The sequence below is a fragment of the Saccharopolyspora antiqui genome (assembly GCF_052246905.1).
Lineage (GTDB): Bacteria > Actinomycetota > Actinomycetes > Mycobacteriales > Pseudonocardiaceae > Saccharopolyspora.
In genome coordinates, this window is record NZ_JBQQBO010000031.1 from 1 (window position 1) to 56,452 (window position 56,452).

51 protein-coding genes (1 of these 51 cut by a window edge) are annotated in these 56,452 nt (G+C 69.5%); 26 read left to right on the plus strand and 25 right to left on the minus strand.

Annotation, left to right across the window (positions count from 1 at the left end; all coding sequences use genetic code 11):
- Positions 1 to 172: 172 nt before the first annotated feature.
- From ACTWQN_RS33165 to ACTWQN_RS33175, 3 genes are read right to left on the minus strand one after another with little or no spacing between them, the layout of a single operon-like run.
- On the minus strand, positions 173 to 1,234 hold the full coding sequence (locus tag ACTWQN_RS33165) for a glycoside hydrolase family protein (protein WP_443207591.1): 1,062 nt from the start codon (positions 1,232 to 1,234) through the stop codon (positions 173 to 175).
- Positions 1,221 to 1,943 carry a class I SAM-dependent methyltransferase gene (locus ACTWQN_RS33170; RefSeq protein ID WP_443207663.1) on the minus strand — a complete coding sequence of 241 codons (723 nt, stop codon included), beginning with the start codon at positions 1,941 to 1,943 and terminating at the stop codon, positions 1,221 to 1,223. The genes ACTWQN_RS33165 and ACTWQN_RS33170 overlap by 14 nt, the downstream gene beginning before the upstream one ends.
- A gap of 2 nt (positions 1,944 to 1,945) precedes the next feature.
- Positions 1,946 to 3,196, minus strand: a complete 1,251-nt coding sequence (locus ACTWQN_RS33175; protein ID WP_443207592.1) for a glycosyltransferase family 4 protein — start codon at positions 3,194 to 3,196, stop codon at positions 1,946 to 1,948.
- Positions 3,197 to 3,359: 163 nt separating this feature from the next.
- Here ACTWQN_RS33175 and kstR point away from each other — a divergent pair, with 163 nt between their 5' ends.
- Positions 3,360 to 3,968, plus strand: coding sequence for a cholesterol catabolism transcriptional regulator KstR (kstR, locus tag ACTWQN_RS33180; protein ID WP_443207593.1), 609 nt, complete (start codon positions 3,360 to 3,362; stop codon positions 3,966 to 3,968).
- Positions 3,969 to 4,041: 73 nt separating this feature from the next.
- On the opposite strand, the gene ACTWQN_RS33185 is transcribed toward kstR, so the two are convergent.
- The 3 genes from ACTWQN_RS33185 to ACTWQN_RS33195 form a co-directional block, all read right to left on the minus strand.
- Entirely contained in the window at positions 4,042 to 5,079 is a 1,038-nt protein-coding gene (locus ACTWQN_RS33185; protein WP_443207594.1) for an MBL fold metallo-hydrolase, read from the minus strand.
- A 254-nt stretch (positions 5,080 to 5,333) separates the two neighbouring features.
- A complete protein-coding gene (locus tag ACTWQN_RS33190) occupies positions 5,334 to 6,230 on the minus strand; it encodes an SDR family oxidoreductase (protein ID WP_443207664.1) in 897 nt (298 codons plus the stop codon).
- The gene (locus ACTWQN_RS33195; protein WP_443207595.1) at positions 6,230 to 7,000 is read right to left on the minus strand and encodes an SDR family oxidoreductase; all 771 of its coding nucleotides are present in this window, start codon (positions 6,998 to 7,000) and stop codon (positions 6,230 to 6,232) included. The genes ACTWQN_RS33190 and ACTWQN_RS33195 overlap by 1 nt, the downstream gene beginning before the upstream one ends.
- Before the next feature lie 88 nt (positions 7,001 to 7,088).
- On the opposite strand from ACTWQN_RS33195, the gene ACTWQN_RS33200 reads away from it, so the two are divergent.
- The 4 genes from ACTWQN_RS33200 (at position 7,089) to ACTWQN_RS33215 (ending at position 10,669) form a co-directional block, all read left to right on the plus strand.
- Positions 7,089 to 7,847, plus strand: a complete 759-nt coding sequence (locus ACTWQN_RS33200) for an enoyl-CoA hydratase family protein (protein ID WP_443207596.1) — start codon at positions 7,089 to 7,091, stop codon at positions 7,845 to 7,847.
- Entirely contained in the window at positions 7,847 to 8,725 is an 879-nt protein-coding gene (locus ACTWQN_RS33205; protein WP_443207597.1) for a CoA transferase subunit A, read from the plus strand. The genes ACTWQN_RS33200 and ACTWQN_RS33205 overlap by 1 nt, the downstream gene beginning before the upstream one ends.
- A gap of 112 nt (positions 8,726 to 8,837) precedes the next feature.
- The gene (locus tag ACTWQN_RS33210; protein ID WP_443207598.1) at positions 8,838 to 9,581 is read left to right on the plus strand and encodes a CoA-transferase subunit beta; all 744 of its coding nucleotides are present in this window, start codon (positions 8,838 to 8,840) and stop codon (positions 9,579 to 9,581) included.
- 11 nt (positions 9,582 to 9,592) lie between these two features.
- Positions 9,593 to 10,669 carry an NAD(P)H-dependent flavin oxidoreductase gene (locus ACTWQN_RS33215; protein WP_443207665.1) on the plus strand — a complete coding sequence of 359 codons (1,077 nt, stop codon included), beginning with the start codon at positions 9,593 to 9,595 and terminating at the stop codon, positions 10,667 to 10,669.
- On the opposite strand, the gene ACTWQN_RS33220 is transcribed toward ACTWQN_RS33215, so the two are convergent.
- From ACTWQN_RS33220 to ACTWQN_RS33230, 3 genes are all read right to left on the minus strand, one after another.
- Entirely contained in the window at positions 10,626 to 11,261 is a 636-nt protein-coding gene (locus ACTWQN_RS33220) for a TetR/AcrR family transcriptional regulator (protein WP_443207599.1), read from the minus strand. The two genes, ACTWQN_RS33215 and ACTWQN_RS33220, sit on opposite strands and share 44 nt — an antisense overlap.
- A gap of 152 nt (positions 11,262 to 11,413) precedes the next feature.
- Positions 11,414 to 12,187, minus strand: coding sequence for an SDR family oxidoreductase (locus ACTWQN_RS33225; RefSeq protein ID WP_443207600.1), 774 nt, complete (start codon positions 12,185 to 12,187; stop codon positions 11,414 to 11,416).
- Positions 12,184 to 13,359: an acyl-CoA dehydrogenase family protein gene (locus ACTWQN_RS33230; protein ID WP_443207601.1), complete on the minus strand. Its 1,176-nt coding sequence runs from the start codon at positions 13,357 to 13,359 to the stop codon at positions 12,184 to 12,186. Before ACTWQN_RS33230 ends, ACTWQN_RS33225 begins: the two co-directional genes overlap by 4 nt.
- A 103-nt stretch (positions 13,360 to 13,462) precedes the next feature.
- On the opposite strand from ACTWQN_RS33230, the gene ACTWQN_RS33235 reads away from it, so the two are divergent.
- The 4 genes from ACTWQN_RS33235 to ACTWQN_RS33250 all read left to right on the plus strand — a co-directional run bounded on the left by ACTWQN_RS33235 (position 13,463) and on the right by ACTWQN_RS33250 (position 17,643).
- The gene (locus ACTWQN_RS33235) at positions 13,463 to 14,317 is read left to right on the plus strand and encodes an enoyl-CoA hydratase (RefSeq protein ID WP_443207602.1); all 855 of its coding nucleotides are present in this window, start codon (positions 13,463 to 13,465) and stop codon (positions 14,315 to 14,317) included.
- 5 nt (positions 14,318 to 14,322) lie between these two features.
- Positions 14,323 to 15,438: an acyl-CoA dehydrogenase family protein gene (locus ACTWQN_RS33240; RefSeq protein WP_443207603.1), complete on the plus strand. Its 1,116-nt coding sequence runs from the start codon at positions 14,323 to 14,325 to the stop codon at positions 15,436 to 15,438.
- Entirely contained in the window at positions 15,435 to 16,451 is a 1,017-nt protein-coding gene (locus ACTWQN_RS33245) for an acyl-CoA dehydrogenase family protein (protein WP_443207604.1), read from the plus strand. The genes ACTWQN_RS33240 and ACTWQN_RS33245 overlap by 4 nt, the downstream gene beginning before the upstream one ends.
- A 73-nt stretch (positions 16,452 to 16,524) precedes the next feature.
- Positions 16,525 to 17,643, plus strand: coding sequence for an acyl-CoA dehydrogenase family protein (locus tag ACTWQN_RS33250; RefSeq protein WP_443207605.1), 1,119 nt, complete (start codon positions 16,525 to 16,527; stop codon positions 17,641 to 17,643).
- A gap of 67 nt (positions 17,644 to 17,710) precedes the next feature.
- Here ACTWQN_RS33250 and ACTWQN_RS33255 read toward each other — a convergent pair whose 3' ends face one another.
- From ACTWQN_RS33255 to ACTWQN_RS33270, 4 genes are all read right to left on the minus strand, one after another.
- The gene (locus ACTWQN_RS33255) at positions 17,711 to 18,472 is read right to left on the minus strand and encodes an SDR family oxidoreductase (protein ID WP_443207606.1); all 762 of its coding nucleotides are present in this window, start codon (positions 18,470 to 18,472) and stop codon (positions 17,711 to 17,713) included.
- A 391-nt stretch (positions 18,473 to 18,863) separates the two neighbouring features.
- Positions 18,864 to 19,292, minus strand: a complete 429-nt coding sequence (locus tag ACTWQN_RS33260; RefSeq protein WP_443207607.1) for a MaoC family dehydratase — start codon at positions 19,290 to 19,292, stop codon at positions 18,864 to 18,866.
- 3 nt (positions 19,293 to 19,295) lie between these two features.
- The gene (locus ACTWQN_RS33265) at positions 19,296 to 19,763 is read right to left on the minus strand and encodes a MaoC family dehydratase N-terminal domain-containing protein (protein ID WP_443207608.1); all 468 of its coding nucleotides are present in this window, start codon (positions 19,761 to 19,763) and stop codon (positions 19,296 to 19,298) included.
- A 44-nt stretch (positions 19,764 to 19,807) separates the two neighbouring features.
- Complete coding sequence (locus ACTWQN_RS33270) at positions 19,808 to 20,971, minus strand: acetyl-CoA C-acetyltransferase (RefSeq protein WP_443207609.1); 1,164 nt, start codon at positions 20,969 to 20,971, stop codon at positions 19,808 to 19,810.
- A gap of 492 nt (positions 20,972 to 21,463) precedes the next feature.
- Between ACTWQN_RS33270 and ACTWQN_RS33275 the strand changes: the two genes are divergently transcribed.
- Positions 21,464 to 21,697 (plus strand): DUF397 domain-containing protein, encoded by a 234-nt coding sequence (locus ACTWQN_RS33275; RefSeq protein ID WP_443207610.1) that lies wholly within the window; start codon positions 21,464 to 21,466, stop codon positions 21,695 to 21,697.
- Positions 21,681 to 21,998 carry a hypothetical protein gene (locus ACTWQN_RS33280; protein ID WP_443207611.1) on the plus strand — a complete coding sequence of 106 codons (318 nt, stop codon included), beginning with the start codon at positions 21,681 to 21,683 and terminating at the stop codon, positions 21,996 to 21,998. Before ACTWQN_RS33275 ends, ACTWQN_RS33280 begins: the two co-directional genes overlap by 17 nt.
- A 40-nt stretch (positions 21,999 to 22,038) precedes the next feature.
- Here the strand turns inward: ACTWQN_RS33280 and ACTWQN_RS33285 are convergent, their stop codons facing one another.
- A complete protein-coding gene (locus ACTWQN_RS33285) occupies positions 22,039 to 27,090 on the minus strand; it encodes a tetratricopeptide repeat protein (RefSeq protein ID WP_443207612.1) in 5,052 nt (1,683 codons plus the stop codon).
- Between the two features lie 243 nt (positions 27,091 to 27,333).
- Positions 27,334 to 28,560: a lysozyme gene (locus tag ACTWQN_RS33290; RefSeq protein ID WP_443207613.1), complete on the minus strand. Its 1,227-nt coding sequence runs from the start codon at positions 28,558 to 28,560 to the stop codon at positions 27,334 to 27,336.
- 361 nt (positions 28,561 to 28,921) lie between these two features.
- Between ACTWQN_RS33290 and ACTWQN_RS33295 the strand changes: the two genes are divergently transcribed.
- Genes ACTWQN_RS33295 through ACTWQN_RS33305 form a run of 3 tightly spaced genes read left to right on the plus strand, consistent with a single transcriptional unit; the run spans position 28,922 to position 33,074 of the window.
- Positions 28,922 to 29,824 carry a hypothetical protein gene (locus ACTWQN_RS33295; protein WP_443207614.1) on the plus strand — a complete coding sequence of 301 codons (903 nt, stop codon included), beginning with the start codon at positions 28,922 to 28,924 and terminating at the stop codon, positions 29,822 to 29,824.
- The gene (locus ACTWQN_RS33300) at positions 29,821 to 30,756 is read left to right on the plus strand and encodes a hypothetical protein (RefSeq protein ID WP_443207615.1); all 936 of its coding nucleotides are present in this window, start codon (positions 29,821 to 29,823) and stop codon (positions 30,754 to 30,756) included. Before ACTWQN_RS33295 ends, ACTWQN_RS33300 begins: the two co-directional genes overlap by 4 nt.
- Positions 30,753 to 33,074, plus strand: a complete 2,322-nt coding sequence (locus ACTWQN_RS33305) for an AAA family ATPase (protein ID WP_443207616.1) — start codon at positions 30,753 to 30,755, stop codon at positions 33,072 to 33,074. Before ACTWQN_RS33300 ends, ACTWQN_RS33305 begins: the two co-directional genes overlap by 4 nt.
- Before the next feature lie 63 nt (positions 33,075 to 33,137).
- On the opposite strand, the gene ACTWQN_RS33310 is transcribed toward ACTWQN_RS33305, so the two are convergent.
- From ACTWQN_RS33310 to fxsA, 3 genes are read right to left on the minus strand one after another with little or no spacing between them, the layout of a single operon-like run.
- Entirely contained in the window at positions 33,138 to 34,097 is a 960-nt protein-coding gene (locus tag ACTWQN_RS33310) for a hypothetical protein (protein ID WP_443207617.1), read from the minus strand.
- 17 nt (positions 34,098 to 34,114) lie between these two features.
- Entirely contained in the window at positions 34,115 to 37,879 is a 3,765-nt protein-coding gene (gene fxsT / locus ACTWQN_RS33315) for an FxSxx-COOH system tetratricopeptide repeat protein (RefSeq protein ID WP_443207618.1), read from the minus strand.
- Between the two features lie 35 nt (positions 37,880 to 37,914).
- Entirely contained in the window at positions 37,915 to 38,085 is a 171-nt protein-coding gene (gene fxsA, locus ACTWQN_RS33320) for an FxSxx-COOH cyclophane-containing RiPP peptide (RefSeq protein WP_443207619.1), read from the minus strand.
- Positions 38,086 to 38,173: 88 nt separating this feature from the next.
- On the opposite strand from fxsA, the gene ACTWQN_RS33325 reads away from it, so the two are divergent.
- The 3 genes from ACTWQN_RS33325 (at position 38,174) to ACTWQN_RS33335 (ending at position 42,096) form a co-directional block, all read left to right on the plus strand.
- A complete protein-coding gene (locus ACTWQN_RS33325) occupies positions 38,174 to 39,340 on the plus strand; it encodes an FxsB family cyclophane-forming radical SAM/SPASM peptide maturase (protein WP_443207620.1) in 1,167 nt (388 codons plus the stop codon).
- Positions 39,334 to 40,629, plus strand: coding sequence for an aKG-HExxH-type peptide beta-hydroxylase (locus ACTWQN_RS33330; protein WP_443207621.1), 1,296 nt, complete (start codon positions 39,334 to 39,336; stop codon positions 40,627 to 40,629). The genes ACTWQN_RS33325 and ACTWQN_RS33330 overlap by 7 nt, the downstream gene beginning before the upstream one ends.
- A 276-nt stretch (positions 40,630 to 40,905) precedes the next feature.
- Positions 40,906 to 42,096, plus strand: a complete 1,191-nt coding sequence (locus ACTWQN_RS33335) for an integrase core domain-containing protein (protein ID WP_443207622.1) — start codon at positions 40,906 to 40,908, stop codon at positions 42,094 to 42,096.
- A gap of 260 nt (positions 42,097 to 42,356) precedes the next feature.
- Here the strand turns inward: ACTWQN_RS33335 and ACTWQN_RS33340 are convergent, their stop codons facing one another.
- Genes ACTWQN_RS33340 through ACTWQN_RS33350 form a run of 3 tightly spaced genes read right to left on the minus strand, consistent with a single transcriptional unit; the run spans position 42,357 to position 45,358 of the window.
- A complete protein-coding gene (locus tag ACTWQN_RS33340; RefSeq protein WP_443207623.1) occupies positions 42,357 to 43,847 on the minus strand; it encodes a tripartite tricarboxylate transporter permease in 1,491 nt (496 codons plus the stop codon).
- Positions 43,848 to 44,336, minus strand: a complete 489-nt coding sequence (locus ACTWQN_RS33345) for a tripartite tricarboxylate transporter TctB family protein (RefSeq protein ID WP_443207624.1) — start codon at positions 44,334 to 44,336, stop codon at positions 43,848 to 43,850.
- Between the two features lie 5 nt (positions 44,337 to 44,341).
- Positions 44,342 to 45,358: a tripartite tricarboxylate transporter substrate binding protein gene (locus tag ACTWQN_RS33350; protein WP_443207625.1), complete on the minus strand. Its 1,017-nt coding sequence runs from the start codon at positions 45,356 to 45,358 to the stop codon at positions 44,342 to 44,344.
- Between the two features lie 181 nt (positions 45,359 to 45,539).
- Here ACTWQN_RS33350 and ACTWQN_RS33355 point away from each other — a divergent pair, with 181 nt between their 5' ends.
- Positions 45,540 to 48,014 (plus strand): Tex family protein, encoded by a 2,475-nt coding sequence (locus ACTWQN_RS33355; RefSeq protein ID WP_443207626.1) that lies wholly within the window; start codon positions 45,540 to 45,542, stop codon positions 48,012 to 48,014.
- A 76-nt stretch (positions 48,015 to 48,090) separates the two neighbouring features.
- On the opposite strand, the gene ACTWQN_RS33360 is transcribed toward ACTWQN_RS33355, so the two are convergent.
- Both ACTWQN_RS33360 and ACTWQN_RS33365 read right to left on the minus strand, forming a co-directional pair.
- Positions 48,091 to 48,294, minus strand: a complete 204-nt coding sequence (locus ACTWQN_RS33360; RefSeq protein WP_443207627.1) for a DUF397 domain-containing protein — start codon at positions 48,292 to 48,294, stop codon at positions 48,091 to 48,093.
- Positions 48,291 to 49,136, minus strand: coding sequence for a helix-turn-helix domain-containing protein (locus ACTWQN_RS33365; RefSeq protein ID WP_443207628.1), 846 nt, complete (start codon positions 49,134 to 49,136; stop codon positions 48,291 to 48,293). Before ACTWQN_RS33365 ends, ACTWQN_RS33360 begins: the two co-directional genes overlap by 4 nt.
- Before the next feature lie 131 nt (positions 49,137 to 49,267).
- On the opposite strand from ACTWQN_RS33365, the gene ACTWQN_RS33370 reads away from it, so the two are divergent.
- The 8 genes from ACTWQN_RS33370 (at position 49,268) to wrbA (ending at position 53,196) form a co-directional block, all read left to right on the plus strand.
- Positions 49,268 to 49,477 (plus strand): HC3 family zinc finger protein, encoded by a 210-nt coding sequence (locus ACTWQN_RS33370; RefSeq protein ID WP_443207666.1) that lies wholly within the window; start codon positions 49,268 to 49,270, stop codon positions 49,475 to 49,477.
- Positions 49,474 to 49,674 (plus strand): hypothetical protein, encoded by a 201-nt coding sequence (locus ACTWQN_RS33375; protein ID WP_443207629.1) that lies wholly within the window; start codon positions 49,474 to 49,476, stop codon positions 49,672 to 49,674. Before ACTWQN_RS33370 ends, ACTWQN_RS33375 begins: the two co-directional genes overlap by 4 nt.
- Entirely contained in the window at positions 49,674 to 49,955 is a 282-nt protein-coding gene (locus ACTWQN_RS33380) for a hypothetical protein (protein ID WP_443207630.1), read from the plus strand. Before ACTWQN_RS33375 ends, ACTWQN_RS33380 begins: the two co-directional genes overlap by 1 nt.
- Positions 49,956 to 50,199: 244 nt before the next feature.
- Positions 50,200 to 50,604: a YybH family protein gene (locus ACTWQN_RS33385; protein ID WP_443207631.1), complete on the plus strand. Its 405-nt coding sequence runs from the start codon at positions 50,200 to 50,202 to the stop codon at positions 50,602 to 50,604.
- Between the two features lie 46 nt (positions 50,605 to 50,650).
- Complete coding sequence (locus ACTWQN_RS33390; protein WP_443207632.1) at positions 50,651 to 51,271, plus strand: TetR/AcrR family transcriptional regulator; 621 nt, start codon at positions 50,651 to 50,653, stop codon at positions 51,269 to 51,271.
- 269 nt (positions 51,272 to 51,540) lie between these two features.
- Positions 51,541 to 52,269, plus strand: a complete 729-nt coding sequence (locus ACTWQN_RS33395; RefSeq protein WP_443207633.1) for a putative antibiotic biosynthesis monooxygenase — start codon at positions 51,541 to 51,543, stop codon at positions 52,267 to 52,269.
- Positions 52,266 to 52,460 carry a ferredoxin gene (locus tag ACTWQN_RS33400; protein ID WP_443207634.1) on the plus strand — a complete coding sequence of 65 codons (195 nt, stop codon included), beginning with the start codon at positions 52,266 to 52,268 and terminating at the stop codon, positions 52,458 to 52,460. Before ACTWQN_RS33395 ends, ACTWQN_RS33400 begins: the two co-directional genes overlap by 4 nt.
- Positions 52,461 to 52,557: 97 nt before the next feature.
- On the plus strand, positions 52,558 to 53,196 hold the full coding sequence (gene wrbA / locus ACTWQN_RS33405; protein WP_443207635.1) for an NAD(P)H:quinone oxidoreductase: 639 nt from the start codon (positions 52,558 to 52,560) through the stop codon (positions 53,194 to 53,196).
- 489 nt (positions 53,197 to 53,685) lie between these two features.
- Here the strand turns inward: wrbA and ACTWQN_RS33410 are convergent, their stop codons facing one another.
- Together ACTWQN_RS33410 and fdhF are read right to left on the minus strand one after the other, a co-directional pair.
- Entirely contained in the window at positions 53,686 to 53,916 is a 231-nt protein-coding gene (locus tag ACTWQN_RS33410) for a formate dehydrogenase subunit delta (RefSeq protein WP_443207636.1), read from the minus strand.
- On the minus strand, positions 53,913 to 56,452 hold the 3' portion of the coding sequence (gene fdhF, locus ACTWQN_RS33415) for a formate dehydrogenase subunit alpha (protein WP_443207637.1). It continues 268 nt past the right edge of the window; only the last 2,540 of its 2,808 coding nucleotides appear in the window; its start codon lies off the right edge, out of view; it ends in the stop codon at positions 53,913 to 53,915. Before fdhF ends, ACTWQN_RS33410 begins: the two co-directional genes overlap by 4 nt.

Below are 56,452 nucleotides of genomic sequence, written 5' to 3' on the forward strand. Positions count from 1 at the left end.
TCGGGTGAGGTGGGCGATTTCGCGCGAAATCGCCGTCTCCCACGCGGGGCGGGTGGCGATTTCGCGCGAAATCGCCAGGTCTGCCACCCGCACCGCGAAGCAGGACGAGTTCGAAGACAGGCCCTCAGACGCCGTCTCGACTCCGCCGATCCCCGACTCATGTATGTCCGGCTCACCGGACGAGTTCGCAGCAGGGGACGTTCTCCACCGGCAGGCCCGTCGGGAGTCCTTCGCCGCGGAAGATCCCGTTGCCCGGTGTGGTGCGCGACAGCGCGTCCGCGGCCAGCACGACCGCCGCGCCGGTCCAGGTGGTGCGTTCCTCGGGCCAGCGCTTGCCGTCGGCGTAGACCAACCCGGTCCAGTACGAGCCGTCCGGGTCGCGCAGGTGCTGCATCGCGGCCAACAGCTCCCGCGCCCGCTCCGGCTCGTCCACCGCATCGAGGCTCAACACCAGTTCGCAGGTCTCCGCACCGGTGACCCACGGGCGATCGTCGACGCAGCGCACCCCGAGCCCGTCGACCACGAAGTCCGACCAGCGCTCGAACAACCGCTGCCGCCCGGCCGCGCCGCGCAGCGCACCCCCCAGCACCGGGTAGTACCAGTCCATCGAATACCGGTGCTTCGGCGTGAACGCTTCGGGATGCCGACGCAACGCGTGCCCGAGCCTGCCCAACGCCACCTCCCAGCCCGGCTGCGGCCGGTCCAGGTACTCGGCGAGGGCCAACGCGCAGCGCAGGCTGTGGTGGATGCTGGAACACCCCGACAGCAGCGCTGCACCGGTCGGAACGCCGAACTCCCCCACCGCCCAGTCGATCTCGCCGCGCTCGCGCTGCACGGTGAGCACGAAGTCGACCGCGGCGCGCACCACCGGCCACATCCGCGCCGCGAACCGTCGATCGCCGCTGATCAGCACGTAATGCCACACCCCGACGGCCGGATAGGCGCAGAAGTTGGTGTCCGCCCCGGCGTCCTCGATCTGCCCGTCGCGCACCTGCAACGGCCAGGACCCGTCCGCGCGCTGGGTGTCGCGCAGCCACGAGTAGGCGCCCGCCGCCTCGGCGAGCAGGCCCGTCGCGGCCATCGCCATCGCGGACTCGACGTGGTCCCACGGGTCCACGTGCCCGCCCGGGAACCACGGCACCGCACCCGATGCCAGCTGGGTCGCGGCGATGGCCTTGCCGGTCTGGGCGGCTGCCTCGGCGGACAGCACGCCCGGTACTTCAGGCCCCGGCACGGGCAGTTCCCGGCTTGCCCAGGTAGACCGCGATGCTCTTGCCCAGCACGGGATCCAGCAGCTGTTCCGCGGTGCGGGTGATCCACGGCCGCTTCATCAGGTCCCAGACCAGGAACCGGTGGTAGAGCTTCGGCAGCGGGTGGTCGTCGTTGTCGGTGCCCACGGCGCACTTGAGCCACCAGTAAGGCGAGTGCAGCGCGTGCGCGTAGTGGTGGAACGCCGGGCGCAGGCCCGCGTCGCGGAGCTTGCCGATCAGCTCGTCGGCGGTGTAGATCCGCACGTGGCCGCCCTCGACCTGGTGGTATTCGTCGGACAGCGCCCAGCAGATCTGCTCCGGCCACCGGCGCGGCACCGTCACCACCACCCGGCCGCCGGGCTTGACGACGCGCACCATTTCGCGCATCGCCTTCTCGTCCTCGGGGATGTGCTCCATGATCTCCGAGGCGATCACGCAGTCGAAGTGCTCGTCGGGGAACGGCAGCGCCAGCGCGTCACCGGAGACGGTTTGCGCACTGGCGCCGTCGGGCACCTGGTTCTCGGCCTTCATCGCGGCGAACATCGCCGCCACGTTCGCCAACTCGGCGACGTCCTGGTCGAAGGCGATCACGTCCGCCCCGCGGCGATAGAGCTCGAAGGCGTGCCGCCCCGCACCGCAGCCCAGGTCCAGCACTCGCTGCCCCGGCCGCACGCCGAGCTTCTCGAAGTCCACCGTCAGCAACGCGCTGCTCCCTTCCCGACCCCGCGCGCGATCGCGTCGGCGTAGCAGTCGACCGTCGCGGCTGCCACCGATTTCCAGCTGTACTTCGCCAAAACCCGAGCGCGGCCCGCTGCGCCGAGCCGCTGCCGCCGATCGTCGGAGTCGAGCAGCGCGGCCAGCGCCTTGGCCAGCGCTTCGGCATCGCCCGGCGGAACCAGGTCGGCGCATTCGCCGTCGGGCCCGGCGACCTCCGGGATCGCCCCGGCGCGGCTGGCCACCAGCGGTGTCGCGCAGGCCATCGCCTCGACGGTCGGCAGCGAGAACCCCTCGTACAGCGACGGCACGCAGGCCACTTCGGCGGAGCCGAGCAGTTCCGCGAGCGCGGCGTCGCTGAGTCCGCTGACGGTGCGCACCACGTCCCCGATGGCCAGCTCCTCGATGCGCTGCTCGGTCGGGCCGCCGGGGGTCGGCCGGGCGACCAGCACCAGTTCCACGGTGCGTTCGGTGCGCAGCTTCGCGACCGCTTCGAGCAGCGTGCCGATGCCCTTCATCGGGGTGTCCGCGCTGGCCATCGCCACGATGCGGCCGGGCACCCGCGGCGCGGTCGGCGGCTTGAACACCTCGGCGTCCACCCCCAGCGGCACCACCCGCAACTGGCCGGGGGCGACCCCGAAATCGCGCCCGATGTCGGCCGCTGAGGACTCCGAGACGGTCAGCAGCTGCGGGATCCGCCGGGCCACCCGGCCCTGCATGCGGGTGAACCCGTACCAGCGGCGCACCCCGAGCCGCTGCCAGCCGGTGGCCCCGGCCAGCTCGACCCGGCGATCGTGCGTGATGGGGTGGTGCACCGTCGCCACCAGCGGGATTCCGGCTCGTTGCAGGGACAGCAGGCCGTAGCCGAGGCACTGGTTGTCGTGCACCACGTCGAACTCGTGGGATCGCGCGCGCAGCAGCTTCGCGGCGCGCAGGCTGAACGTCAGCGGCTCCGGGAACCCCGCGGACCACATGGTGGCGACCTCCAGCAGGTCGACGGTGTCACGCAGTTCCCGCCAGTTCGGGGTGCGGAACGGATCGGCCTCGTCGTAGAGGTCGAGGCTGTCCACCGCGGTCAGGTCCACGCCCGGAGCCAGCTCCGGGTACGGCTTCCCGGAGAACACCTCGACGTGGTGCCCCAGTTCGGCCAGCCCCTTGCTGAGGTGCCGGACGTAGACGCCTTGCCCGCCGCAGTGCGGCTTGCTCCGGTAGGACAGCAACGCGATCCGCACGACTCACCTCACACCGCCCGCGGCCGGCGGGCTGGGTAGACTGGAACATGTTTCGATCGAACCACGTCGATCACCTTAACCCGTCAGGGTGGTAGTGCGATGAGCTGCGTGGCGACGAACACGCGGTTTTCGACCAACGAGTTTTCGAGGGGACCGACGCTGCATGGAAAGCACTTCGCGCAATGTCCTCCAGGCGCTCCGGGACGACGAGACCGGTTCCACGGCCCAGCACGAACGCCGCAAGCGCATCATCGACGCGACCATCGCGCTGGCCACCAAGGGCGGCTACGACGCGGTCCAGATGCGAACCGTGGCGGAGAAGGCCGACGTGGCGCTGGGCACGCTCTACCGGTACTTCCCGTCCAAGGTCCACCTGCTGGTGACCGGCCTGGCCAGGGAGTTCGAGCGGGCCTTGGACAAGATGGACCGCACCAAGGTGACGGGTGAAACGCCTTACGAGCGGGTCATGTTCGTGCTCAGCCGCACCACCCGCTCGTTGCAGCGCAACCCGCAGCTGACCGAGGCGATGACCCGTGCCTTCATGTTCGCCGACACCTCCGCGGCGGCCGAGGTCGACACGGTCGCGGCGTTGGCCGAGCGGTTCTTCACCAATGCCATGACCGACGGCGAGCCGACCGACGAGGAGAAGGCGATCGCCCGTGTGATCACCGACGTATGGCTGTCCAACCTGGTCGCCTGGGTAACCCGCCGCGCATCGGCCTCGGACGTCTCCAACCGCCTGGAACTAACCGTCCGCCTGCTACTCGCCTGACCCGTTCAGGTGGTGGGTGAAGGGCACCTTTCGCCGACTATGCCGGTCGAAGGTGCCCTTCACCTCGAAAAGATCACTCGGGTGGGGTGGTGTAGTGCAGTGCTCCGTCCGTCTCGGATGAGGTGAGGATGCCTCGGGTGACGAGGACGTCCAGGTGGGCGTTGGTTTCGCCGACTGCCAGGACTTGGTTGAACAGGTCCAGGTCGAGCAGCTTGCGGTTGTGGCGCGTCCAGCCGAGTTTCAGGGCTGCCTCGTAGGCGGTGCTCGCACCGCTGCGGACCACTTCGGCGGTTTGGTCCAGGCGTTGTTCGTGGTGTTGCAGCAGTTCCGCGATTCGGGTGTGCGAGCTGCCGGTGACCGGGCCGTGTGCCGGTAGCAGCCGCATGTCCGGGTAGGACCGCATCAGCCGCAGCGAATCCAGGTAGTCGCGCAGCGGGAGTTCGGCGCGTTCGGGTTCGACGCCGATGGACGGCGTGATGTGCGGCAGGACGTGGTCGCCGGAGAACAGCAGCGCGGACGCCGAATCCAGGAACACCAGGTGCCCCCGGGTGTGTCCCGGAGTCGGCACGGCGAGCAGGGTGCGGCTCGCCAGCGGGATCTCCACCTTGCCTTCCAGCCATTCGTCCGGCAGTTCGTAGGGGCTGCGCGACTTCGGCGGCTTGCCGCCGAACGCGTCGGCCAACTTCGCCAGCAGTTCGTCGGCGCCCCACCGCCGCAGGCGCCGCGCCTCAGCGTCCTGCCGATTGGCGATGATCGCCGCCACCGAGGGCTGCTCGTCGGCGCCGAGGCTGATCCGGGATCCGAAGGTGCGGCGCAGCGTCACCGCGAGCGTGTAGTGGTCGCGGTGCGCGTGGGTGACCAGGAAGCGCTGCACGTCCTCGAAGCCGTAACCCAGCTTGCCCAACGCGGATTCGAGCTGGTCGCGGGCCTCATCAAGGGCCCAGCCGGAGTCGATGAGCACCAGGCCGTCGGTGTCCTCGATGGCGTAGACGTTAACCGCCCGCAGCCCGTCGCCTGGCAGTGGCAGTGGAATCCGGTGCACGCCCGGCGCCACCTCGAACACCCCCGGCTCGATCCAGGCGTGACGCGCTTCTGCCGCACCGTCTTTCACCGTCGACCTCCCGTTGGCAGCACACCGCTCCAGCGAGCCTAACCCGACGCTCCCCCGGGCCCGCCGGATTCGCTGCTTCTTCAAGGAGATTTTTCACGCCGGAAAAGGCGAGCGGAGCTCGGCAGCACGTGCTCGTGAGTGCAGATCCCGGCTCTTACCGGAACAACCACTCACGAGCCAGCAGCAGATTCGTCCACTGCGGACGAGGGGAACTCTCGACCGTTGTCCCGGGCGGGCGCCGCTCACCCGGAGAGTCACGTCCCGTACACCGGCTCCGGTTCGGGGGCTTCGGTGAGCAGTTCGCGCACCACCGGGCCGATCTCCGCCGGTTCCCACCGCCGCCCCGCGTCGCGGGACGGGCCGCGGCGCCACCCGGTGGCCACCGTCAGCTGACCGCCCTGGACCTCGAAAACCCGCCCGGTGACGTCACCCGCCGCCGCGCTGCCCAACCAGACCACCAGCGGCGAGACGTTCTCCGGTGCCATCCCGTCGAATCCGTCGGCGGGCCGCGCCATCGAGTCGGCGAAGACGTCCTCGGTCATCCGGGTCCGCGCCGACGGTGCGATCGCGTTCACCGTGACGCCGTACCGCGCGAGTTCGGCGGCGGTGTTGACGGTGAGCGCGACGATTCCGGCCTTCGCGGCGGCGTAGTTGGTCTGCCCGATGCTGCCGAGCAGCCCGGCGCCGGAGGTGGTGTTGACGACCCGGGCCCGCACCGGCGCACCGGCTTTCGCGCGATCCCGCCAGTACTCCGCCGCGTGGCGCAGTGTCGCGGCATGCCCCTTGAGGTGCACCCGGATCACCTGGTCCCACTCGGCTTCGGTCAGGTTGACGAACATCCGGTCGCGCACGACACCCGCGTTGTTCACCAGCACATCGAGGCCGCCGAAGCGCTCCACGGCGAAGGCCACCAGTTCGCGCGCCTGCTCCCAGTCGGCGACGTCGGCGCCGTGCACCACGGCTTCGCCGCCCAGCGCCCGGATCTCGGCGACCACCTGCTGGGCGGGCTGGTCGCCGCCGCCGCTGCCGTCGAGTCCCACGCCGAGGTCGTTGACCACGACCTTCGCGCCCTGCCGGGCGAATTCCAGCGCGTGCGCCCGTCCCAGGCCGCGCCCGGCGCCCGTGACGATCACGACTCGGCCTGCGCAGATCACCCGTCTCCTCCGGTCCGCACCGCGGTGAGGTAGGCCGACCGTTCGCCGCCGCCGTCCACCGTCACCGTCGAGCCGGTGATGTGCGAGGCCATCGGCGAGGCCAGGAAGGCGCACGCGTTGCCCACGTCCGCTGGCTCGGCGAGCCGCCCCATCGGCACGATGGCGCTGATCGCGGCCGGTTCGTCGCCGTAGTGCTCCGCCTGGTCGTCCGATCGGACCAGGCCGACGGCGACCGCGTTCACCCGGACTCGCGGCGCGAATTCCTGCGCGAGGGTGCCGGTGAGGTTCTCCAATCCGGCCTTGGCCGCGCCGTAGGCGGCGGTGCCCGGCGACGGGCGCCTGCCCGAGACGCTGCTGATCATGATGATGCAGCCGCCGTGCGCGGCCAGCACCGGTCGGGCGTGCTGCGCGACGAGCAGCGGGGCGATCAGGTTCAGCTCGACGATCTTGCGGTGCAGCCGGATCGAGGCGCTGGCGGTGTCGGCCACCGGTGTGCCGCCCGCATTGTTGACCACCACGTCGAGCCGCCCCGATCGGCGCACGACGTCCGCGATCAAATCCTCGACCTGCTCTTCATCCCGCACATCCGCCAGCCGGAACCGCGCCGACCGCGCACCGTGCGCCGGGAGCCGCTCGACCGGTTTTCGCGCGCAGGTGTAGACCTGGGCACCGGCTCGCAGGAACGTCTCGGCGATCCCGGCTCCGATGCCGCGGGTGCCGCCGGTCACCAGCACGACGCGGCCGGCGAGGTCGATCTCGATGGCCATCCGGCCTCCCGTTCGGTGCTGGCGGCACGTCCTCCGGTGTTGCTACCGTAACAAGCCAACCAAACAAGTGCTAGGTTCGGTAGGTGTCATGGGCACGCACATCGAACGCCGGGACCGCGGGGTCGTGGTCCTCACCGTCGATCATCCGCCGGTGAACGCAATCCCGGTGCGGGGTTGGCACGATCTCGCCGCGGCACTGCGCACCAGCGGCACCGACCCGGAAACCCGCGTGGTGGTGCTGCAAGCCGCGGGACGGGGCTTCAACGCGGGTGTGGACATCAAGGAACTCGCCGCGGACAGCGGACACACCAAGCTCGTCGCGGTAAACCACGGTTGTTACGCCGCGTTCAAGGCCGTCTACGAGTGCCCGGTGCCGGTGATCAGCGCGGTGCACGGGTTCTGCTTGGGCGGCGGGATCGGACTGGTGGGCAACTCCGACATCATCATCGCCGCCGAGGACGCCACCTTCGGGCTGCCCGAGGTGGATCGCGGTGCGCTCGGTGCGGCCACCCACCTGTCCCGGCTGGTGCCGCAGCACACGATGCGCGCGATGTTCTACACCGGTCAGACCGTCACCGCGCGACAACTGCTGAACTTCGGTTCGGTGTGGCAGGTGGTGCCCCGCGAGGAGTTGGCCGACGCGGCGCTGCGGCTGGCCGAGGAGATCGCCGCCAAGGACCCGCTGGTGGTGCGCAGGGCCAAGGAATCGCTCAACGGCATCGACCCGATCGACGTCAACCGCAGCTACCGCTTCGAGCAGGGCTTCACCTTCGAACTCAACCTCACCGGGGTGTCCGACCGGGCCCGCGCCGAATTCGTCCACAACGGACCAGAAGCGGAGGCGTAGTGCAGGACAAGGTGTTGACCACCGACGACGTGGTCTCCCGGTTGGCCGACGGCATGACGATCGGCATCGGCGGCTGGGGGTCGCGCCGCAAGCCGATGGCGCTGGTCCGCGCGATCCTGCGCACCCCGCTGCGGGACCTGACCCTGGTCTCCTACGGCGGGCCGGACGTCGGATTGCTCTGCGCGGCGGGCAAAGTCCGCGAGGTCGTCTTCGGATTCGTGTCGCTGGACTCGATCGCGCTCGACCCGCACTTCCGGGCCGCCCGCCAACGCGGCGAACTGGCAGTGGCGGAGTACGACGAGGGCATGGTGCTGGCGGGATTGCGCGCCGCTGCCGCGCGGTTGCCCTTCCTGCCCACTCGCGCCGGACTGGGTTCGGATGTGCTGGCGCTCAATCCCGGCCTGCGCACGGTGACCTCGCCCTACCCCGACGGCGAGGAACTGGTGGCGATGCCCGCCCTGCACCTCGACGTGGCGCTGGTGCACATGAACCGGGCGGACCGCTTCGGCAACGCCCAATACCTCGGCCCGGACCCGTATTTCGACGATCTGATGTGCGCGGCGGCTCGGCACAGCTTCGTCAGCTGCGAGCAGCTCGTCCCGACCGAAGAGCTGCTGGCGGGCGGACCGCCGCAGTCGTTGCTGATCAACCGGATCCACCCGGATGGCGTGGTGGAGACACCGCGCGGGGCGCATTTCACCAGCTGCGCACCGGACTACTGGCGGGACGAGGCGTTCCAACGCCGATACGCCACCAGCGCCAAACCGCAGCAGTGGGCGGCCTTCCGTGAAGAGTTCCTCGACGGCGACGAGCAGAGCTACCAAGCAGCGGTCACAGCCTTCCACGCTCAGGAAAGGGTTAGTGGTCGCCTTGCGTAGCAGTGCGGGTAGCGGAACCTCAGAAGCCTTCTCGGCTCCGGGATCCCCGACTCATGTATGTCCGCTTCGCTCAAGTCTCCAGTAGCCGCAGCACAAAGTTAGGAGTACCGGCGTGACGATCAGCCGAGCTGAAGTCTGCGCTGTCGCGTGTGCTGACACCTGGCGCGATGCCGGTGCGGTGCTGGCCTCGCCGTTCGGGGTGATCCCGTCGATCGGTGCCCGGCTGGCCCGGCTGACCACCGCGCCCGACCTGCTGCTCACCGACGGTGAGGCGATGCTGCTGGCCGAACCGACCGCGTTGGGCGCCGAGGCCACCGGCACCGTGGAAGGTTGGATGCCTTACGGCCGGGTGCTCGACCTGCTCGCCGGTGGGCGGCGGCGGGTCATGATGGGCGCCTCGCAGGTGGATCGCTACGGCAACCAGAACATCTCCCGCATCGGGCCGTGGGACAAGCCGAAGGTCCAGCTGATCGGGGTGCGCGGTGCGCCGGGCAACACGGTCAACCACACCACCAACTACTGGGTCGCCAAGCACAGCACCAAGGTCTTCGTGACATCCGTCGATCTGGTCGCCGGGGTCGGCCACGACCGGGCGCGGCAGGTCGGCGCGCGGTTCCACGACGTGCGGGTGGTGGTCAGCGATCTGGCGGTGCTGGACTTCACCGGTCCGGACCGCGCCATGCGGCTGCGTTCGGTGCATCCGGGTGTCAGCGTCGCGGACGTCCAGGCGCGGACCGGGTTCGAGCTCGCGATCGACTCGGTCGCCGAGACCCGGCTGCCCACCGACGAGGAGTTGGCGCTGATCCGGCACCGGATCGATCCGGCGAACCTGCGCGACCAGGAGGTTCCGGGGTGATCCCGCAGCTGCTGCGCACCACGCTGTGCGAGCTGACCGGAGTTCGCCATCCCGTGGTGCAGACCGGAATGGGCTGGGTGGCCGGTCCCAGCCTGGTGTCGGCCACCGCTGAAGCTGGCGGGCTGGGCGTCCTCGCCTCCGCGACGATGACGCTGCCGCAGTTGGCCGATGCGGTGCGCGAGGTCAAGGGCCGCACCGCGAACCCGTTCGGCGTCAACCTGCGGGCCGACGCCGCCGACGCCGAAGAGCGCGTCGACCTGCTGATCCGCGAGCAGGTGAAGGTCGCGTCCTTCGCGCTGGCCCCCAGCCAGCGGTTGATCGGCAAGCTCAAGGACGCCGGAGTCGTGGTCATCCCGTCGATCGGCGCCCGGCGGCACGCCGAGAAGGTGGCCGGTTGGGGCGCGGACGCCGTCCTGGTGCAGGGCGGCGAAGGCGGTGGCCACACCGGGTCCGTCGCGACGACGCTGCTGTTGCCGCAGGTGGTCGACGCGGTGGACATCCCGGTGATCGCGGCCGGTGGCTTCTTCGACGGCCGCGGCTTGGCCGCCGCGTTGTGCTACGGCGCGGCCGGGGTGGCGATGGGCACCCGGTTCCTGCTGACCTCCGACAGCCGGGTACCGCGCGAAGTCAAGCAGTCCTATTTGGACGCTGCCGTGTCGGACACCGTGGTGACTTCCCGGATCGATGGTCTGCCGCACCGGATGCTGCGCACCGAGCTGACCGAGGCGGCCGAGTCCCGCGGCCTGCTGCGCAGGCTGCCCGACGCGCTGCGGCAGGCCGTCGCGTTCAAGGCGATGACCGGCATGAGCTGGCGGCGGCTCATCACCGACGGCCTGGCGATGCGGCGCGCGCAGCACCTGCCGCTGGCTCGGGTGCTGCTGGCCGCCAACACCCCGATGCTGATCAAGTCCGCGCTGGTGGACGGCCGCGCCGATGCCGGGGTGCTGCCCGCCGGTCAGGCGGTCGGAGTCATCGACGAGCTGCCCAGCTGCGAGGAGCTGATCGACCGCATCGTCACCGAAGCGGCGCGCGTGCTCTCGACCATCACCGAGATGGCGCGCCCACAATCCCGTCACACAGGATTTTGATGTACTGGTCCGCGATGACGTTGGCGGTGAGCTTTCCGCGCGGGTTGTACCAGTGCACGGTCGTCCACACCATGTCGCGGATGAAGCGGTAGGCCAACTTGACGTTGAGGTCGGCGCGGAAGGCGCCGGAGCGCTGCCCCTCCTGCAACACCCTGGTCCAGGTCCGCTCGAACTCGTTGGCCGCCTGTTGCAGGTAGCCGAACCGCTCGAACTGCGCGAGGTACTTCGATTCGTTCTGGAAGATCGCGATCGCCGCCTGGTGGTGCTGCATCGCACCGAAGGACTGCCGGATGAGTTCGGTGATGGCGGTGCGCGGATCGCTGGCCTCCCGCAGCACCTGCTCGTTGGTCCGGCGCTGGGCGTCGAGGAACTCGCGGAGGATCTCGTCGACCATCGACTCCTTGGAGTCGAAGTGGTGGTACAGGCTGCCGGAGAGGATGCCCGCGGCATCGGCGATGTCCCGCACGGTCGTCGCGAGGAAGCCTCGGCTGGCGAACAGCTCACCGGCGATGGCCAGCAGCTCGGCGCGCCGTTCGGAGCCGGAGTCCCGCGCCGGGCGGTTGCGGGCGGACAAGCGCTTGGTCGATACCACGGAACCATCCTCTCAGAACCTCTCCTCGAACTCGTCTTGGGTGGTGGTGCGGGGGTGCCGGTCGCGTACGTGGGCCAAGCGGCTTCGCCGCTTCAAAACACGATCACGAACAGGGCGATCAGAGCCCTGTTCCCGGCCTCGGTTCGGCCGGGTCACGGGTGCTGGTTGCTGACCGAGATGACCTCGCCGGTGAGGTAGGTCGAATAGTCGCTGGCCAGGAAGACGACCGCGTTGGCGACCTCCCACGGCTGCGCGGATCGGCCGAAGGCCTCCCGCGCGGTGAGTTCCGCGAGCAGCTCGTCGGAAGTCACCTTCGCCAGGTTCTCGTGCATCACCAGGCTCGGCGCGACCGCGTTGATCCGCACGCCCAGCGGCGCCGCATCGAGCGCCGCGCACCTGGTCAGCGCCATCACCCCGGCCTTCGCAGCCGCGTAGTGGGCCTGCCCGGCCTGCGCGCGCCAGCCGATCACCGAAGCGTTGTTGACCACCACACCGGCGTTGCCCTGCTCGCGGAAGAGCCGGACCGCCGCTCGGGTGCACCGGAAGGTGCCGTTCAGCGTGACGTCCAGGACCCGGTGCCACTGCTCGTCGGTCATGTCCAGGATCGACGCCGTTCCGCCCAGCCCGGCGTTGTTCACCACCACGTCGACCTGCCCGAAGGTGCTGGTCGCGGCGTCGAACATCCGCTGCACCTGCGTTTCGTCGGTCACGTCGCAGGCCACCGCCGCGATCTCGGCACCGGGCAGCTCGGCGAGTTCGGCGCGGGTGGCGGCCAACCGCCGCTCGTGCCGGTCGCTGATCAGCACCCGCGCGCCTTCCGCCAGCATCCGGCGGGCCACCGCCGAGCCGATCCCGGTGCCCGCCGCGGCGGTGACCACGGCGGTCTTGCCGACCAGCAATCCGTGCGCGGGCGGCGGAGCTGTCATGGCCTGGCCTCCCTGGGCAGGCCGAGCACGCGCTCGGCGATGATGTTGCGCTGGATCTCGTTGGAGCCGCCGTAGATCGTGTCGGCGCGGCTGAACAGGAACAGCCGCTGCCAGGCGTCGAGGTCGTACGGCGCACCCCTGGTGAGCAGTCCGCCCGCCCCGGCCACCTCCATCGCCAGCTCGCCGAGCCCCCGGTGGAAAGTGGACCAGAGCAGCTTCACCACCGAGGACTCCGAACCGGGCGGACCGGCCGCGCCCAGGGTCCGCAACACCGTGCAGCGCAGCGCCTCCAACCCGATCCAGGCCTGCGCGATCCGGTCCCGCAGCAGCGGATCGTCGATGGATCCGTTGGCACGGGCCAGTTCGGTGATGGCGGCGAGTTCGCGGCGGAACACGACCTGCTGGTCGACCGTGCCGATACCCCGTTCGAAGCCGAGCGTGCCCATCGCGACCCGCCAACCGGCCCCGATCTCGCCGACCACGTTGACCGCGTCGGTGCGGGCGTCGTCGAAGAACACCTCGTTGAACTCCGAGGTGCCGGTCAGCTGCCGGATCGGCCGCACCTGCACGCCCGGCTGGTCCATCGGCACCAGCAGGTAGGACAGGCCGTGGTGGCGGCGCTGCCCGGGATCGGTGCGGACCAGCACGAAGCACCAGTCCGCGACGTGCGCCAACGACGTCCACACCTTCTGCCCGTCGATCACCCACTCGTCGCCGCGCAGCTCGGCGGTGGTGGCCACGTTCGCCAGGTCGGATCCGGCGCCCGGCTCGGAGTAGCCCTGGCACCACAGCTCGCGCACCGCGACGATCTCCGGCAGGAACCGCCGCTGCTGCGCCGGGCTGCCGAAGGCGATCAGCGTCGGGCCGAGCAGTTCCTCGCCGATGTGACCGACCCGCACCGGCGCCTCGGCCCGCGCGTACTCCTCGTGGAAGATCACCTGCTGCTGCACGGTGGCCGCCCGGCCGCCGTGCTCGCGGGGCCAGCCCAGGCAGGTCCAGCCGTGTTCGGCCAGCAGCCGGTCCCACGCCAACCGCTCGGCGAAGCCCTCGTGCTCGCGGCCCGGCCCGCCCAGCCCGCGAGCCGCGGCGAACTCCCCGGCGAGGTGGTCGCCGAGCCATTCCCGCACCTCGTGGCGGAACTCCGCCTCCGCCGCGCTGTCGGTGAGGTCCACGCGCCCTCCCAGCTGCTCGGGTATCGCAGCGACTCTACCAAGCACTTGCTTGTTCAGCTAACCTCGATGTGCCGCAACCGCAACGCCGAGCTAGGAGCGCCCGATGGCAGCAGAGCAGGAGGTCGTGCACTACGAGCGCCGGAAGCAGGTCGCCGTGGTGACGATGAACCGGCCCGACTACCGCAACGCGCAGAACTCCGCGATGACCTACGCGCTCGACGACGCCTTCTACCGGGCGTGCGAGGACGACGAGGTCAAGGTGATCGTGCTGGCAGGCGCCGGTGCGCACTTCTCCGCCGGGCACGACATCGGCTCCCCGGAACGCGACGTCGACGTCAGCTACCCGCGCCGGGCCGGGCTGTGGTGGGACCACACCCGCCACCGCGGCGGCGAGTCGCGGTTCGCCCGCGAGCAGGAGGTCTACCTCGGCATGTGCCGCCGGTGGCGGGAGATGCCGAAACCCGCGATCGCCTCGGTGCAGGGCGCGTGCGTGGCCGGTGGGCTGATGCTGGCCTGGGTGTGCGATCTGATCGTGGCCAGCGAAGACGCCTTCTTCGCCGATCCGGTGGTGCGGATGGGCATTCCCGGCGTCGAGTACTTCGCGCACCCGTGGCTGCTCGGGCCGCGCATCGCCAAGGAATTCCTGTTCACCGGCAAGCGGATGAGCGCGCGGCGCGCCTACGAGATCGGCATGGTCAACCGCGTCGTGCCGCGCGAGGAACTACCGGACACCACCGTGGAACTGGCTTCCGATATCGCCGAGATGCCCGGATTCGGGTTGGCGCTGGCGAAGAAGGCGATCAACCAGGCCGAGGACCTGATGGGCCTGCAAAGCGGAATGGATTCGACCTTCGGGCTGCACCACTTCGCCCACGCGCACAACGCCGAGGTCGGCCAGGACTCGCTGAGCGGCATGGACGCGCGCAGCATGAAGCGGGCCGCGCGGGAGCGGGAGTAGGGGCCGTGGACCTCTCGATTTCCGCCGCCGACCAGGCGTTCCGCGACGAGGTCCGGGCTTGGTTGCGGGAGCACGTGCCGCGCGAACCATTGCCATCGCTGGAAACCGAGGAGGGCTTCGCCGCGCACCGCCGCTGGGAGCGGCTGCTGCACGAGGCCCGGCTGTCGGTGGTGTCCTGGCCCGAGGAGTTCGGCGGACGCGGTGCATCGCTGCTGCAATGGGTGCTCTTCGAGGAGGCGTACTACGCCGCGGGCGCGCCCGGCCGGGTCAGCCAGAACGGCATCTTCCTGCTGGCGCCAACGCTTTTCGAGCACGGGACGGCCGATCAGCAGCGGCGCTACCTGCCGCGCATGGCCGCTGGCGCGGAGATCTGGGCGCAGGCCTGGTCCGAGCCCGAGGCGGGCAGCGACCTGGCCGCGATCCGCTCCACCGCCCGCCGGGTCGAGGGCGGTTGGGTGTTGTCCGGGCAGAAGACCTGGAGTTCCCGCGCGGCGTTCGCGGACCGCGCGTTCGGGCTGTTCCGCAGCGACCCGGCGGCGCAGCGACACCGCGGGCTGACGTACTTCCTGTTCCCGCTGGACGCCGACGGGGTGACGGTCCGACCGATCCGGCGGATGGACGGCAAGCCCGCGTTCGCCGAACTGTTCCTGGACGAGGTGTTCGTGCCCGACCGCGACGTGCTCGGCGCGGTCGACGAAGGCTGGCGGGTGGCGATGAGCACCGCGAGCAACGAGCGCGGCCTGACGTTGCGCAGTCCGGGTCGGTTCCTGGCGACCGCGCGCCACCTCGCCGAACTGCCGGGCGCGCTCGATGACGATCGGGTCGTCGATGCGTGGATCGGCGCGCAGGCCTACCGGCTGGCCACGTTCGAGACCGTGACGAAGGTCGTCGAAGGAGGGGTGCTGGGTGCGGAGGCCAGCCTGAACAAGCTGTTCTGGTCCGAATTGGACATATCGATGCACGAAACCGCCTGGGAGCTGCTCGGTGCCGAGGCCGAAGGGTCGCCGTGGGTCGAGGGTTACCTGTTCTCGCTCGCCGGTCCGATCTACGCGGGCACCAACGAGATCCAGCGCAACGTGATCGCGGAGCGGGTGCTCGGGCTGCCGAGGGGGTCGCGATGAGGTTCGCGCTGGACGACGCCCAGCAGGACATGGCGGACACGCTGCGGAACCTGCTCGACGCCGCCGACACGCCGCGGATCGCCCGCGCCTGGGCCGTCGGTGACGCCGAGCCGTGGCGGAAGTTGTGGCGCGGACTCGCCGAACTCGGCGTCACCGGGCTCACCACCCCGCACCGCTACGGCGGACTCCAGCTCGGACCGGTGGAACTCGCCGTCTGCCTGGAACAATGCGGCTACGCCGCGCTACCCGGTCCGCTGGTGGAATCGCTGGCCTTCCTGCCCCGGTTGCTGTCCGACCAGTGGCTGGCTGAGCTCGCGGCGGGCCGATCGGTTGGCACCGTCGTCATCGCCGAGCACCTGCCGTACGCCCTCGACGCGGACCAGGCGGACGCGGTGTTCGGCTGCGCCGACGGCGCCGTGCGGCGAATCGGCGGAATCCGGTTGAGCCGACGGGAATCCTTCGACCCCACCCGGCGATTGTTCGCGGTGCGGCACTCGTCCTCCGAACTCGTCGAATCGGGTGACTTCGACGTCGCTTTCGACCACGGGGTGCTGGGCGCGGCCAGCTATCTGCTCGGGCTCGGGCGGCGGATGCTCGACCTCTCGACGGCGTACGTCGGGCAACGGCACCAGTTCGGCCGCCCGGTCGGCGAATTCCAAGCGGTGAAGCACCACCTGGCGAACGCCCTGCTGGAGTTGGAATTCGCCCGCCCGCTCATCAGGGGCGCGTGCCTGTCGGTGGCCGCCGACGGAGCCTGGCGTTCCCGCGACGTGTCGGCGGCCAAGGTAGCCGCCGGTGAAGCGGCCTACACCGCGGCGCGCACCGCGCTGCAGGTGCACGGTGCGATCGGCTACACCGCCGAGCACGACCTGCACCTGTGGTTGACCAAGGCGACCGCGCTGCGCTCCGCATGGGGCACCCCGGCCTGGCACCGCCGCCGCGTCGCCGCTGCCCTGGCCGTCGACACCGCCACCCCCATCGGGGGCACCCGATGCGCTGGCCACGAACCTTGAGATCGCAGCGGTGCGCCGGGGCTGACGCGAGCGGCCCCGGCGAGCGGTTCCGGACGAGGCATTGGGAGGCGTAGTGCGTTTCGCGTTCACCGAGGAGCAGGACGAACTGCGGGCCACCGTGCGCAGACTGCTCGACCGGCACGGTGGCCCGCCGATCCCCGCACCGGATGCCCCGGACCCCGGCTACGACCCGGTGCTGTGGAAGCAGCTGGCCGAAATCGGGGCACCCGGCCTGGCCATCCCGGAGGACTGGGGTGGCAGCGGGTTCAGCCTGCTGGAAACCCTGATCGTCGTCGAAGAACTCGGCAGGCGGCTGGTGGCGAACCCGTTCCTCGGCAGCGCCGTCATCAGCGCGCAAGCACTGCTGGCCACCGGCGAGGCCGACACCTGCGCACGTCTGCTGCCCGGCATCGCCTCCGGCGAACGAGTCGTCTCGCTCGCCTGGGCGGAACCGGATTCCCCCTGGGATACCAACACGTGCGCCACAACCGCACGCCTCAACGACAGCTCGACGCCCGACGCCCACACCGAGCGTCCGAAGTACGTGCTGGACGGGCAGAAGTCATACGTGCTCGACGGGGCGCAGGCCGACACCGTGCTCGCGGTCGCCCGGACTGCCGACTCGCTGGGTCTGTTCGAGCTGACCCCGGAACCGTCCACTGTGGTCGCCGCGACACCGCTGGATCTCACCCGGCGGATGGCCGAGGTCCACCTCGCCTCCACACCCGCAACGCTCATCGGGAAAGCGCCGCTGCGACGCACGCTGGATGTCGCAGCCGCCGCGCTCGCCGCCGAGCAGATCGGCGCAGCCCAGCGCTGGCTGCACGAGACGGTCGAGTACACCAAGCTGCGCAGGCAGTTCGGCCGACCCATCGCCTCGTTCCAAGCGATCAAGCACCGCCTCGCCGACTGCTACGTGGCGATCGAGTCGGCCCGCTCGCTGTCGTACGCGGCCAGCTGGACGGTGTCCACACACGACGAACGAGCCGCCGAACTGGCGGCCATGGCCAAATCAGCCTGCTGCGAGGCGTACTCGACGATCGCCGCCGAAGGCATCCAACTGCACGGTGGAATAGGCATCACCTGGGAACACGAAGCCCACCTGCACCTGAAAAGAGCCCACGCAGCCACCCACCTGTTCGGCACCCCCCACCGGCACCGCACCCGCCTCTCCCCAGCAACGCGCCCATGATCCTCGGGAACCCGGCTCGTCTCCGTCGGCGACCATCACGTCCGCGCGTTCCTCCAGACCGAGTCCTTCAGAACGTCGTCGTCATGCCGCCGTCGACGGAAATGGTTTGACCGGTGATGAAAGAAGCGGTGTCGCCAGCCAGGAAGACCACGACACCGGCGATCTCCTCGGGTCGCCCCCAACGGCCGAGCGAGGTCCGGGACCGCAACCAGTCCGCCCACTGTGGATCTTCGGCCAGCTGGGCGTTGACTTCGGTGGCGAAGGTGCCCGGCGCCACCGAGTTCACCGTGATGCCGTTGGGGCCGAGGTCGGCCGCCAGAGCTCTGGTGAGCCCGTCGAGCCCAGCTTTGACGGTGGCGTACGCGACGTCCCCGGGCCGCCCGAGCTGGCCGATCACCGACGAGACGTTGATGATCCGGCCGGGCTTGCGCAGGCTGACCAGACCATGGGCGACGGTCTGGCTCAACGCGTAGGCGGATGTCAGGTGGACATCGACCATTCGGGTCAGATCGCCCGGCGTCAGCGAGTCGACGCCACGCCGGTCGCGGTGGCCGACGTTGTTGACCAGCACGTCGACCGAACCGAGGGCAGTCACCGCTTCCCGCGCCGCGTCGAGATCGGTGACGTCGAAAGCGGCGGCGTCGACGTCGAGCCCCTCGCCCCGTAGTCCCGCCGCCACGCCGTCGAGGGCGACGGGGTCACGCCCGTTGAGCACCACCCGGGCACCGGCCCTGGCCAGACCGCGCGCCATCGCCAGCCCCAGGCCGCGTACCGAGCCGGTGACCAGGGCGTTGCGCCCCGCGAGTGAGAAATCCGTGCAGTCGCCCATCCCACCACCTCCAATGAAACGACTGTTTCAACCACTGTAGCGGCGGGGCGCCGAACCGGAAAGGGAACGATGTGCGGCCGCAATGCCGTCATCGCGGCGGCGCGCGGAACTCCTCGACGCCTGCCGCACCCACAGTAAGGTCGGGGAATTCGCTGCCCCTGAACAGGTTCGTCGACGAACCGAACCTCGTGTCGTGTGCAGGTCCGGGACCGCACCGCCTGACCTAAGTCCGATTGGCCGGGCTGTACCCTTCGACGGCGAGCAAGATGCGGGCGCGTGCGTGCGGTGCGGGAAACCGAGCGCCTACGGCAAGCGGGTAATTTTCGGCAGAGCGTACTGAGCCGGGACCACACCGGCGACCTCGCGGTGTCCGGTCCCGCTCCTTTCGCGGTCAGGTGAGTTGGACGATCGCTTGGGCCCTGGCCAGGACTTGGGTGCCTTCGGTCGTGGCGGACAGGTCGACCACGACCCGCTTGCCATCGGTCTTGTCCACCACGCGGCCGGTGACCACGACTTGGACTCCTTCGTCGTCGTCCGGAACCACTACCGGGTTGGCGAAGCGGACGCCGTACTCCAGGACCGCGCCCGGGTCGCCCACCCAGTCCGTGACCAGGCGGGCTGCTTCGGCCATGGTGAGCATGCCGTGCGCGATCACGTTCGGCAGCCCCGCTTGCTTGGCGATCCGCTCGTTCCAGTGGATCACGTTGAAGTCCCCGGATGCTCCGCAGTACTTCACCAGCGTCAGGCGCTGGATCGGGTAGCGCGCGGGGCCGATCTCGGTGCCGACCGCCACGTCGTCGTAGCGCACGCTCGCCGCCATGGATCACTGCCCCGCCTGCCCGGCCGCGGTGCCCCGCGACACGATGACGTTCACCGTCGTGCACACCAGCTCGCCATCGGCGTCCCGGATGTCGGTCTCGATGCGCACCAGTTCGTTGCGCCCCGCATCGCGGATCTCGGCGATCCGCCCCTGCGCGGTGAGCACGTCACCGGCGCGGATCGGCCGTCGGTAGCGGAACTTCTGCTCGCCGTGCACCACCAACCGGTAGTTGAGGCCGAAGTCGGGATGCCGGATCGGGCTGTTCGGCGACGCGGCGCCAGCGGCCACGATCCCGAAGGTCGGCGGGGCGATCACGTCCGGATGGCCGAGCTCCTGCGCCGCCGCCGGACTGCGGTAGGCCGGGTTCTCGTCGCCGATGGCGTCGGCGAACTCGCGGATCTTGCCGCGCGTCACCTCGTACGGCTCGTCGCAGCTGAAGGTGTGCCCGATGAAATCGCGGTTGATGGCCATGGAATTCCTCTCCGCTGCCGCCGACGCCGCCATCCACCCGGAGATCAACCGAGGCGTTCGAGGATGGTCACGTTGGCGGTGCCGCCGCCTTCGCACATCGTTTGCAGACCGTACCGGCCGCCAGTGCGTTCCAGCTCGGCGAGCAGCGTCGTCATCAGCTTGGTGCCGGTGGCGCCCAGCGGGTGGCCCAGGGCGATCGCGCCGCCGTTGGGGTTGACCCGCGCCGGGTCGATGTCGATCTCCCGCAGCCAGGCCAGCACCACGCTGGCGAAGGCCTCGTTGATCTCGACGACATCGAGGTCGGCGGCGCTCAGCCCGGTCTTGGCCAGCGCGTGCCGGGTCGCCGGAATCGGTGCCGACAGCATGAAAACCGGGTCGTCGCCGCGCACGCTCATGTGGTGCACGCGCGCTCGCGGCCGCAGATCGTGGTCGGCGACGGCTCGTTCCGAGGCGACCAGCAGCGCCGACGCGCCGTCGGAGATCTGGCTGGCCAACCCGGCGGTGATGCGGCCGCCGTCGCGCAGTGGTTTGAGGCCTTCGAGCTTCCGCTTGTCGGTGTCGCGCCGCGGCCCTTCGTCGCGTTCCACCCCGGCGATCGGTGCCAGCTCCTCGTCGAACCGGCCGGTGTCGATCGCCTCGACGGCCCGGCGGTGGCTTCGCAGCGCGAATTCTTCCATGTCGTCGCGGGAAATCCCCCACTTCTCGGCCATCAGTTCGGCGCCGCGGAACTGCGTCACCTCCTCGTCGCCGTACCGGTACTGCCACCCGGCCGAACCGGAATTCGGGCCGTAGGCAACGGGGAACCCGAGCTCGGCGGCCCCGAGCAGGGCGCTGCCGATCGGGATGGCGCTCATGTTCTGCACGCCACCGGCGATCACCAGGTCGGCCGTGCCGCTGAGCACGGCTTGGGCGCTGAAATGCACTGCCTGCTGGGAAGATCCGCACTGCCGGTCGATCGTGACGCCGGGGACGTGCTCGGGGTAGCCCGCGGCGAGCCAGCCGGTGCGGCCGATGTTGCCCGCCTGCGCGCCGACCGCGTCGACGCATCCCCACACCACGTCGTCGACCGCGGCCGGGTCGATCCCGGTTCGCGCCACCAGGTTCCGCAGCACGTGGGCGGACAGGTCGGCCGGGTGGATGCCGCTGAGCCCACCGCCGCGCTTGCCGACCGGGGTCCGCACCGCGTCGATGATGTACGCCTCCGCCATGACCGCCCCTTCCGCACGGGTACCGACCGGCGGATCCGGGCGAGGCACCGGCCGGACGCGCTGAATCCGCCAGACACCAGCAGACTAGCGACCGGCAGCCAGCTGAACAAGCAAGCGTTTGGTAGCGGACCGGGGTTCGCGGACGCCGTGCCGCACCGGTACAGCGGCCCGAGCGGCGGTCCGGTCGGCCACCAGTCGCGCCGTTGCCGACCTGCTCACCATGCCGCGCTTCGCCGGAACCGGAACTGACGGATCCTGGAACATCTCGGCGAGGCGCCACACCTGGACGAACGGCCGGAGATCGAACGGCGCGGGCTATGGTCGATGCCCGAAGTCCCGAACAGGCCGGGCGAGCGCTGTTGAAGATGCGCGGTACCCCGACACACCAATCGTTCGAGCACGCACGGTAATCACATGATCGCAGAGCGCTGTGGTACGGTCTCGCGCAACGGCGTATGCAGTTGCATGTGCAGTTGAGGCGAGGGAGATCCGATGAGTGATCAGTTCGAGGTCCCGGTCGCCGCGCTCGCGGGTGTGACCTGGCGAAAGTCTCGCCACAGCGGAAAATGGGGCAACTGCATCGAGCTCGCGGCCCTCGACAACGGCACCATCGCGCTACGCCAATCGAACCAGTCGGACGGGACCGCGTTGATCTGCACCCGAGCCGAACTGGCCGCCTTTCTCAGTGGTGCCAAGGACGGTGAATTCGATGACCTCGTCCGCTGAGGCCCATCCTGATCCCAGCATTCGCCTGCGCCAACTGGTGGCACGCGGTTTCCGGCTGATGCCGCCGGTGCGGGACACCGACGGCGAGCTGATGGCCCTGATCTACGTGCGCCCGTCAGGCGACATCATCGACATCGTGGAACTGCGCGGCGAGGACGATGTGCGCGCCGCACGGGTTTCGCGCGGCGCGCACACGCTGGACGATCTGAGCGCGGCGCACTGGCGGACGGCTGGTGCGGCCTGCGATGTCCTGGACCAGGTGCTCGCGCTCCCGGAGCGGCTCATCATCGTGCGCACGTGATGCCCGCCGCCTGAGAACTCCTGCTCCGGAAACCCCACGGTCAGCCGAGCTTGGCCAGCAGCTCGCTCGCCTGCGGGGCGAAGGACGGGTCTTCGGTGCGCGCGGCGCGGCCGAGCAGGTCGCGCGCCTGCTGGAGCTCGCCGCGCTGGTAGCGGATCTCGCCGACGCGGTAGGCCGCCTCGGCGATGAGTTCCGGGTCTTCGGTGTGCGCCAGGGTGTATTCGTAGTGCCGGGCCGCCTCGGCGTGTTCGTCCCGCCAGTAGTGCATCTCCGCCAGGTGGGCGGCGGCCAGCGCGGCCGTGGGATGCCCGAGGTCGATCAGCGCCAGGAACCACGGTGTCGCGGCGTCGAGGTCGTTGCGGCGCTTGGCGATGACCCCGAGGTTCATCGCGGCCTTCGCCGACAGCTCGGGATCGTCGGATTCCCACGCCCGCAGACTCCATTCGCGGGCCGCCACGTCGTCCTCGGCGTGATAGGCCATCGCAGCCAGCTCCAGCAGCGCTTCCCGCGCGTAGCGGTCCTGCGGAGCGGACTCGATCAGATGCAGGTAGACCTGCCGGGCCTGTTCGAGATCGCCTTCCGCGCGCAGCGATTGGGCCAGCGCGTAGCTGGCCATCGGGGAGAACTGCTCGTCGTCGCCGCCAGCGGCCTCGCGGAACATCTCGATCGCCCCGGCCGTGTCGCCCTCGTCGCGCCGCTTGAGCCCGAGCAGCGCCTTCATCGCGGTGCCCAGGACGTCGTCCGGGCTCTGCATCAACTCCTCCACGGCGGCCGGATCGTCGTCGCGCAGCAACTCGATCAGCCGGTACTTCGCCATCGCGGCGGACTGCTCGTCGCCGGTGCTCAGCACGCGTTCGTAGGCTTGCCGGGCGCCCACCTGATCGCCCCGCAGGTGCAGCGCTTCGCCCAGTGCCAGCACCGCTTCCGGCGCGGGGTTCGGGGCACCGATCTCCACCGCGCACCGCAGGTAGACCAGCGCGGCGTCGTAGTCCTCGGCCTCGATGAAACCGGTGCCGGTCTCGTGGGCCCACTCCGCGACGTGGTGCTCGGGGACCGCTTCGACCATTCGGCGCAGGGTGTCGGCCGCGGCGAGGTGATCACCGGCGGTCCGCTGCGCTTCGAGCACCACGCGGACGTTGTTCAGCGCGTCTTCAGCCATGTCGTTGTCGTCCGTGTGCGCTGCGGTCCGGACGAAGGCCGCGACCGCCCCCGCGAGATCTCCTTCCCCGTACCGGATCAGGCCCATTCCGAACTCGCCGCGCGCTGCGATTCCCGGCTCCTCGCACCTGCTGACCCGCTCGAACTCGATCCGGGCCGCATCCTGATCGCCTTGCGAGAGCAGCAGTTCGCCGAGTCGGCTGCGCACGGCATCGGAATGCCCGGGCACGCCGAGTTCGACGGCCTTGCGGAACCAGCTGATGGCCTCGGCCGGGTCGTCGGCGCGCTCACCGAGCAACCCCATCCCGATGATCGCCGTCTCCGGGTCGCTCGAAGTCGTCGCCCGGCGCAGCAGTTCCAGCGCCGCGTCGGCGGTTTCGGCGATCTTTGTGATGCGGCCGATCTCTGTGATGCGCCCGATCTGCGTGATGCGGTGGTGCAGCGCCGCCCCGAACTGCTCGGGCGACTCGGCGGATTGCTCGGCCCGGTCCCAGATCGCCTTCGCTTCGACCGGGTCACCGGCAACGTGGTGGAGGTACCCGAGCAGCAGACCCGCATCCACCGCACCGACACCGGAACCTGCGGTGATGGCCTGCCGGCAAGCGGCCCTCGCGCCTTCCGGGTCGTTCAACCCCGCCAGCAGCTGCGCCAGCAGCACCCCGGCGCGGGCCACCGCCTCCGGCTCGTCGGCGCAGACCGCGCGGCGGTACCAGACCAGCGCCATCGCCTGTTCCCGCTGCTGCTCGGCGAGTTTGCCGAGGGCGATCTGCGCCTTCGGCGCGAGAGCGGGGTGTCCGTGGTCGGCGACCATCCGGAACAGCACCCGCGCATCGGGACTGTCCTCGTCGGCCAGTGCCCGGCCGTAATCCAGCCCGAGTTGCGAGCACACCTGCAGGTCGTCCCCGGACGCCCCACCCAGGATCGGCGCCGCGGCCGACAGGTCCGTCAAGGCCGCGCACCAGAAGTCGGCGACCCGTGCCGAGCCGTAGTGCTCGCCGATCGCCGCCCGAGCGCCTTCGACGTCACCGTCGTGGATCAGCCGGAATGCCCGCTGTTCCGCGGTTTCGGCGCCCATCTGCTGGTAGACGTACGGTGTGATGTCCGGGTCGTCGAACTCCAGCGCCCGGTCGTAGGCGGCCCTCGCCCCCACTTCGTCCCCGGCGTCCCGGAGCAGGTTGCCGAGGTTCAGCGCGGCGTGCGCCTGGGCGCCCGGCACACCGGAGGAGATCGCGCGTTCGTAAGCCTCCCGCGCCGGGGCGGTTTCGCCTTTCCTGGCGAGCAGAACCCCCATGTTGACGGCGGAGTGGGCGGCCGCCGTCCGGGAGCCCACCGACTCCGCGCGGCGGAAGGCGTCGATCGCGCCGTCGACGTCGCCGCGCTCATCGCGCAGGGCGGCCAGTCGAAGCGCGGCCTCTGCGGCGTTTTCGGCGTCGCTGGCGGCGACCTCGGCCAGCAGCGCGTCCGCCCGGTCCAGTTCGCCCGTGCCCCGCAACAGATCCGCGAGGCTGCACTTCGCCACCGCCGCCTCGTCGGCATCGCTGCCCTGCGCGGCGTGTTCCCACGCCGCCGCGGCGGCTTCGACGTCGCCGCTTTCGTTGCGCAGTGCACCGAGGAAGAGCCAGCCCTGCTGGACCTTCTCCGGGTGACCGGCCTCGACCACCAGCCGCAACGCCCAATCGGTGAACTCGACCGAGCCGCGGCTCTGGTACCGGTGCGCCAGGTTCAGGCACAGTTTCGTGGCGGTGTAGTGGGGTTTTTCGTCGTCGACCAGCGCGCGGAAGCTGGCCCGCGCGGGTTCCAGTTCCTGCCGGATGGCGCGCATGCCGAAGGCCGCGATCGGTGCGGCGGCGGAGGTGGAGCCAGCGGCCTGGGTGAACAGCTGCAGCGCCGACTCCAGGTCGTCGGCCTCGACGAGTTCCTCACCGAGCAGGAACGCCGCGCGCGGCCCGAACTCCGGGTGGCCGCTGGCCGCGGTCCGGCGGTAGAGGTCCAGCAGCTCGTCGTGCCGGTCCCACCTCCGGTACAGCAGCGCGAGCTTGCCGAACACCTCGCTGACCACCTCGGGATGCCGGGTGGCCAGCGCGGTCTCGAACGCCGCGATGGTGCCTTCGAGATCTCCGTGGTCCAGCAGCAGATCGCCGAGCTGCGCCGCCGACCAGGGGCGAAGCGCCGGGTGCCCTTCGTCGACGACCCGGCCGAGCAGGCGCAGACCTTCGTCGTGCCGCTGTTCCCGGAACAGCCAGTTGGCCAGCAGGTGGCCCGCCTTCGTCCAGACGAGCTGGTTCGGCGACTCGACCAGCCGGGTCAGCACGTCCACCGCGGTCGACACGTCGCTGGCCATCAGGTGCTCGGCCTTGACCACCGAGGCCAGGTCGCGGACCTCCGGTTCGGCATCGGTGACGAGCTGGTCGAGCATCAGATCGTCGTTGTTCTCCAACCGGAACAACGCCTGCAGCACCGGACGCGCCGCCGGCTCGTCGAGCAGCGCGCCGCGGAACGCGCCGTCCAGCGCCAGCGATCCTTCGTCGGAGGCCGCCGCCCGCCGCAGCGCCTGCCGGGCGCGGTCGACGTCGCCGATGGTCGCCTCCACCAGGCCGAGGGAGTTGGCCGCCATCACCGACCAGATGCGCGCGTTCATCTCGATGACCTGCTGGTAGGCGGCCCGCGCGGTGGCGAGGTCACCGACCTTCGCCGCCTCGCGGGCCCGCAGCGCCAGCTGCTTCGCGTCGTCGCTGGCGGGATCCTGCTGGGCGTCCATCACGTCCATCATGGACAGTGCCAGTTCGGCTTGGTGGGCCACGTGCGGATCGTCGGCGTCGGCGGCCTGTCGGAACGCCGCCGCGGCGGCGTTCTGGTCGCCGTGCTCGTAGAGCAGCACGCCCATGTTGTAGGCGGCCAGCGATGCTTTCTCCGGGTGCCCGGAATTGGCGACCTTGCCGAAGGTTTCGACCGCCGCGGCGATGTCGCCGTCGTCGCGCTGCAACTCGGCCAGCACGCCGAGCGCCTCCACCGAATAGCGCGGGTGGCGGGTGTTGATGACCCGCTGGTAGGTGTCGCGGGCCTGGTCGGGTCGGCCGAGTTCGCGCAGTTGCATGCCCAGGTGGATCAGCGCGTGCAGCCGGACGTCCGGGCGCGGATCGTCGGTCGCGCGCCGGAACGCCTCGGCCGCGCCGGACGGATCGGCCATGTCCTCCAGCACGCCGCCCAGCAGCACGTGGCCCCAGCCGAGGTGTTCCGGGTGGCGGTAGGCGATGATCCGCTCCGCCATCCGCCGTGCTGTCCCGGGATCGTCGACGTGCAAGCTGTAGAGCTTCGCGGCGCCCAGCGAGCCGTAGTTCGGGTGCCCGCTGTCCAGCAGCCGCAACAGGATCGGCTCGGCGTCGTGGTCCCGGCCCTGCTCCAGCAGCGAGCAGGCCTGCTCGTAGGCGACCTGCAGGTATTCCTCGGCGGAGCGTTCCCCCGGCGCGGGCAGGTCGAGTTCGGAGGCGAGCTCGACCACGCCGGGGTCGTGGCAGGTCAGTGCCCGATCGCGGGCCTCGCGGGCGCCCGCGGTGTCGCCGAGCATGTGCAGCACCTGCGCCAGCAGGGCATCGGCCCGGCCCGCCGCATCCGGGTCGGCGCCGTCGGCGGCGACCCGCAGCACCGCCTGGGCGGCGGTCAGGTCGTCGGCGTCGAACAGCAGCAGCCCGAGCGAAATCGCGGCCATCTGGGCGTAGATGGGATGTCCGGAGTCGATCGCCCGCTGGTACATCCCGCGCGCGCCGGTCTCGTCGTCGCGTTCGGTCAGCAGCTCGCCCAACAGGCATGCCGCGTGCACGGCGGTGTCGAAATCGCCGTCGGCCAGCACGGTGCGCAACTCGTGCTCGGCGGCAGCATGATCACCGTTGATCCACAGCTGTCGGGCCCGGGTGACCCGCTGTTCCCACAGTGACATGCCGTGCCTCCGATCAGGTGATCATCGATCGCGGCGAGAATATCGGTCCGCCACCCTGAGTTGCGGCCAATCCCCGTCATCGAATGCCCGACAAAGATCACCTGGCCAGGCAGCAACCTACCGGACCCGTTGCGCGTCCTACCGGCTTCCGGCTCGCGCGGATCGAGAAGAAGAAGAGCGGGCCGTCCGCGCCTGTGCGGACGGCCCGCTCCGGTCGAAATACCGTTGCGAACGCCTGAGTTGTCAGCCAGCGAGCTGCTTGAGCCGCTCGATGCCCTCCTGGTACTGGTTCAGGTCGGTGTTGCCGCTGATACCGGCGACCTGGCCCTGGTCGGTGTACTGCCAGAAGTCCCAGTCGTTGAAGCCGCTGGGCACCGTCGGGTTGTCCACGCCGTAGGACGCCAGCCACAGCGCGTGGTTGCCGAACGTGTCGGTGCCGCCCATGCACTGCCGCCAGAACGACGGGTTGGCGTAGATGATGGGGTCCTTGCCGGTGCGCTCCTTGACCTTGTCGTTGAAGGTCTTGGTCCACAGGTGCATGTCGTCGACGGACAGGCCGTAGCAGCCGCCGCTGTTCGGGTCGACTTCCAGGTCCAGCACCGGCGGCAGGGTCTTGCCGTCGGACTGGTAGTCGGCGATGTTCAGGAACCGGTCGGCCTGCACTTCAGCCGAGGACGAACCCGGCCGCGCGAAGTGGTAGGCACCCGCGATCAGCCCGGCGTCCTTGGCACCGTGGTACTGCTCGCTGTAGCGGGGGTTGGTGAAGCCGGTGCCGTCGGTGGCCAGCACGAAGGTGAACTTCTTGCCGTCGGCGGCGACCTGGCTCCAGTCGATGCTGCCGTTGTGGTTGGACACGTCGATGCCTTCGGCTGGCGGACCCAGCGGCGCCTGGGGCGCGGGCTGCGCCGCCGGAGCCGGGGCCTGGGCAGCCGGTTGCTGATCAGCCGCGGGCTGCTGGGCCGCAGGCTGCTGGGCCTGCACCGCAGCGGCCTGCTCGGCGGCCGGTTGGGCGGGGAGCTGGATCGGAGCGGCCAACGCCGCCTCGCCGACCTGGGCCTGGCCCGGACCGGAAGCGACGCTGCCGATCACCAGGCCCACCACGCCGACGGCGGCGATGGCGGCGCCTGCCTGCATCGACCGCGTGCGCGGCGCCTGCCGCACGGACTGGGGAAGTTTTTGCTGAACGGCCGCGACGTGCGGCGCCACCCTCTCCCGGAGGCGCTGCACCGCGGGTGCGTCCTGGATGCGCTGCAGCAGTGGCGCCAGCCACCGCAGGAGGCGCTGGATCAGTGGTGCGAGCCACTCGCCGACGCGGTGCGCCGCCGGGCGCACGCGATCCACTGCCGTGCGCAGGGCCGCATCGGCTCGCAGCGCGGCGGAGCGCCACCCTCGGTCAGTCGCCTCGTTGGGGGTCGAGACGTGATCGGTGTGTTCGGGGGATCTTGTTTTGTCGGAGGATTCGGGGTTCACGCGTCCCCACACTCCAGCACGGAGCGTGTACCTGCATCGCGGTTTGTACCTAGGCGACTACCTAGGTTTAACCCTTTTGAGCTACAGCACTCGCCCAATCCACTACTGATAGTGACTAAGACGAGGTCAGTGCCGGGACCCCGGGGCACCCGTCACAACCTCGACATCGGCAGTAGCGCATCGTGGCCGGGCTGGTTCGGGTCGGTGCGTGACCGATCGCTTCCGGACCGTGCACACCGCCGAGGCGAAACGTCGAGCAATATCAACTTGATCAATGCGGCCCAGCGGTTTCCGCTCCGGTGGTAAGAACAAATCTTGAGGAAAGCCGGGCACCACACCTGCACCCGCGGAGCTGACATCGATGGGAACGACCGCCGCGCGCCGGGCCGGGTGGCGCGCGCTGGTCCTGTGGCCAGTGCTGGTGTGCGCCGCGTTCTCGCTCGCGGGCTGCGCGGATTCGGCCCGCCGGGACGCGACCACGGTGTACTGCCTCGCCACCGCCCAGCAGCGGGCGCTGGTCGACGCGGCGGTGGCGCTCGGCCTCGCGCAGCGCGGCCCGGCTGCGGCAGCACCGCAGCCGACCGAACCTGACACCGCACCGCCGCAGGCGACCGAACCCGATCCCAAGCTGCTGCGGGTGACCGAACCCGATCGCCGCCAACGCGATCTCACCGTGCCGCAGTGGCGAACCGAGCGGCCGCGCGACTTCGACCGCGCCTGCAAGGCGATCTCCACGATCGCCATACCGCCCAACCCCAACGGATTGCAGGCGGTGTGGAACGTGCTGCTGCCGGTGCTCGCCGGTGCGGTGCTCACGCTGCTGACCACCACCTGGCGCGACGAGACCAGCCGAGGCCGCCTGCTGGCCGACGACCTCCGGTCCGCGGCGGCCGCATTCACCAAAGCCGTCGAGGAATACCTCAGCGGCTGGACCGATCCGAGCGCCCCCGGCCGCCCGGCCGACAAGGACGTGCGGGACCGCCGCGCGGAACTGGACGCTCGGCTGCGCACCGTCTGCGTGCTGCATTCGCGGTGGCGGGCCCCGCGCCGACTGCGGCGACAACTGACCGGCAACCGATTCGGCGACGAAATCGTCCAAGGCTGGACGACGAATCGAGACGAGCAGACCCAGCGCGCCGCGACCCTGCGCACCGAACTGTCCCAATTGGACACCGCGATCAACCAGGTCGCGCACGCGCTGGAACGACCCTGGCGCCCACACCGCAACATGCTCCCGGCCGAGCCGAGGAAGACGGACCGATGAACCCCTACCTGGTGCCGGGCACGACTGGTCGACCGCAGGCCCCGCTGTGCCCGTACGAGACCAACGAGCACGAGAAGTACTACGTGCCGGTGGACAACACGCAGGCCGCCTTCGAGAGGTTCCAGGAGGAGATCGGCGACACCGCGAGCCTGCTGCACGAAGGTCGTCTGGTGGTCGCCACCGGCCAGCAGGGCTGCGGAAAGACCTCGCTGATCAACCGCTGCGCGGCCTGGCTCGCCGAGCACCTGGGGTACGGCGAGATCATCTCGCTGGTCGACGAGTCCTCGGCCAGCGATCCGATCGAGCACCGGCTGACGCTGGTGTACGAATGCCTGCTCGCCGACCTCGCGCGACTGCGGGTGCTCAGCTCCGACCAGCTCCAGGAACTCGCCGAGCTCCGCGACAGGCTCGATCTCGGCTACCGCACGCTGAGCAACCGCCTCGACGCGCTCGACAGCGGGCTGGCGCTGATCGTCGTGCTGCCCTCGTCGGAGGATCTGGTGCGCGAGATCGAGCACTACGCGAGGTTCGCCCGCCGCAAGATCCTCTTCTTCGCGGAGAGCTCCTATGTCGACTACGTCGACCGGCACTGGGCGCAGATTCGCCGCGCCTGCCGGGCGGAACCGGTGCTGCTGCGGGTCGGTCCGCTCGACGACGGCGACGGTTGGCTGTTCGCCCGCGCCCGCCAGGAACTTCACCCGGATGCCGGTGTGTACCCCAAGGTGACCGAGGAGACCATGCTGCGCGTGACCACCAGTGGCTATCCGAGGTCGATCGGTCAGCTGCAAACCCTGCTCCACGGGGTGTACGAGGATTTACGGCGCCGGTCGCCGGAGGAACTTGCGTTACGCTCGCCAGAACTGAGCTACGAAGAGATCACCGACTACTTCTTCCGGCTGATGCGGACGCCAGGCGAGGACACGACGCGATGAGCGGCAGCCACTCGGACAATGCCCGGTCCGCCGAAGTGAACCCGTTCTCGCCGACCGCGGTGGCCCGAGTCGCCGAGTTCGCCCCGGACACCGTCACCATTCCCACTCCGGCGATCCGCGAGGCGGTCCGGCTGCTCGACGGATACCTGGATTCCCCGCAGCACGGCAACGTGATCGCCATCGTCGGGGACTACGGGACCGGCAAGACGCACCTCGCCGTCGAGCTGCTGCAGCACGCCAACCGGCGGGTGCCCGAGGTGACCAAGACGATCTACCTCGACGCACCGGCCGGTACTTTCGTGGCCCTGTACCGGAGATTCATCGAGCAGCTGGAACTGCGCGACGTCCGCGAGCGGGTTCAGGAGTACTACGCGGACATCGTCGCCGACGCGCTCAGCGAGTCGGCGTTCGGCATGGACCTCGCGCAGCCGTTGCGGGCGGGCGAGATCGATCCCGTGGAAGTGGTTTCGCGCCTCGGCCTGATGGAGAGCAGCTTCCTGCAGCAGGTGCAGCGCAAGCTGGAGGACGTTACCCACAACGAGGCGTTCGGCACCGCCCTCACCTTGTTGCTGCGGCACGGTTTTGACGACGTCGTGTGGGAGTGGCTGACCGGCCACGAGCCCGACCAGATCCTGGCGGATCGCGGGATCGCCTCGGCGGTCGACACCGACGCGGCGGCGCTGGAGGCGATGGGCGTCTTCGCGCTGCTCTACGGCCACCGCAACCGCCGGTTCATCGTGGTGATCGACGAACTGGACAAAGTGCTCTCCGCGGCCAACCGGCCGACCGAGGATGCCATCGAGGGCTTCAAGAAACTGCTGGAGGTCTTCGCCGGGGCACGGGCGATGCTGGTGCTCGCCGGGTTGCCGGACTACCTCGAAGTGCTCAGCGGCAACGCCCGGCAGCGGATCGGCCGGGTGATCACCGCTTCCGCGTTGAGCGCGGAGAACACCATCGACTTCATCCGGGAGAGCCGCCGCCGGGCGCACGGCGAAGACCTCCTGGAACCGTTCACAGTGGACACCGTCAACTACCTGGTCAAGCTCACCGACGGCATCGCCCGCAAGATCGTGCGGTTGTGCTACCAGCTCTACCGGAAGGCCACCGAGCAGCAGCGGCCGGTGACCGTGGCGATGGTCCACGAGGTCGCGCTGAACAACCAGTTCGACCACGCGAGCATCGACGACGTCCGCAACGCGATTCGGCGGGTGCTCAACGCGCAGGGCTCCACCTACCGCCGGGATCAGCTGGTGGGACTGGACGAGAACTCGCGGGCGGACTACTGGATCCCGGTCGGCCGGAGCGGTTCCGGCTGCGCCCTGCTGCTCACCGAATCCGTGCTGACCTCCGAGGACAGCCAGCGGTTGGCCCGGCGGGCGACCGCGATCCGCAATGCCGCCGGGCAAACGGAAGCGCTGCTGGTCGTGGTCGGTTACCTGCCCACCGAGTTCGCCGCCGAACTCGGCGCCGCCTTCGGTGCCGAGCCGCTGGTGTACGACCACTGGACGTTCAACGAAACGTTGGCCAGCGCGCTCGCCGCCCGCATCCGCGGCCTGGAGTCCGTGGCGGCCGATGATCCGCTGGAGGCCGTGCAGGAGCGGTTGGGCCGGATGAGCCGCCAGCAGGCCAACACCCAGCGGTTCATCGAGCAGCTCGCGATCCGGCTGGAGGACACCCGGAATTCCTCGGACCGCCAACTCGCCGTGTTGCAGCGCGAACTGGCCGGTATCTCCGACACCCTCTACGCGGCCGCGCCGCGCGACGACGACGGGGCGCGGGTGGCGAAGCCGCTGCGGCTGCCCGCCGAGGTGGCGCGGCTGTTCGACGATGCGGTGAGCGCGCTGGACTCGCTGAGCCAGGTCGTCGTGGTGCTGCGGGCCGCTTTCGTCAGCACAGATGAGGATCCGGCGCGCGGGGTCGACGTCCGCGACGAGATCCGCGACTGGCTGCGGTCGCAGAAGGTGTTCCCGGCGGTCGGCGTCGCGGTCCTGCTGAGCAGGCTGGTCGTGGCGTTCCGGGACGGCATCGCCGACTGGTACCGATCGGCCGCCCCGCCAACAACGCAGGGGCAGCTGTACATCGTCGACCGAGAACGCCTCTCCACCCTGTGCCGCACCTACGACGTCCTCTACGAATACCTACCGCTGATCGGCCTGGAAGTCCTAGGCGACCTAGCCACCAGTTCCACCGGCACCGACGACCTCTACGACCAAACGGTCCGATCCTCGGCACGCCTGGCCAACATCCGCGAAACCCTCGACGGCCTAGGCTCCCGAATACACAACGCAATGCTCGAATCCTTCGCCCCAACCAACTGAACGCCAGCCTTCGGTGTTCCTGGCATGACGACCCCTCACCCGAACGGGAACCCGGCTCGCCTGTCAGTCGGGTTGGCGGGTTTGGGATAGCTGGGCGGTCAGGTCGGCTACCTTCTGTTCGGTGCGGGATGCGCGGGATTGATCCAGCGTGACGCCGACCAGGAACTCCCCGGCGCGCACTCGGCGGTAGTAGATCGCGCCCTGCTCCAGCTCAAGCGTCAGGCGTGTCGTCCGGATGCCGAGCACCTCGCCCACGATCCGGCTCAGCTGCCCCACGATCGTCGGCAGCCGCGCCCCGAGCTCGCGGTAGCGGCGGCGGCGGGTCTCCGCATCGATCCGGGTGAAGAACTTCGCCGCCCGGCGATGATCGAACTGATCCGCGATCGCGGCGGGCTGGCCGCCCCGCCACAGGGCCGCGTAGTGCAGGTCGGCGAAGCTGACCGCCGCCCGGCACAACTCGAAAGCCACTGTGTCGTCGAGGTTCTCGCCGCGCGGCCCGTCTTCGCCGCGCGTCTCGGGAGCCTCCTCGGCGTCCTCGCCCATCGGCTTCGCCACGACCCAGCCGCCCGGGTTGGTGCTCTCGCCGAGCCCCTGCCGCAGTTCGCCGACCAGACTCGCCGCCGCGACATCCGCGGAGTCCACTGTGGATGGCTCCAGCGCGAAACCCACCAGGTATTCGCTCGACCGGACCGAACAGCAGTAGATCGCGCCGCTGGTGGTCTGCAACACCGTCCGGACCAGCCGACCGCTGCGGACCCCTCGCAGGGTGCGGTCGAGCTCGTTGACCTCGCTGCTGAAGTGCCGACCTATCAGCTCGTGCGGGGCATCCTCGCGCAACGCGATGTCGTGCACCGCGAAGTCGAAGACGCCGTTGCTGTAGTGCGCCAGGTAGCGCAGCCCCTGCCCGCTGACCACGACCGCGCGGCACAGGTCGACCTGTTCGTCGATCCAGTGGTCGGTGTGCGGTGCGCGCCGCTCGATCGGGCCGACGGCCCGCAGGTCACCCGCTTCGGGACCGGTCACGCCGGGATCCCCCCTCATCAGGTCGTCGGAACATCGAGAACCACTTCCTGCCACTGGTCGGAGTTGCTCGCCAGGTTCGCGGCGGCGACCAGGGTGTACGGATGATCGCGGACCAGGAATTCCCGGCCGTTCTCATATGCTTCGCGTTGCAGCGCCAACGCGCTGTCGACCTCGCCGACGTGCGCCAGGGCGCGGGCCTGGTTGATCGCCGCGGCCAGCGTCCACGGATGCGCCTCGCCGAGCCTGCCGCGCAACCCCTCCCAGCTTTCCCGGCTGGAGCTCAACGCCTGCTCGACGTCGCCCGCGCCGAGGCTGAACACGGCGTGGTCGACCTGGCACATCAGCGTGAACGGGTGGAAGGCGCCGAGGATGCGCTGGTACTCCCGCAGGCAACCGTGCCCCAGCTCGGCGGCGGTCGCCGAGTCGCCGGTGCCGTGGTGATCGGCGGCGAAGCCCAGCTTGCAGGCGCGGGTGTTCGGGTGGTCCTCGCCGTAGAGCTCCCGGTAGCGCTGCAAGGTTTCCGCGTCCCGGTCCCGCGCGGCCAACGCGTCGCCGGAGCGCCGCAGGGCGATCGCGCGATTGCGCTGGATGCGCAGCTCGTCCGGGTGGTTGGGCGGCCGGATCGCCAGGATGTGGTCCAGGGCTTCCCTGAGCACCGCCAGCGATTCGGCGTACCGGCCCAGTTCCCGCAGGTAGATCCCGACCGCACCGGCCGACCACCACACGTCGGGGTGGTCCGGGCCGAACAGGGCCAGGCGGCGGTCCCGGTTCTCCTCCTGCAACGCCAGCGCGGCCGGGACGTTGCCGACGAGGAACAGCGAGTGCGCCAGGTTGTTGGCGGCCCGGAGGGTGTCCGGGTGGTCGTCGCCGAGTTCGGCGCGGAATCCCCGCAGGGTCGTCTGGTCTTCGGCGACCGCCTCGTCGAAGCGGGCCAGGCTGCGCAGCCCGTCCGCCAGGCCCCGAGCCGTCTTCAGGGTGCGGGGGTGGGTCGCGCCGAGCAGATGGCGCTGTTCGGCCAGCAGGTCCTGGTCGTGTTCCAGCGCTTCGGTCTGCCGCCCCAACGATCGGTGCAGGTTCGCCAGCAGGAACCGCAGGCGCATCCGCAGCCCGGCGGCGGCCGGATCGCCGGTCTTGTCGGCCATCCACCGGACCAGCACTTCGTTGCCGAGCCGGATCGCGAACCGCCAGGCGTCCGGCCCGCCCTCGATCTGCAGGTAGCGCACCTGCTCCACGACCCACCGCCGCACCTCGGCCGAGGTGCTGTGCAGCGCGCCCGAGACGACCAGGTGCTTCTGCAGTTCGGCGAACTCGCGCATCCGCTCCGGTGGCTCGCCTTCGGCGTCGGTCGGCGCGACGGCCGCCAGCCCGTGCAGCACGTCCGCCTGCCTGGCCTGGCGTTGTTCCGGCGTCATCAGGTGGCCGATCAGTTCCTTGACGACGCGGTGGATGCGCAGCGTCGGCGGCTGCCGCCAGTCGAGGTCGAACAGCCCGAAGCGGGCGCCCCGCCACAGCACCCGATCCAGTTCGAGGGTGTCCCAGCCCACCTTGTCGTCCACATCGGACAGTGCGGCCAGCAGGCGACCGGACCGCAGCAGCCGCAGCGCCACCCCGTCCGGCGACAGGAACACGCACAGCTCGGCGGCGCGGACGGCGACCTGGCCGAGGCGGTCCTCCCGCAGCGTTTTGAGCACCACGTTCACCGTCTCGGCCAGGCCGGGCGCGGCGGGCACGGTGTCGTCGACGGCTTCCCGGCCGAAGCGGGCCTCGAATTCGGCCGCGGCCCAGGTCGCGGATTCGGCGCGGGTGTTGCCGTGCTGGGTCAGCAGCGTGACCGCCTCCCGCAGCCACGCCGCGGTCAGCCGCAACGTCAGCGGCATCCGACCGACCAGCTCCGCGATGCGCGCGGCATCCGCAACATCCAGATCAGGTGCGGCGTTCTGCAGCAACGCGATGCTGTCCTCGGTCCGGAGCGTGCCGACCTCGCCGCTGTCGTGCCCCGCCCGCGTCGTGATGATCACGTGGCCGGGGCCGCCCTCGGGCAGCAGCCCGTCCAGCACCGAGGGATCGTCCGCACCGTCGTACACCAGCAGCCACCGGGTCACCGGCCGGGCCGCCGAAAGCACCTGCAGCGCATCGGCCGCGCTGTCCACCACGGCGGGCGAACGCATCCGCCCGGCCAGCTGGATCAGGCTGTTGCGCACCGATTCGCCGCTGTGCGCCGGAATCCACCACACCCAGTCGTAGTCGAAGGCGAAGCGGTGCGCGTACTCCTTGGCCAGTTCGCTCTTGCCGACCCCGGCCTCGCCGCGCAGCATCCACGGCCGCTCCGCGTCGGCGGAGCAGAAGTGGTCGCGCATCGCTTCGAGTTCGTGGTCGCGGCCGACGAAATCCGGGCTGCGCGGGGCGAGATCGGATCGGCCGGTGCTGGCACCCGGCGCGCCGGGGAAGCGGACCGTGGCCGGTTGCCCTGGTCCTGGTCGGTCGACCAGCGAGAAGCGCGTCAACAACCGGGCCCGCAGGTCGGCTTCGTCCGAGCGGTTGCCGCGGATGCGGGGCAACGCGCCCAGGGCGCCGAGCACCGCGTCGTCGGACACCGGCAGCACCACCACGTCCCAACCGACGGCTTGCCGGATCCGGAACACCTGCCGCCCCAACGGCGAACCGCTCAACCGGGCCGAGGCGAGCACCAGCGCACTGGCCTGCTCGGGGAGGTCCTGCGGCGCCGCGTCGACGGGCAGCCGCTCGACCTGCGCTCCGGCGCGTTCGAGCTGGTCGCGGGCCCAATCCGCCCACGGCCGATCCGCTGGGGCGTAGGCCAGGAAGATCCGTTCCGGGGTTTGGGCCGGGCCGAGCCCGACCACCCGGCGGTAGCTCTCCCTGATCCGGTCCGGGATCTCCGGCGGCGGGTCGAGCTGGCGCTGCGTGATCGCCGTCGCCAGCCGCTGGTACGCGGCCAGCGGGCCGCGCTGCAGATCGGGGTCGTCGGTGAGCGCCGCCAACGTCTCCTCGTAGGCGTGGTGCGGCTGCCACGGGATCTCCACCAGGTCAGCCGACAGGTCGCGGCCGTCGTCGGCCGGATCGCCGAGCAGGGTGGCGAAAGCCTGTTTGATCGAGTTCTTCGCGCGCTGCGCCCGGACCTCGTCGCCGTCGTCGAACTGCAGCGGCACCCCGATGATGCGCACCCCGACCGGTGCCCGGTCCCAGACGCCCTGGGCGATCGCCACCGCCTGCTCGACGGAGCTGCGCCGTGGCGTGAAGCAGACCGCGACGACGTCGCAGAGCCGAGCCAGCCTGGTCAGGCTCTCCATGTCCATGTCGGTCGGACCGTCGATGAGCACGTAGTCGTAGTGGGCGGCGCGGATCGCCTCGCGCAGCATCGCGACCTCGCTGGTGCCGTCCTGCTGCGGCCCGAATCCGGGCACCGGCGTGCTCGGGTCGGTGGATGCGGCGACGTCGATCCGCCCCGCTGCTTCGGGCAGCTCGTAGCGCCGCGCGTCCAGCAGCGAGAACGTGTTGGTGCGCATGGACCGGCGTACCGAAAGCGCCCGGACCAGCCGGACGTCGAGCAGTTCGTCCGGCCGCATCGTCTCGGCGAGGAACGGCCGGAGGTAGTCGTGCACGCGAGGTGCTTCGGTGCCCCAGTCAGCCACCCCGACCCGCAGGCCCGCACCGGCCAGCACCCACGCCAGGTTGGCGACCACGCCGGTGCGGCCGATGCCCACCGTCGGGGAGGTGAACGCCACGATCGTCGCGGGGCGACGCCCGTTGGATTCCCCGCTCATCGCACTCCGCCCTGCCTGCTCACGAACCTGCCGCCTCAGATGTTGTTCTGGAACGACGCGTACTGGTCGAGACCGTCCTCGTTCTCCTGGAATATCCGCCGCAACGAATTGACCAGGGCGGAGCTGGGCAGTTCGGCGAGCCGGTCGAAGTCGACACCGGTCAGATCGACCAGATCCGACCGCAGCTCAGCCTCGCCATTGCTCATGCGTCAAGCACCGCCGTTCGTCGTCGACCATGACGTTGCCCCCGATCGGCCCAAGGCGACCCTCCGATCCGCCAATAAAATAGCAAGAATGCGGCGGCCGACGGACCAGGTTGGGTGGTCTCGCGGTTTTCGCCAGTTCATCCTCAAGATCCACGGGCGCTGCGACCTGGCCTGCGATCACTGCTACGTCTACACCATGGCTGACCAGCGGTGGCGACACCGGCCGCGGGCGATGTCAAGCAACACGATGGACCAAGTGGCAGCACGCATCGCCGAACACGTGCGGGCGCACCGGCTCGGTTCGGTCGACGTGGTCCTGCACGGCGGCGAGCCGCTGTTGGCCGGACCGCAACGCCTGGCCCACTGCGTGCGGGCGCTGCGCGCCGCGGTCGGATCGGACGCCGAGGTGCGGATGCGGATGCAGACCAACGGGCTGCGGCTGGACGCGGATCTCCTGCGGCTGCTCGACGAGCTGCGGATCCGGGTCGGCGTCAGCCTGGACGGCGACCAGGTGGGCCACGACCGGCACCGCAGGCGACCCGACGGAACCGGCAGCTATCCGCTGGTCGCCAGGGCATTGCGCGCCTTGGGCGGGCATCGGGAGCTCTTCGGCGGTCTGCTGTGCACGATCGACTTGCGCAACGATCCGGTCCGGACCTACGAGAGCCTGTTGGAGTTCGCGCCACCGGCCGTCGATTTCCTGCTGCCCAACGGGAACTGGTCGAGTCCGCCGCCGGGACGCGAACCGGGGTCGGCCGCGACGCCGTACGCGGACTGGCTGATCGCGGTGTTCGACCGGTGGTACCGCGCCGCCGAGCAGGAGACGCACGTCCGGTTGTTCGCGGAGATCCTGAACGTGCTGCTCGGCGGCAAGTCCACAGTGGAGGGGATCGGGTTGAGTCCGACCGCGATGGTCGTGGTGGAGACCGACGGGGCGATCGAGGGTTCTGACATGCTCACCGGCACCTACCAGGCCGCGGCGGCGACCGGGCTGCACGTCGCCCGCGATTCCTTCGACGCGGCATTGCGCCACCCCGCGTTCCAGGCCCCCTCGACCGCGCTGGAGTGCCGGGAGTGCCAACTGCACCGGGTTTGCGGCGGCGGCCTCCACGCGCACCGCTACCGGGCCGGGAGCTCAGGGGGCGGATTCGCCAATCCCTCGGTGTACTGCGCCGACCTGTACCGGTTGATCTCGCACATCCGGGACAGCGTGGCGCGAGATCTGGTTCCACTGCAAAGGAAAACCTCGTGGTGATCACTGCGCACCGGGTTTCGCCCGATGTTTTCGCCGCACTGGCGGCAGGAGGCGGCGGAGCCGAGGCGATCCGGCAGCTCGGTGCGGCGCGACGAAGCAAGAACCTGTTGCTGCTGCGGGCGGTTCTCGATCTGGTCGCCGAGCGTGGTCACCCGTCGGCGGGTCTCACCCGAGCCGCGTACGCCGCGCTCGGTCGGATGCACGAGCAGGCGCCGCAGGCGGTTGCCGCGGTGCTCGGCTATCCCCGCTTCGGGGCGTGGGCGCTGCGCACCGCGGTGCTGCTCGACCAGGACGGCGACGCCGATCCGGCCGGACTCGCGGCTTTCGCCGCCGCAGCCGCCGTGCGCGGCGGCATCGGCACCGCCGTCGAGCTTCCGCCGGATGATCGGGTGCGGCTGCCTTCGATCGGGGTGGCGCGCTTTCCCGATCCGACCGGCGAACCGATCCGGCTGGTCGACGGCGTCCTCTCCGATGGGCGCACCAGCATCCCGGTCGGCGACCGGCATCCGCACTGGACGCCGATCCCCCGGATCAGCGCGGCGCACGACGGGCTGCGGCTGGACATGGCGGTGGACGGCCTGGGCGCGCATCGCGTACCCGACTCGATCACGATCGCCGACCGGCTGGCGGACCCGGACGTCGCCGAGGTTTGGCGGCAGCGCATCGCCGCGGGCTGGGGGATCCTGGTGCGCCACCACCGCGAAGTCGCCACCGAGGTGGCTGCGGCGATCACCGTGCTGGCGCCGCTGGCCGGTTCGGCGCCCGGGCAGCTCAGCGCCACCTTCAACGACTCCTTCGGCTGCGTGGCGATGTCGCTGCCCTCGGATGCCCGGTCCGCCGCGCTGACCTTCGCCCACGAGGTTCAGCACGCGAAGCTCTCGGCGCTGATGGATCTCTTCCCGCTCATCGAACCGGGGGTGCCCGACTACTTCTACTCGCCCTGGCGCAAGGACCCGCGCCCGGCTTCCGGTCTGCTGCAAGGGATCTACGCCTATCTCGGTGTCGCCGGTTTCTGGCGGCGCCAATACCGGGCCGAAACCGACGAACACCACCGCTGGCAGGCCGAAGTCGAATTCGCCCGCTGGCGAACAGCTGCCCGCAACGCAGCCCACGACCTAACCAACAGCACCCGCCTAACCCCAACAGCCCGAACCTTCCTAACCAAAACCCTCCAGATCCTCGAAACCTGGCACACCGACCAAATCTCCCCAGCAGCCCAAGCAGAAGCCAACCACCGAGCAGCCAACCATCGCCACCAATGGCTAACCCGAACAACCCAAGCCACCTAACCCCGCACCACAGGGCGAGATTCCGGAGCGAAGGGCACCTTTCACCAACTATGCGGGTAAAAGGTGCCCTTCACCCACCACCCAATCGGCACCCCCGCACCGAGGCGACGCGGCTGGTCACCTGGATGGGCCAGGAGTGAAGGGCACCTTTGACCGACTATGCCGGTTGTGCAGTCTTGGGTGATGTGACGCGGTTTGTGTCTCGGTCGTGGTGACACACCCGGGTTGGGTGATGTTGCGTGGTTTGCTGCGTGATCGGCGTTGTGGTGATGGGCTATGACGCGGAAACGGGCAATCATGCGGTTGATGGACGCGACGTTGAAGGCCGGGGTCACGATCCCGAATGTGTCGGAGTGGTGCCGGGTCAACGGTGTCGATAGGCGCACGTTCTATCGACACCGTGCCCGGATCCAGGCCGAGGGGCAGTGGCAGGAGCGGTCCCGGCGGCCGAAGCACTGCCCGCATGCCACCCCGGAGCCGGTCGTGGCCGAGGTGCTGCGGCTGCGCCAGGAGCTGGTCCCGGACAACGGCGCTGATCCGATCCGGGACGCCCTGCTTGAGCTGGCCGTCGAGCAGGACTGGCAGGCCCTGGGCTGGGGGGTGCCGTCCCGGGCGACGATCAACCGGATCCTGCAACGGGCCGGGATGCTGAAGACCAACCCGAAGAAACGGCCCCGCGCGTCGTATCGACGGTTCGCCTACGCCCGGCCCCGGGACTGCTACCAGATCGACGCCCAGGAAATCACCTTGGCCGGTGGGGATAAAGCGGTCGTGTTCGAGGTCCTGGACGACTGCACCCGATGTTTGGTGGCCATCCACGCCGCCCCCGGCGAGACCGCCGAGGCCGCGATCACCGCCATCACCGCCGCCCGCGACGCCTGCGGCGCACCCGGAATCGTGTTGAGTGACAACGGTTCCGCGTTCACCTCCCGCGGCAGACACCCCCAAGCAGGCCCGTCACAGTTCACCCGCACCGTCACCGCCTGGGGCAGCAGGCTGATCCATTCCAGCCCCTACCACCCACAAACCTGCGGCAAAGTCGAACGCCACCACCAGACCTTCCAGCAATGGCTCGACCACCAGCCCGACCAACCCGTCACCGTCGCCGAACTTCAAGTCCTGGCCAAGGAATACCGCGACCACTACAACCACCAACGCCGACACAGCGCCCTCGGCCGCATCACCCCCGCCCAGGCATGGCAGACCGCCGACACCATCGGCGGCCCCACACACCCACCAGCTCAAACCGACGCCACCGTGCACCACCTGAAAGTCCAGGCCGACGGCACCATCAACATCGGCAAACAACTACGCCTACACATCGGCCGCAACCACGCCCACCACACCATCACCATCATCCGAGACCACGACCGAGCCACCGCCTACACCAACGACGGCGACCCGATCGGCTACACCCACCTCAACCACACCCACCGCTACCAAGGCCCCCTCACCCCCGCCGCATAACATTGAGTCACATCACCCGAAACCCACCAGCAGCGGATCAACCGAGACAAGACAACCGACTATGCCGGTCAAAGGTGCCCTTCACCCATCACCTGAACGGGGACCATGAGCGCGAAACCGGGCTCGCACGAACCTTGCGCTACTTGGTGGCAGGTACGGGGTGAGGGGCACCCGTGACCCAGTTACTTGGTCACGGGTGCCCCTCACCCATCACCTGATTGGGGTCGCGAGGGGGAAAGTTGGTTGGCGCGGTTGAGTGCTCACTGCTTGGGGCGGCGGCGGAGTAGGGGTGTCAGGATTGCTGCTAGGAGGGCGAGAATTGCTATTGTCCAGAGGGTGATTGTGATTGGGCCGGAGACCAGGATTGAGAGGTCTCCTTCGGAGATGGTCAGGGCTCGGCGGAGTTGTTGTTCGGCTATGGGGCCGAGGATGAGGCCTACTACTGCTGGGGCTACCGGGATGTCGGCTTGGCGCATCGCCAGGCCGATCAGGCCGAGTCCACATAGGACCAGCAGGTCGATCGTCGTGCCGCCTGCCGCGTAGGTGCCGAGCGTGCCGAACACCAGCACCCCGGCGTAGATGCCGTAGGCCGGGATCGTCAGCAGCTTCGCCCACATCCGCACCAGCGGCAGGTTGAGCACCAGCAGCATCACGTTCCCGATGTACAGGCTCGCGATCAACGTCCACACCAGCGGCCCGGACTCCTCGAACAGCTCCGGCCCCGGCTGCAGGCCGTAGGACTGGAACGCGGTGAGGATCACCGCGGCGGTCGCCGAGGTCGGCAGGCCGATGGTCAGCAGCGGCACCAGCACCCCGGCCGACGCCGCGTTGTTGGCGGCCTCCGGCCCCGCCACGCCCTCGATCGCACCGCGCCCGAACTCCTCCCGGTGCTTCGACAGCCGCCGCTCAAGGCTGTAGCTCAGGAAAGTCGGCACCTCAGCACCACCAGCGGGCAGGCTCCCGATCGGGAACCCCAGCGCGGTGCCGCGCAACCACGCGGGCCACGACCGCCGCAAATCCTTGCGGGACAGCACAACGCGCTCCCGCACCGGCTCCACGGTGCTGCCCCCGGTGCCGGTGAGCAGATGCCCGAACGCCTCGCTGAGCGCGAACAACGCGATCACCACGATCACCACGTCGATGCCGTCCAGCAGCGAATCCACCCCGAACGACAGTCGCGGCTGCCCGGTCTGCGAGTCGATGCCGACCAGCCCGATGGTCACCCCGACCAGCAGACTCGCGATGCCCTTGAGCAGGTCGGGGCCGAGCAGCGCGCTGACCGTCACGAACGCCACGGCCATCAGCGCGACGTACTCCGGCGGGCCGAAGCTGGTGGCGAAGTCGGCGACCACCGGGGCCAGGAAGGTCAGCCCGATGGTGCCGATGGTCCCGGCCACGAAGCTGCCGATCGCGGCGGTGGCCAGCGCCGCGGCGGCCCGCCCGGCGCGGGCCATCTTGTTGCCCTCCAACGCCGAAACGATCGACGCGCTCTCACCGGGCGTGTTCAGCAGGATCGAGGTCGTCGACCCGCCGTACATGCCGCCGTAGTAGATACCGGCGAACAGGATCAGCGCGCTGGATGCCTCCAGCCGGAAGGTGATCGGCAGCAGCAGCGCCACCGTCAGCGCTGGGCCGATGCCGGGCAGCACTCCGGTCGCGGTGCCGATGGTCACCCCGACCAGCGCCCACAGCAGGTGCGCCGGGGTCACCGCGCTGGCGAATCCGTCGAGCAGCAGTCCCAACTGGTCCATCTAGAAACCCCAAGGTCCGCTGGGCAGGCTGAGCCCGATCAGCCGGTCGAAGACGAGGAACACGGTCGCCGCCAGCGCCCAGCCGTAGGCGACCAGCTGCCAGCTGCGCGGCGCGCCGAGCAGCAGTGCGGTGCCGACGAACAGTCCGGCGGCGGTCACCACATATCCGAGCAGCGGCAGCAGCACGGCGAACAGCACCAGCACGACGACCAGCGCGACCACCCGCAGCCCGGCCCGCGGCTGCCACGGCGCGCCGGTGGTGGCGGCGGCGAGTTTGACCTTGGCCTGCACCAACAATCCGATCCCGACGACGCCGAGCAGCACCCCGATGACCATGGGCAGCACGGCCGGTCCCATCGGCGACGAACTTTCCGGCAGCCGCGCCGCGTCCACGATCACCAGCACCGCGCCCAGCAGCATCAGCGCACCGAACGCCCCGGAGGCGAGCACGGTGCGCCGATCGGGAGCTTGCCCGCTGCTCTCGGTCATGGCCGTCACCCCAGTCCGATCTGGTCGAGGACCTTCGAAACCCGGTCCTGCTCGACGCGGAGGAATTCCTCGAACTCGGGCCCGACGAGCGTCGCGTCGCCCCAACCGCGCTCGGCCAGCGTCGCCTTCCACTGCGGGGTCCGGGTCATCTCCAGCAGCAGCTGCTCCAGCACCCGTTCCTGCTCGACGGTGATGCCCTTCGGCGCCACGACCCCGCGCCAGTTGTCCAGCTCGACGTCAACGCCGGTTTCGCGCAGCGTCGGCACGTCCGGCAGGGTGGGTGCCCGCTGCGCGCTGGAGACCGCGAGCGCCCGGACCTCACCGCCCTTGATCTGCGGCTCCAGCTCGGAAACCCCGGAGATCGCGATGGTCGCCCGGCCCGACAGCAAGGTGCTCAGCATCTCGCCGCCGCCGGAGTGCGCGACGTAGCTCATCTGCGCCGGATTCGCGCCCACCGCCTGCGCCAGCAGCCCGGCGAGGATCTGCTCCGCGCCACCCGCCGAACCGCCCGCGATCGACACACCCGGCAGGTCGGTGCGCATCGCGTTCACCAGGTCGGACATGCTGTGGATCGGCGAGTTGGCCGGGACCGCGACCACTTCGGCGTCGGTGGTGAGCCGGATCAGCGGTGTGGTGTCGGCCAGCGAGACCGGCGACTTGTTGGCCTTGACCGCGCCGACCATGATCAGCCCGGTGGCCATCAGCTGCGAGGGATCGCCTTCGTAGCGGACGAACTGGCTGAGCCCGATGGTGCCGCCCGCGCCGGTGACGTTGTAGACCTCGGTGCGGCCGACGAGCTCCTGCAGGGAGGCCTGCATTTCGCGCGCCGTCTGGTCCCAACCACCGCCGGGCGCGGCTGGGGCCATGATCCGCAGCTGCCGGTCGCCGAGCACTTGAGCCGCGGTTGAGCCGGAGTGCGCGGTGTCCGCGGGTGCGGTGCCCACCACTGCAGCGGTGACCAGCACCGCCACCGCCCATGGCGCCCAGCGGATCAGCCGGGCTGTCGAGCTTCGTCGCTCCATCGGCCGCCTCGCTCGGTTCGAACGGACTGTCCACGAATGTATACAAGCCCCGCGCGGGAGGGACAAGGTTCAGTTCTCGGCCTGCGGTGGCGGACGCCGGGTGACGACGCGGTCCCGGTGCGTGAACGATCCGACACGCCGACGCGAGTGCCGATGTGGCCCGCTGCCGGGTTCGGGCAGAATGCTCGGTCGGATCTGGCGAAGATCGCAGAGAAGGCGGATCAGCATAGTGACGACTGTTCATCAGAAGATCGCCGAGGAGCTCGGCGTCCGCGAGCGCCAGGTGCAGTCCGCCGTCGACTTGCTCGACGGCGGGGCGACTGTGCCGTTCATCGCGCGCTACCGCAAGGAAGCGACCGGCGCCCTCGACGACGCCCAGCTGCGCACGCTCGAAGAGCGGCTGCGCTACCTGCGCGAGCTCGAAGAGCGGCGCACCACGGTGCTGGATTCCATCCGCTCCCAGGGCAAGCTCACCGACGAGTTGGCGGCGCAGATCAACGCGGCCGACTCGAAGGCCCGGCTGGAAGACATCTACCTGCCCTACAAGCCCAAGCGCCGCACCAAAGCGCAGATCGCCATCGAAGCGGGCCTGGAACCGCTGGCGGACCAGCTGCTTTCCGACCCGAGCAACGATCCGCAGCAGACCGCGGCCGGTTTCGTCGACGCGGAGAAGGGCGTCGCCGACGCGGCTGCCGCGCTGGAAGGGGCGCGCTCGATCCTGGTCGAGCGGTTCTCCGAAGACGCCGACCTGATCGGCGAGCTGCGCGAGCGGGTGTGGACGCGGGGCCGGGTGACCTCCCGCGTCCGGGACGGCAAGCAGGAGGAGGGCGCAAAGTTCGCGGACTACTTCGAGTTCGCCGAACCGTTCACCGACCTGCCCTCGCACCGCATCCTGGCGTTGTTCCGCGGCGAGAACGAAGAGGCCCTGGAACTGTCCCTGGAACCCGACGACGGGACGCCGCAGGAGGGGCGAACCGACTACGAGCTGCGCATCGCGCAGCAGTTCGGGATCGCCGAGCAGGGCCGACCGGCCGACCGCTGGCTCTCCGACGTGGTCCGCTGGGCGTGGCGGACCCGCATCCTGACCCGCCTCAGCGTCGACCTGCGGCTGCGGCTGCGGCAGAGCGCCGAGGACGAAGCGGTGCGGGTGTTCGCGGCGAACCTGCGCGATCTGCTGCTGGCCGCGCCAGCCGGATCGCGCGCCACGATGGGCCTGGACCCCGGCTTCCGGACCGGTGTGAAGGTCGCGGTGGTCGACGGGACCGGCAAGGTCGTCGCGACCGACACGATCTACCCGCACCAGCCGCAGCGGCACTGGGACCAGGCGCTGGCCAGCCTCGCGAAGCTGGCGAAGGCGCACCAGGTCGACCTGATCGCGATCGGCAACGGCACGGCCTCCCGCGAGACCGACAAGCTCGCCGCTGAGCTGATCAGCAAGAACCCGGACCTGAAGCTCACCAAGATCTCGGTTTCCGAAGCGGGCGCCTCGGTCTACTCGGCCTCGCCCTACGCTTCGCGGGAGCTGCCGGAGCTGGACGTGTCGCTGCGCGGCGCGGTTTCCATCGCCCGCCGCCTGCAGGATCCGCTGGCGGAGCTGGTGAAGATCGACCCGAAGTCCATCGGTGTCGGGCAGTACCAGCACGACGTGTCGGAGACCAAGCTGTCGCGCTCGTTGGACGCGGTGGTGGAGGACTGCGTGAACGCCGTCGGGGTGGACGTCAACACCGCGTCGGCGCCGCTGCTGACCCGCGTGTCGGGCATCAGCGAGGGCTTGGCGGACAACATCGTCGGGCACCGCGACACCAACGGTCCGTTCCGGACCCGCCGGGCGCTCAAGGACGTCGCGCGCCTGGGCCCGAAGGCGTTCGAGCAGTGTGCGGGCTTCCTGCGGATCCCCGACGGCGACGACCCGCTGGACTCCTCGGCGGTGCACCCGGAGGCCTACCCGGTGGTGCACCGGATCCTGGGCAGCACCGGCAGCGAGATCACCGGGCTGATCGGCAATGCCCGGGTGCTGAAGTCGTTGCGCCCGCAGGACTTCGTGGACGACAGCTTCGGTCTGCCGACGGTCACCGACATCTTGGCGGAGCTGGACAAACCGGGTCGCGACCCGCGACCGGAGTTCAAGACGGCGACGTTCGCCGACGGTGTCGAGAAGCTGGCGGACCTCGCTCCGGGCATGACGCTGGAAGGCGTGGTCACCAACGTCGCGGCCTTCGGCGCGTTCGTGGACGTGGGTGTGCACCAGGACGGCCTGGTGCACGTGTCGGCGATGTCGAAGAACTTCGTCAACGATCCGCGTGACGTGGTGAAGTCGGGCGACATCGTCCGCGTGAAGGTCCTCGACGTGGACATCCCCCGCAAGCGGATCTCCCTGACGCTGCGCCTGGACGACGAACCCGGCGCCGGAGGTCGAGGCGGTGGCCAGGACCGCGAGGCCGGAGGCCGCAGCGGGGGCGGTCGCGGTCAAGGCGGCGGAGGCGGCGGTCGCGACGGCGGACGCCAGGGCGGCGGTCGCGACAACGCTGGCGGCGGCAACGCTGGCGGCGGCAAGGGCCGAGGCGGTCAGGGCCGTGGAGGCCAGCGCGGGCAGCGCAACGACGCGCCGTCCGGAGCCCTCGCGGACGCACTGCGGCGAGCAGGCTTCGGGAAGTAAGGTTTCGGCTGCTCAGGGGTCGTGAGTGCGAAAACCGGTTAGAGCCGGTTTTGCCACTCACGACCCCAACGCAGCCCTAGCCCTCGAAGCGCCCGGCCTTGATGGCGGTGACGAATAACCGCCACTGGTGGGCCGACGTCGTGAAGTACCCGGCGCCGCGATCCTTCGTATCCCGCACCGCCGCACCGTAGCTCGCGGGGGCGACCTCGACACAGTTGTCGGTGTTTGCGCTACGGCTGGACTTCCGCCAGTTGCGTGGACTGTCGTTCCCTAGAGTCATTTCGCTGTCTCCATCCTGCTAATGGCGCTGCTGATTAGCTCCGACGAGTCGCTGGGGTTCATCGCCTCCTCGTCAACCCTATCTACGGCGTGCTGGTATGCGGCGACTTCATCTGGCTCATGCAGGAAGAGCGCAGAGATCCGATTCTCCAGCTGCACAACTGGAGTCCGGTCTTCGAACTGATCCAGCGAGAACGGCCCCTCCAGTCCTGGATGCCAACCGCTGCGCATCGGGATCACTCGCAGGTCAACGTTCGTCATTTCGCTGTACTTCAGAAGCATGCGGAGCTGGTCCGCCATGACATCAGCACCGCCGATAAGCTGGTACAGCACCGATTCGCCGATAAAGGCACGCAACTTAGCTGCGTTGTTTCGGACGATCGCCTCACGGCGCCCGAGGCGCACCGCTACCCTCATGTCGACTTCATCGTGAGGCACTTCCGCCCCAATCATGATCGCCCGTGCGTAGTCGGCCGTTTGCAGGAGTCCTGGGACCAGGAGCGGTGAGACGGTCGTGATGCTGGTGGCTTCTCGTTCGATCTCAAGCAGGGCCGCTAGTTGGCGATGCTGATCGGGCATCCCGACGGACAGCCAATGGGATCCGTCCGGATCCCTCGCTAGCTCAACGAGTTCCGCTCTCAGCTCAGCAGGCGCATCCACCTTGGCGAGGTATGCGGCGACGTCTTCGGGTTTGGGTGAACGCAGCCCGTTCTCCCAGCGAGAAACGGTGGCGTGCGATGTGCCGAGCTGCGCTGCGAGTTGCCGCAGTCCCAGGTCTGCCTCTTCACGCGCTCGCCGTAGTTCAGCGCCGAGCGCTCGCGCTTTCGGGGTGGTACCAGCCATGCACCACACACTAGCGGTGAATTATGCCTGGTGAAGATCCCTCGAAAGGTTAATTGCAGACTCACTGGTCCCTCGTGTCCAATATGTCACAGAACCACTGGTACCAAACAGAACCAACGATGGGGGTCCGGATGTACGTGTTTCATTGGGTGCCTGCTGATGGGCAGCGGCATGCGAGTTTGGATGAACGGCCTTGTGGTTGCTCGTATCCGACTGGCACTCAGGTGATGACGTTGTGCTGGCAGGAGCTCGTCGCGGACAACAGCGAGTTGGCTTGGTTGTGGGAGACCTGCCCGCAGTGCGACATCGAGGCTCGGCGGCTTGTCGGTGTTGGGCCGTGAGCGCCGGGACCGCTGGGCTGGCGGTGTTCCTGCGGCGGACTCAATGGGTGCTCGACGACCTCGCATTCCGGGTGGGCGGGGGCCACCTCGATCCCGAGGACATCGACGAAACCTCCGCCGCTCTCGAACAGATCGTCCTGCTGCTGCGGGAGAACCGCCCGCCCGACGTGATCGACCAGTCGGAGAGGACCGCCTGATGAACCCGACCTGGACGGCCGTGGCCTGCCTGCTGTCCCTGCTGACCGGGATGATCTTGATGCGCGCCTACCGCCGACGCCTCCCCCAACACGCCGGGGCGGGCGAAGGCGCCACGAACGTGTGGCAGCTGATCGAACACGTGGAAGCCGAAGCCGCGAGGCGCACCGGACGGCACCACCTGCGCGAGCGAGCCGAAGAATCCACATCGGACACAGCGCCTTCCGAAGTCCCATCGCTGGAAATCCAACGCCGCGTCGTGGAATCGCTGCGGCGCATGTGAACCCGGCTCGATGCCGATCCCCCCGACTCCCGGGCATCGAGCCGCGCGGCCGGGGGCGGTGCGCCGCCCCTCCCCGGCATCGCCCCTGGCCGCACCCCAACCAGCCGAACTCGCCATTTTGATCGACCAGTCATGTTCCCGGAATATTGACCCGCGCAACACAGCGCCCTATGCTCCATTTTCGCCGAACGCATCTGTGCAGTGAACTCGATTCGAGGTCGCCGTCCGACGAAGGAGCGCCAACGTGTCCGATGCGTACCCCCTCGCCACCGAGCCCGAAGGTATAGCCGCAGCACTGCTGGAGCGGTTCAACACGGGCGAAGTCAGCGCGATGATGGGCTTCTACGAGCCAGGGGCCGTCTTCATCACCGAGGCTGGCAACACCCTGACCGAACAGGACCAGATCGCCGAGGAGCTGGGCCGTTTCCTGGGCCTGGGCCTACCGATGGTGGCGACCGCGCGGCACCTGTTCGTCGCCGACGACATCGTGCAGATCGTGCTCGACTGGTCCATCGCCGGTATCGGCCCGGACGGTGCGCCTGTGCACCTGGCGGGCGTGGCCAGCGACATCGCGCGTCGTGGCGCAGACGGGTACTGGCGGTACCTCATCGACAACCCGTTCGGGACACAGGTCCGCACGGGCGGCTGACTCCGCCATCCGCCCGGGTACCGTGGACCCGGACGAGGAAGGCGGGATGACCGTGGCCGGGGAGAAGGTGAGCCGCAAGTACGAGCTCCGGCAGCGCGCTGACGCGATGGAGGCGACGCGTCAGCGGATCACCGATGCGACCATCGAACTGCATGGAACCGTGGGCCCCGCGCACACGACCATCGCCGCGATCGCCGCGCTGGCCGGGGTCCAGCGGCACACCGTGTACCGGCACTTCCCCACCGACGACGACCTGTTCGCCGCCTGCTCCACCCGGTACTGGACGCAGCACCCCTGGCCCGACGCCGCGGCCTGGAAGTCGATCGACTCGGCGGACGAGCGGCTCGCGGCCGGACTGGACGAGCTCTACGCGTTCTACTCCACCGTGGCGGCGATGCTGGCCAACGCGCTGCGCGACGCCGAGACGGTACCCATCGTCCGCCAGGCCCTCGGCACCTACCACGCCTACTTGGACGAGGTGGCGCGGGTGCTCGCCCAGCCGTTCCGGGCACGAGGCGCGCGCGGCAAGCTCGTGGCCGCGGCCGTCCGACACGCCATCGCCTTCCGAACCTGGGAATCGCTGGTGCAGCAAGGCGGAATCGCGCCAGCCACCGCGATCCGCCTCATGACGGCGACAGTCCGGGCAGCGGCGGATCCAGGCAACTGAGCCCACCGCAGCGACGACCTGACGAAGCTCCGCGAGCCCCCGATGCATGCCGGGATGCCAAGACTTCACAACTCGTCCATGTCCACCTGGCTCATCAGGCTTGACAGGCATCCAGCTCTGTCCATTGAAGACAGTTGATTCGGCGGCGAGGGTAGCCCTCGCATCACCTGGCACGCAAGCGAACGATCCGGTGAATATAGCGCCTTATTGACGACCGTCGCTCAAGAGACATATTCTCTCGAAAACCCGTCAACGGCGGAGGGATTCCCATGTCGAAACGAACGGATGTCCCGCAGACGCTCACGGTGATGGAGGCGTGCTTCACGCTCGCGCCGGGCATCGAGGACGAGTTCTGGCAGGCCCAAGACCGTTTCGGTCCGGTGGCCGCAGCAGCTCCTGGTTTCCGGGGCGTGATCGGTGGGCCGATCGCCAATTCGTCGTGGCTCTACTTCGGAGGCGTGTTCGAGACGCCCGACCACATGGACCAGTGGTATCACAGCAGGCACCACGGCGCGGTGCAGCGCAAGGCGCACGAAACGTGGTTCAACTCCTTCTACATCCGCAAGTGGCGACTGCCCGCTCCTGGCGAGGTGGCGGAAGGTCGCGTGTTCGTCGAGACGGCCATCTCCCGCGACGAGGCGATGACCGAGGACGAAGTGGCGGCGACATTGGCGCAGCTGAACGAGTCCCTTCCCGGATTCGGTCCGCGGCGTTTCGAGACCACGAACGGGAACTTCGAGCCGAACCCGTACCAGTTCGTCGGTCCGCTCGAAGAGGCGCCACAGCTGGCCCCCGTGCGCTACCTCCTGCTGACGCATTGGGACTCGACCGAGGGCGCGCAGCGCTGGCTCGACTCACCGGCCGCCGCAGCACTCGACGGGATCGGCAAGGTAGCTTCACAGATCTTCACGCCCCTCCACCACGCCCCGGAGGAGCGTGCGGGACTGAACGCGGACGGCGCGCACCGGGAATGGATCCGCACCGGGAGCGCGCGATGAGCCACCCGATCCACGTGCGCGAAACCTGCATCGGGGCCGGGCTGTGCGAGTCCAGCGCACCCGAACTCTTCGCCATCGGCGACGGGATGCGCGCCGAACCGCGCGTCGACGAGGTGGACGGGGAACTCCTCGACGTGGCCCGAGCGGCCGCCAGGGCGTGCCCAATGGCCGCGATCGAGGTCGACCCCTAATTCATCGAACATCTCCGTATCACCAATGTTGACGCCTGGCGAGGTCGCTCCTACGATGATGTTCGCGATTCCATCAGACATCATCGTGCAATGAATTATGACCAGCGGGGATGACGACGTGACGACTCCGAAGATCGCAATCATCTACTACAGCTCGACGGGCACCATGCACGCGCTCGCGCAGGAGTACGCCGCGGGCGCCGAGGAGGCGGGCGCGGAAGTGCGGGTCCACCGGGTGGCGGAGCTGGCGCCCCCGGAGGCCATCGCGGCCAACGAGGCGTGGCAGCGGCATCACGACGCCGTGCGCGACGAGCCCACCGCCACCGTCGACGACGTGCTGTGGGCCGACGCGGTCGTCTTCGGGTCACCGACCCGGTTCGGCAACATCTCCTCGCAGCTCAAGCAGTTCATCGACACCCTCGGCGGCGCGTGGGCGCAGGGTCAGCTCGCGGACAAGGTGTACTCCGGTCTCACCTCCACCGCGACGGCGCACGGCGGACGCGAATCGACGCTGCTCGCGCTGTACAACACCGTGCACCACTTCGGCGGGATCCTGGTGACACCGGGGTACACCGACCCCATCCAGTTCGCCACCGGCACGCCGTACGGCCCATCGCACGCCGACGGACAGGGCGCCATCCCGATCAGCGACGACACCAAGGCAGCGACCCGCTACGCCGGGCGCCGGATCACCACGGTGACCCGGCAGCTGCTCGACGGACGCGCAGCCGCCTAACTGTCAACCACCACCAACCGGAACGGCACTACGCGACAAGGCCTTCCGCAACCAACGCCAGACCAAATCGAACCGCGACGCCGGGGCGGTGCTATGCCCCCAACACCGCCCCGGCCGCACCCAACCACGAAACCAGGTGAAGGGCACCTTCTACCAACTTGGAGAGTGCGCGGATTGGTTTGGGTGGCGGTGCGGGTGGCGGAACCTGAGTGCCTGTTTTTGAAGTGGTCGTGTCGGGCCGTTCGCCTCGGGTGAGGTGGGCGATTTCGCGCGAAATCGCCGTCTCCCACGCGGGGCGGGGGGCGATTTCGCGCGAAATCGCCAGGTCTGCCACCCGCACCGCGAAGCAAAACGAGTTCGAAGACAGGCTCTTATTTGGCAAAAGGTGCCCCTCACTCATAACCCGCCCAGGTCGCACGCACCCATCGAGTGATGGGTGAGGGGCACCCGTGACCAAGTAACTGGGTCACGGGTGCCCCTCACCCCGTGCTACACCCGGTGTTCGGCGTCCGCCAGGAGGCGGGTGGCGGCCAGGGCCAGCGGGTGTAGCGTGTCGGGATCGCTGGTGGCGTAGCGGTGCAGCTCCGCCTTCATCCGGGGGTCCCAGAACATCTTGATGTGATCGGCGATGATGTCGACCGCCTGCTCCGGCGGCAGGTGCGGGAACTGGACGGCGATCTCGTTGGCCATCCGGACCTGGGGTGAGATGTCAGAGCTCATGATTCGATCAGCGCCGGTTCCTGGTTCTCCGCGGTACGGATTGTCGGATTGCTGAGGCTGATCTGCACGGCGGTGACCTTGTACTCCGGGCAGTTGGTGGCCCAGTCGGAGTTCTCCGTGGTCACCACGTTCGCCCCGGTGATCGGGTGGTGGAACGTCGTGTAGACCACGCCGACCGGCATGCGGTCGGAGATCTCCGCGCGCAGGGTCGTGGTGCCGACGCGGCTGGACAGCGTCACCCGGTCACCGGTGGAGATACCGCGCTCCTCGGCGTCGTGCGGGTGGATCTCCAACACGTCCTCCGGGTGCCACGCCACGTTCGCGGTGCGCCGCGTCTGCGCGCCGACGTTGTACTGCGACAGGATGCGACCCGTGGTTAGGATCAGCGGGAACTTGCGGGTGCTGCGCTCCCGCGTCGCCACGAACGGCGTCATCGCGAACTTGCCCTTGCCGCGCACGAACCCGTCGATGTGCATCACCGGAGTGCCTTCGGGCGCGGCGTCGTTGCACGGCCACTGCACGCTGCCGAGCTTGTCGAGCTTGTCGAACGAAACCCCGGCGAAGGTCGGCGTCACCGCCGCGATCTCGTCCATGATCTCGCGCGGGTGGTCGTAGTCCATGTCGTAGCCCATGGCCTGCGCGATATCGCAGGCCACCTGCCACTCGTCCTTGCCCGTCTTCGACGGCATCACCGGGCGGACCCGGTTGATGCGGCGCTCGGCGTTGGTGAACGTGCCGTCCTTCTCCAGGAACGACGTGCCCGGCAGGAACACGTGCGCGAACTTGGACGTCTCGTTGAGGAACAGGTCCTGCACCACCACGAGGTCCAAGGCCGCCAGCGCGGCCGAGACGTGCTGGGTGTTCGGGTCGGACTGGGCGATGTCCTCGCCCTGCACGAACAGCCCCCGGAACGTGCCGTCTACGGCGGCGTCGAACATGTTCGGGATCCGCAAGCCGGGCTCGGACATGATCGGCCGGGACCACAGCGTCTCGAACACCTCGCGCACCGCGTCGTCGGAGACGTGCCGGTAACCGGAGAGCTCGTGCGGGAACGAGCCCATGTCGCAGGAACCCTGCACGTTGTTCTGCCCGCGCAACGGGTTCACGCCGACGCCCTCGCGGCCGATGTTGCCGGTGGCCATCGCCAGGTTGGCCATGCCCATCACCATCGTCGAACCCTGGCTGTGCTCGGTGACCCCGAGACCGTAGTAGATCGCGCCGTTGCCACCCGTCGCGTAGAGCCGGGCCGCCGCGCGCACCTCCTCGGCGGGGACACCGGTGATCGACTCGGTGGCCTCCGGGCTGTTCTCCGGACGGGCGATGAAATCGGCCCACGCGTCGAAGTCCTCGCAGCGGTCGTCCACGAAGGACCGGTCGACGAGTCCTTCGGTGACCACGACGTGCGCGAGCGAGTTCACCATCGCCACGTTGGTGCCCGGGGCGAGCTGGAGGTGGTGCTCGGCCTCGATGTGCGGCGACCGCACCAGGTCGATGCGCCGGGGGTCGATGACGATGAGCCGCGCGCCTTCCCGCAACCGCCGCTTCATGCGCGAGCCGAACACCGGGTGTCCGTCGGTGGGGTTCGCGCCGATCACCACGATGACGTCGGCCTCGGCGACCGAGCGGAAGTCCTGGGTGCCCGCCGAGGTGCCGAAGGTCTGCTTCAGGCCGTAACCGGTCGGCGAGTGGCACACCCGGGCGCAGGTGTCGACGTTGTTGTTGCCGAACGCCGCGCGCACCATCTTCTGCACCACGTAGACCTCTTCGTTGGTGCAGCGCGACGACGTGATGCCACCGATCGCGCCGGTGCCGTGCTTGGCCTGGATGTCGCGGAACTTGTCGGCGACGTAGCGGACCGCGGTTTCCCAGTCGGTCTCGCGCCACTCGTCGGTGATCTTCTCGCGGATCATCGGCTTGAGCTGGCGGTCGGGGTGGGTGGCGTAGCCGAACGCGAAGCGACCCTTGACGCAGGAGTGGCCCTCGTTGGCGCCGCCGTCCTTGTAGGGCACCATGCGCACCAGCTCGTCGCCGCGCAGCTCGGCCTTGAACGAGCACCCGACACCGCAGTACGCGCAGGTGGTGAGCACCGAGCGCGTCGGCATGCCGAGGTTGACGACCGACTTCTCCTGCAACGTCGCCGTCGGGCACGCCTGCACGCAGGCGCCGCAGGACACGCACTCGGAGTCCATGAACAGCTCGGCCGCGCCGGGCGAAACCTTGGAGTCGAACCCGCGCCCCTCGATGGTCAGCGCGAACGTGCCCTGCACCTCGCCGCAGGCGCGCACGCAGCGGGAGCAGACGATGCACTTGGAGGCGTCGAAGTCGAAGTACGGGTTGCTGGTGTCCTTGGGCGCGTCGAGGTGGTTCTCGCCGTCGTAGCCGTAGCGGACCTGCCGCAGACCCACGACACCGGACATGTCCTGCAGTTCGCAGTCGCCGTTGGCCGAACAGGTGAGGCAGTCCAGCGGGTGGTCGGAGATGTAGAGCTCCATCACGCCCTGGCGCAGCTTCTCCAACTTCGGCGTCTGGGTGCGGA

Coding starts and splice junctions, on each gene's coding strand:
- fxsT (WP_443207618.1), bottom strand. CDS start 37,879: ATGAGCGGGGAATCCAACGGGCGTCGCCCCGCGACGATCGTGGCGTTC.
- ACTWQN_RS33295 (WP_443207614.1), top strand. CDS start 28,922: ATGGGAACGACCGCCGCGCGCCGGGCCGGGTGGCGCGCGCTGGTCCTG.
- ACTWQN_RS33390 (WP_443207632.1), top strand. CDS start 50,651: ATGACCGTGGCCGGGGAGAAGGTGAGCCGCAAGTACGAGCTCCGGCAG.
- ACTWQN_RS33285 (WP_443207612.1), bottom strand. CDS start 27,090: ATGTCACTGTGGGAACAGCGGGTCACCCGGGCCCGACAGCTGTGGATC.
- ACTWQN_RS33335 (WP_443207622.1), top strand. CDS start 40,906: ATGACGCGGAAACGGGCAATCATGCGGTTGATGGACGCGACGTTGAAG.
- ACTWQN_RS33265 (WP_443207608.1), bottom strand. CDS start 19,763: ATGGCCATCAACCGCGATTTCATCGGGCACACCTTCAGCTGCGACGAG.
- ACTWQN_RS33255 (WP_443207606.1), bottom strand. CDS start 18,472: ATGGGCGACTGCACGGATTTCTCACTCGCGGGGCGCAACGCCCTGGTC.
- ACTWQN_RS33225 (WP_443207600.1), bottom strand. CDS start 12,187: ATGACAGCTCCGCCGCCCGCGCACGGATTGCTGGTCGGCAAGACCGCC.
- ACTWQN_RS33195 (WP_443207595.1), bottom strand. CDS start 7,000: ATGGCCATCGAGATCGACCTCGCCGGCCGCGTCGTGCTGGTGACCGGC.
- ACTWQN_RS33380 (WP_443207630.1), top strand. CDS start 49,674: ATGAACCCGACCTGGACGGCCGTGGCCTGCCTGCTGTCCCTGCTGACC.
- kstR (WP_443207593.1), top strand. CDS start 3,360: ATGGAAAGCACTTCGCGCAATGTCCTCCAGGCGCTCCGGGACGACGAG.
- wrbA (WP_443207635.1), top strand. CDS start 52,558: ATGACCAGCGGGGATGACGACGTGACGACTCCGAAGATCGCAATCATC.
- ACTWQN_RS33365 (WP_443207628.1), bottom strand. CDS start 49,136: ATGGCTGGTACCACCCCGAAAGCGCGAGCGCTCGGCGCTGAACTACGG.
- ACTWQN_RS33300 (WP_443207615.1), top strand. CDS start 29,821: ATGAACCCCTACCTGGTGCCGGGCACGACTGGTCGACCGCAGGCCCCG.
- fxsA (WP_443207619.1), bottom strand. CDS start 38,085: ATGAGCAATGGCGAGGCTGAGCTGCGGTCGGATCTGGTCGATCTGACC.
- ACTWQN_RS33400 (WP_443207634.1), top strand. CDS start 52,266: ATGAGCCACCCGATCCACGTGCGCGAAACCTGCATCGGGGCCGGGCTG.
- ACTWQN_RS33340 (WP_443207623.1), bottom strand. CDS start 43,847: ATGGACCAGTTGGGACTGCTGCTCGACGGATTCGCCAGCGCGGTGACC.
- ACTWQN_RS33200 (WP_443207596.1), top strand. CDS start 7,089: ATGGGCACGCACATCGAACGCCGGGACCGCGGGGTCGTGGTCCTCACC.
- ACTWQN_RS33260 (WP_443207607.1), bottom strand. CDS start 19,292: ATGGCGGCGAGCGTGCGCTACGACGACGTGGCGGTCGGCACCGAGATC.
- ACTWQN_RS33345 (WP_443207624.1), bottom strand. CDS start 44,336: ATGACCGAGAGCAGCGGGCAAGCTCCCGATCGGCGCACCGTGCTCGCC.
- ACTWQN_RS33370 (WP_443207666.1), top strand. CDS start 49,268: ATGTACGTGTTTCATTGGGTGCCTGCTGATGGGCAGCGGCATGCGAGT.
- ACTWQN_RS33305 (WP_443207616.1), top strand. CDS start 30,753: ATGAGCGGCAGCCACTCGGACAATGCCCGGTCCGCCGAAGTGAACCCG.
- ACTWQN_RS33410 (WP_443207636.1), bottom strand. CDS start 53,916: ATGAGCTCTGACATCTCACCCCAGGTCCGGATGGCCAACGAGATCGCC.
- ACTWQN_RS33270 (WP_443207609.1), bottom strand. CDS start 20,971: ATGGCGGAGGCGTACATCATCGACGCGGTGCGGACCCCGGTCGGCAAG.
- ACTWQN_RS33245 (WP_443207604.1), top strand. CDS start 15,435: ATGAGGTTCGCGCTGGACGACGCCCAGCAGGACATGGCGGACACGCTG.
- ACTWQN_RS33275 (WP_443207610.1), top strand. CDS start 21,464: ATGAGTGATCAGTTCGAGGTCCCGGTCGCCGCGCTCGCGGGTGTGACC.
- ACTWQN_RS33325 (WP_443207620.1), top strand. CDS start 38,174: ATGCGGCGGCCGACGGACCAGGTTGGGTGGTCTCGCGGTTTTCGCCAG.
- ACTWQN_RS33395 (WP_443207633.1), top strand. CDS start 51,541: ATGTCGAAACGAACGGATGTCCCGCAGACGCTCACGGTGATGGAGGCG.
- ACTWQN_RS33350 (WP_443207625.1), bottom strand. CDS start 45,358: ATGGAGCGACGAAGCTCGACAGCCCGGCTGATCCGCTGGGCGCCATGG.
- ACTWQN_RS33235 (WP_443207602.1), top strand. CDS start 13,463: ATGGCAGCAGAGCAGGAGGTCGTGCACTACGAGCGCCGGAAGCAGGTC.
- ACTWQN_RS33355 (WP_443207626.1), top strand. CDS start 45,540: ATGCTCGGTCGGATCTGGCGAAGATCGCAGAGAAGGCGGATCAGCATA.
- ACTWQN_RS33360 (WP_443207627.1), bottom strand. CDS start 48,294: ATGACTCTAGGGAACGACAGTCCACGCAACTGGCGGAAGTCCAGCCGT.
- ACTWQN_RS33280 (WP_443207611.1), top strand. CDS start 21,681: ATGACCTCGTCCGCTGAGGCCCATCCTGATCCCAGCATTCGCCTGCGC.